This window comes from Rhizobium sp. P1_E6, assembly GCF_056405875.1.
The window spans coordinates 1-55684 of record NZ_JBFUBG010000032.1; the positions used below are offsets into that span (position 1 = coordinate 1).

63 protein-coding genes (1 of these 63 cut by a window edge) are annotated in these 55684 nt (G+C 60.5%); 30 read left to right on the forward strand and 33 right to left on the reverse strand.

The annotated features are described in order from the left end of the window. The 3 genes from AC1D35_RS17170 to AC1D35_RS17180 all read right to left on the reverse strand — a co-directional run. The coding region (locus AC1D35_RS17170) for a ThuA domain-containing protein (protein WP_477939214.1) at window positions 1-464 on the reverse strand (464 nt) is incomplete at its 3' end. A 183-nt stretch (window positions 465-647) separates the two neighbouring features. Continuing rightward, complete coding sequence (locus tag AC1D35_RS17175) at window positions 648-989, reverse strand: SMR family transporter (protein ID WP_113311308.1); 342 nt, start codon at window positions 987-989, stop codon at window positions 648-650. 19 nt (window positions 990-1008) lie between these two features. Then, a complete protein-coding gene (locus tag AC1D35_RS17180) occupies window positions 1009-1572 on the reverse strand; it encodes a TetR/AcrR family transcriptional regulator (protein WP_113299718.1) in 564 nt (187 codons plus the stop codon). A gap of 247 nt (window positions 1573-1819) precedes the next feature. Between AC1D35_RS17180 and AC1D35_RS17185 the strand changes: the two genes are divergently transcribed. Both AC1D35_RS17185 and AC1D35_RS17190 read left to right on the forward strand, forming a co-directional pair. Continuing rightward, the gene (locus tag AC1D35_RS17185; protein WP_113311307.1) at window positions 1820-2215 is read left to right on the forward strand and encodes a group II truncated hemoglobin; all 396 of its coding nucleotides are present in this window, start codon (window positions 1820-1822) and stop codon (window positions 2213-2215) included. After that, on the forward strand, window positions 2212-2583 hold the full coding sequence (locus AC1D35_RS17190) for a DUF423 domain-containing protein (RefSeq protein WP_113299720.1): 372 nt from the start codon (window positions 2212-2214) through the stop codon (window positions 2581-2583). The genes AC1D35_RS17185 and AC1D35_RS17190 overlap by 4 nt, the downstream gene beginning before the upstream one ends. Before the next feature lie 235 nt (window positions 2584-2818). On the opposite strand, the gene AC1D35_RS17195 is transcribed toward AC1D35_RS17190, so the two are convergent. From AC1D35_RS17195 to AC1D35_RS17220, 6 genes are all read right to left on the reverse strand, one after another. Further along, on the reverse strand, window positions 2819-3190 hold the full coding sequence (locus AC1D35_RS17195; protein WP_113311306.1) for a bleomycin resistance protein: 372 nt from the start codon (window positions 3188-3190) through the stop codon (window positions 2819-2821). After that, window positions 3187-3501, reverse strand: coding sequence for a heme-degrading protein HmuQ (gene hmuQ / locus AC1D35_RS17200; RefSeq protein WP_113311305.1), 315 nt, complete (start codon window positions 3499-3501; stop codon window positions 3187-3189). Before hmuQ ends, AC1D35_RS17195 begins: the two co-directional genes overlap by 4 nt. Before the next feature lie 10 nt (window positions 3502-3511). Continuing rightward, window positions 3512-3784: a hypothetical protein gene (locus AC1D35_RS17205; protein ID WP_477939219.1), complete on the reverse strand. Its 273-nt coding sequence runs from the start codon at window positions 3782-3784 to the stop codon at window positions 3512-3514. Beyond that, entirely contained in the window at window positions 3781-4188 is a 408-nt protein-coding gene (locus AC1D35_RS17210; RefSeq protein WP_113299724.1) for a DUF2325 domain-containing protein, read from the reverse strand. The genes AC1D35_RS17205 and AC1D35_RS17210 overlap by 4 nt, the downstream gene beginning before the upstream one ends. 108 nt (window positions 4189-4296) lie before the next feature. Next, window positions 4297-5661: a TonB family protein gene (locus AC1D35_RS17215; RefSeq protein WP_113311304.1), complete on the reverse strand. Its 1365-nt coding sequence runs from the start codon at window positions 5659-5661 to the stop codon at window positions 4297-4299. A 71-nt stretch (window positions 5662-5732) separates the two neighbouring features. Further along, on the reverse strand, window positions 5733-6161 hold the full coding sequence (locus AC1D35_RS17220; protein ID WP_113311303.1) for a hypothetical protein: 429 nt from the start codon (window positions 6159-6161) through the stop codon (window positions 5733-5735). 181 nt (window positions 6162-6342) lie between these two features. Between AC1D35_RS17220 and hemP the strand changes: the two genes are divergently transcribed. From hemP to AC1D35_RS17255, 7 genes are all read left to right on the forward strand, one after another. Then, the gene (hemP, locus tag AC1D35_RS17225) at window positions 6343-6528 is read left to right on the forward strand and encodes a hemin uptake protein HemP (RefSeq protein ID WP_113299726.1); all 186 of its coding nucleotides are present in this window, start codon (window positions 6343-6345) and stop codon (window positions 6526-6528) included. A 21-nt stretch (window positions 6529-6549) separates the two neighbouring features. Then, on the forward strand, window positions 6550-7599 hold the full coding sequence (locus AC1D35_RS17230; RefSeq protein WP_113311302.1) for a ChuX/HutX family heme-like substrate-binding protein: 1050 nt from the start codon (window positions 6550-6552) through the stop codon (window positions 7597-7599). A gap of 11 nt (window positions 7600-7610) precedes the next feature. Next, window positions 7611-8540 carry a heme/hemin ABC transporter substrate-binding protein gene (locus AC1D35_RS17235; protein WP_113311301.1) on the forward strand — a complete coding sequence of 310 codons (930 nt, stop codon included), beginning with the start codon at window positions 7611-7613 and terminating at the stop codon, window positions 8538-8540. A 2-nt stretch (window positions 8541-8542) separates the two neighbouring features. Next, a complete protein-coding gene (locus tag AC1D35_RS17240) occupies window positions 8543-9652 on the forward strand; it encodes an iron ABC transporter permease (RefSeq protein WP_113311300.1) in 1110 nt (369 codons plus the stop codon). A 9-nt stretch (window positions 9653-9661) separates the two neighbouring features. Continuing rightward, complete coding sequence (locus AC1D35_RS17245; RefSeq protein ID WP_113311299.1) at window positions 9662-10456, forward strand: heme ABC transporter ATP-binding protein; 795 nt, start codon at window positions 9662-9664, stop codon at window positions 10454-10456. Between the two features lie 134 nt (window positions 10457-10590). Then, window positions 10591-10935 (forward strand): DUF883 domain-containing protein, encoded by a 345-nt coding sequence (locus tag AC1D35_RS17250; protein WP_113299731.1) that lies wholly within the window; start codon window positions 10591-10593, stop codon window positions 10933-10935. A gap of 109 nt (window positions 10936-11044) precedes the next feature. Further along, a complete protein-coding gene (locus AC1D35_RS17255) occupies window positions 11045-11446 on the forward strand; it encodes a hypothetical protein (protein WP_113311316.1) in 402 nt (133 codons plus the stop codon). 169 nt (window positions 11447-11615) lie between these two features. Here AC1D35_RS17255 and AC1D35_RS17260 read toward each other — a convergent pair whose 3' ends face one another. Both AC1D35_RS17260 and AC1D35_RS17265 read right to left on the reverse strand, forming a co-directional pair. Further along, complete coding sequence (locus AC1D35_RS17260; RefSeq protein ID WP_007815244.1) at window positions 11616-12170, reverse strand: RNA polymerase sigma factor; 555 nt, start codon at window positions 12168-12170, stop codon at window positions 11616-11618. A gap of 10 nt (window positions 12171-12180) precedes the next feature. Beyond that, window positions 12181-12387 (reverse strand): NepR family anti-sigma factor, encoded by a 207-nt coding sequence (locus AC1D35_RS17265; protein ID WP_113311298.1) that lies wholly within the window; start codon window positions 12385-12387, stop codon window positions 12181-12183. 279 nt (window positions 12388-12666) lie between these two features. Here AC1D35_RS17265 and AC1D35_RS17270 point away from each other — a divergent pair, with 279 nt between their 5' ends. The 4 genes from AC1D35_RS17270 to preA all read left to right on the forward strand — a co-directional run bounded on the left by AC1D35_RS17270 (window position 12667) and on the right by preA (window position 17821). Beyond that, the gene (locus AC1D35_RS17270; RefSeq protein WP_113299734.1) at window positions 12667-13461 is read left to right on the forward strand and encodes a response regulator; all 795 of its coding nucleotides are present in this window, start codon (window positions 12667-12669) and stop codon (window positions 13459-13461) included. A 235-nt stretch (window positions 13462-13696) separates the two neighbouring features. Then, window positions 13697-14650 (forward strand): sensor histidine kinase, encoded by a 954-nt coding sequence (locus tag AC1D35_RS17275; RefSeq protein WP_113299818.1) that lies wholly within the window; start codon window positions 13697-13699, stop codon window positions 14648-14650. 480 nt (window positions 14651-15130) lie between these two features. Then, window positions 15131-16492, forward strand: a complete 1362-nt coding sequence (locus AC1D35_RS17280; RefSeq protein ID WP_113311297.1) for an NAD(P)-dependent oxidoreductase — start codon at window positions 15131-15133, stop codon at window positions 16490-16492. Window positions 16493-16507: 15 nt separating this feature from the next. Next, window positions 16508-17821: an NAD-dependent dihydropyrimidine dehydrogenase subunit PreA gene (gene preA, locus AC1D35_RS17285; RefSeq protein WP_113311296.1), complete on the forward strand. Its 1314-nt coding sequence runs from the start codon at window positions 16508-16510 to the stop codon at window positions 17819-17821. Window positions 17822-17886: 65 nt separating this feature from the next. On the opposite strand, the gene ftrA is transcribed toward preA, so the two are convergent. Continuing rightward, window positions 17887-18888, reverse strand: coding sequence for a transcriptional regulator FtrA (ftrA, locus tag AC1D35_RS17290; protein WP_113311295.1), 1002 nt, complete (start codon window positions 18886-18888; stop codon window positions 17887-17889). Between the two features lie 82 nt (window positions 18889-18970). On the opposite strand from ftrA, the gene AC1D35_RS17295 reads away from it, so the two are divergent. The 3 genes from AC1D35_RS17295 to AC1D35_RS17305 all read left to right on the forward strand — a co-directional run bounded on the left by AC1D35_RS17295 (window position 18971) and on the right by AC1D35_RS17305 (window position 22739). Further along, window positions 18971-19381, forward strand: coding sequence for a rhodanese-like domain-containing protein (locus AC1D35_RS17295; RefSeq protein ID WP_477939225.1), 411 nt, complete (start codon window positions 18971-18973; stop codon window positions 19379-19381). 254 nt (window positions 19382-19635) lie between these two features. Beyond that, window positions 19636-20169 (forward strand): biliverdin-producing heme oxygenase, encoded by a 534-nt coding sequence (locus AC1D35_RS17300; RefSeq protein ID WP_113311293.1) that lies wholly within the window; start codon window positions 19636-19638, stop codon window positions 20167-20169. Continuing rightward, on the forward strand, window positions 20169-22739 hold the full coding sequence (locus AC1D35_RS17305; RefSeq protein ID WP_113311292.1) for an HWE histidine kinase domain-containing protein: 2571 nt from the start codon (window positions 20169-20171) through the stop codon (window positions 22737-22739). The genes AC1D35_RS17300 and AC1D35_RS17305 overlap by 1 nt, the downstream gene beginning before the upstream one ends. A 19-nt stretch (window positions 22740-22758) precedes the next feature. On the opposite strand, the gene rutR is transcribed toward AC1D35_RS17305, so the two are convergent. Next, entirely contained in the window at window positions 22759-23397 is a 639-nt protein-coding gene (rutR, locus tag AC1D35_RS17310; protein ID WP_113299740.1) for an HTH-type transcriptional regulator RutR, read from the reverse strand. On the opposite strand from rutR, the gene AC1D35_RS17315 reads away from it, so the two are divergent. From AC1D35_RS17315 to AC1D35_RS17335, 5 genes are all read left to right on the forward strand, one after another. Next, entirely contained in the window at window positions 23390-23617 is a 228-nt protein-coding gene (locus AC1D35_RS17315) for a hypothetical protein (RefSeq protein WP_162748609.1), read from the forward strand. The genes rutR and AC1D35_RS17315 overlap by 8 nt on opposite strands. Before the next feature lie 92 nt (window positions 23618-23709). Continuing rightward, complete coding sequence (locus tag AC1D35_RS17320; protein ID WP_477939228.1) at window positions 23710-24963, forward strand: Zn-dependent hydrolase; 1254 nt, start codon at window positions 23710-23712, stop codon at window positions 24961-24963. Further along, window positions 24963-25553, forward strand: a complete 591-nt coding sequence (locus AC1D35_RS17325) for an endonuclease domain-containing protein (protein WP_113311290.1) — start codon at window positions 24963-24965, stop codon at window positions 25551-25553. The genes AC1D35_RS17320 and AC1D35_RS17325 overlap by 1 nt, the downstream gene beginning before the upstream one ends. Further along, complete coding sequence (gene hydA / locus AC1D35_RS17330) at window positions 25550-27004, forward strand: dihydropyrimidinase (RefSeq protein ID WP_113311289.1); 1455 nt, start codon at window positions 25550-25552, stop codon at window positions 27002-27004. Before AC1D35_RS17325 ends, hydA begins: the two co-directional genes overlap by 4 nt. 2 nt (window positions 27005-27006) lie before the next feature. Beyond that, entirely contained in the window at window positions 27007-27387 is a 381-nt protein-coding gene (locus AC1D35_RS17335; RefSeq protein WP_477854439.1) for a hypothetical protein, read from the forward strand. Window positions 27388-27389: 2 nt separating this feature from the next. On the opposite strand, the gene AC1D35_RS17340 is transcribed toward AC1D35_RS17335, so the two are convergent. Then, window positions 27390-27803, reverse strand: coding sequence for a cupin domain-containing protein (locus tag AC1D35_RS17340; protein ID WP_113299745.1), 414 nt, complete (start codon window positions 27801-27803; stop codon window positions 27390-27392). A gap of 94 nt (window positions 27804-27897) precedes the next feature. Here AC1D35_RS17340 and AC1D35_RS17345 point away from each other — a divergent pair, with 94 nt between their 5' ends. From AC1D35_RS17345 to AC1D35_RS17375, 7 genes are all read left to right on the forward strand, one after another. After that, window positions 27898-28683 (forward strand): ABC transporter ATP-binding protein, encoded by a 786-nt coding sequence (locus AC1D35_RS17345; RefSeq protein WP_113311287.1) that lies wholly within the window; start codon window positions 27898-27900, stop codon window positions 28681-28683. Window positions 28684-28900: 217 nt separating this feature from the next. Continuing rightward, window positions 28901-29278 carry a DUF559 domain-containing protein gene (locus tag AC1D35_RS17350; RefSeq protein WP_113311286.1) on the forward strand — a complete coding sequence of 126 codons (378 nt, stop codon included), beginning with the start codon at window positions 28901-28903 and terminating at the stop codon, window positions 29276-29278. Beyond that, a complete protein-coding gene (locus AC1D35_RS17355; protein ID WP_477939232.1) occupies window positions 29275-30159 on the forward strand; it encodes an ABC transporter permease in 885 nt (294 codons plus the stop codon). Before AC1D35_RS17350 ends, AC1D35_RS17355 begins: the two co-directional genes overlap by 4 nt. After that, window positions 30156-31283 (forward strand): ABC transporter permease, encoded by a 1128-nt coding sequence (locus AC1D35_RS17360; RefSeq protein WP_113311284.1) that lies wholly within the window; start codon window positions 30156-30158, stop codon window positions 31281-31283. The genes AC1D35_RS17355 and AC1D35_RS17360 overlap by 4 nt, the downstream gene beginning before the upstream one ends. A 54-nt stretch (window positions 31284-31337) precedes the next feature. After that, the gene (locus AC1D35_RS17365; protein ID WP_113299749.1) at window positions 31338-32309 is read left to right on the forward strand and encodes an ABC transporter substrate-binding protein; all 972 of its coding nucleotides are present in this window, start codon (window positions 31338-31340) and stop codon (window positions 32307-32309) included. 515 nt (window positions 32310-32824) lie between these two features. Then, on the forward strand, window positions 32825-34057 hold the full coding sequence (locus AC1D35_RS17370) for an efflux RND transporter periplasmic adaptor subunit (RefSeq protein WP_113311283.1): 1233 nt from the start codon (window positions 32825-32827) through the stop codon (window positions 34055-34057). Between the two features lie 12 nt (window positions 34058-34069). Then, window positions 34070-37390, forward strand: coding sequence for an efflux RND transporter permease subunit (locus AC1D35_RS17375; RefSeq protein WP_113311282.1), 3321 nt, complete (start codon window positions 34070-34072; stop codon window positions 37388-37390). Between the two features lie 58 nt (window positions 37391-37448). Here the strand turns inward: AC1D35_RS17375 and AC1D35_RS17380 are convergent, their stop codons facing one another. Then, complete coding sequence (locus AC1D35_RS17380; protein WP_477939235.1) at window positions 37449-38510, reverse strand: LacI family DNA-binding transcriptional regulator; 1062 nt, start codon at window positions 38508-38510, stop codon at window positions 37449-37451. A gap of 155 nt (window positions 38511-38665) precedes the next feature. Here AC1D35_RS17380 and AC1D35_RS17385 point away from each other — a divergent pair, with 155 nt between their 5' ends. Both AC1D35_RS17385 and AC1D35_RS17390 read left to right on the forward strand, forming a co-directional pair. Then, window positions 38666-38863: a hypothetical protein gene (locus AC1D35_RS17385; RefSeq protein WP_162748608.1), complete on the forward strand. Its 198-nt coding sequence runs from the start codon at window positions 38666-38668 to the stop codon at window positions 38861-38863. 113 nt (window positions 38864-38976) lie between these two features. Then, window positions 38977-39663: a Crp/Fnr family transcriptional regulator gene (locus AC1D35_RS17390; protein WP_113311279.1), complete on the forward strand. Its 687-nt coding sequence runs from the start codon at window positions 38977-38979 to the stop codon at window positions 39661-39663. 32 nt (window positions 39664-39695) lie between these two features. Here the strand turns inward: AC1D35_RS17390 and ureG are convergent, their stop codons facing one another. The 18 genes from ureG to AC1D35_RS17480 all read right to left on the reverse strand — a co-directional run. After that, a complete protein-coding gene (gene ureG, locus AC1D35_RS17395; protein WP_113299755.1) occupies window positions 39696-40307 on the reverse strand; it encodes an urease accessory protein UreG in 612 nt (203 codons plus the stop codon). A gap of 87 nt (window positions 40308-40394) precedes the next feature. Next, on the reverse strand, window positions 40395-41066 hold the full coding sequence (locus AC1D35_RS17400; RefSeq protein WP_113311278.1) for an urease accessory protein UreF: 672 nt from the start codon (window positions 41064-41066) through the stop codon (window positions 40395-40397). Between the two features lie 6 nt (window positions 41067-41072). Continuing rightward, complete coding sequence (locus tag AC1D35_RS17405) at window positions 41073-41675, reverse strand: urease accessory protein UreE (RefSeq protein ID WP_113311277.1); 603 nt, start codon at window positions 41673-41675, stop codon at window positions 41073-41075. A 96-nt stretch (window positions 41676-41771) separates the two neighbouring features. Beyond that, the gene (locus AC1D35_RS17410) at window positions 41772-42635 is read right to left on the reverse strand and encodes a GGDEF domain-containing protein (protein ID WP_113299758.1); all 864 of its coding nucleotides are present in this window, start codon (window positions 42633-42635) and stop codon (window positions 41772-41774) included. 406 nt (window positions 42636-43041) lie between these two features. Next, window positions 43042-43716 (reverse strand): TIGR02117 family protein, encoded by a 675-nt coding sequence (locus AC1D35_RS17415; RefSeq protein ID WP_113311315.1) that lies wholly within the window; start codon window positions 43714-43716, stop codon window positions 43042-43044. Between the two features lie 21 nt (window positions 43717-43737). Further along, window positions 43738-45450, reverse strand: a complete 1713-nt coding sequence (ureC, locus tag AC1D35_RS17420; RefSeq protein ID WP_113311276.1) for an urease subunit alpha — start codon at window positions 45448-45450, stop codon at window positions 43738-43740. 3 nt (window positions 45451-45453) lie between these two features. Continuing rightward, window positions 45454-46077 (reverse strand): Urease operon accessory protein, encoded by a 624-nt coding sequence (locus AC1D35_RS17425; RefSeq protein WP_113311314.1) that lies wholly within the window; start codon window positions 46075-46077, stop codon window positions 45454-45456. A gap of 16 nt (window positions 46078-46093) precedes the next feature. Further along, on the reverse strand, window positions 46094-46504 hold the full coding sequence (locus tag AC1D35_RS17430; RefSeq protein WP_113311275.1) for a lysozyme inhibitor LprI family protein: 411 nt from the start codon (window positions 46502-46504) through the stop codon (window positions 46094-46096). Window positions 46505-46531: 27 nt separating this feature from the next. After that, window positions 46532-46837: an urease subunit beta gene (locus AC1D35_RS17435; RefSeq protein WP_477939240.1), complete on the reverse strand. Its 306-nt coding sequence runs from the start codon at window positions 46835-46837 to the stop codon at window positions 46532-46534. Between the two features lie 10 nt (window positions 46838-46847). Further along, window positions 46848-47099 carry a DUF1272 domain-containing protein gene (locus AC1D35_RS17440; RefSeq protein ID WP_113311273.1) on the reverse strand — a complete coding sequence of 84 codons (252 nt, stop codon included), beginning with the start codon at window positions 47097-47099 and terminating at the stop codon, window positions 46848-46850. Between the two features lie 9 nt (window positions 47100-47108). Next, window positions 47109-47411: an urease subunit gamma gene (locus AC1D35_RS17445; protein ID WP_113299763.1), complete on the reverse strand. Its 303-nt coding sequence runs from the start codon at window positions 47409-47411 to the stop codon at window positions 47109-47111. Between the two features lie 20 nt (window positions 47412-47431). Beyond that, window positions 47432-48256 carry an urease accessory protein UreD gene (locus AC1D35_RS17450; RefSeq protein WP_113311272.1) on the reverse strand — a complete coding sequence of 275 codons (825 nt, stop codon included), beginning with the start codon at window positions 48254-48256 and terminating at the stop codon, window positions 47432-47434. Window positions 48257-48431: 175 nt separating this feature from the next. Continuing rightward, entirely contained in the window at window positions 48432-49127 is a 696-nt protein-coding gene (gene urtE, locus AC1D35_RS17455) for an urea ABC transporter ATP-binding subunit UrtE (RefSeq protein WP_113311271.1), read from the reverse strand. Between the two features lies 1 nt (window position 49128). Then, entirely contained in the window at window positions 49129-49884 is a 756-nt protein-coding gene (gene urtD, locus AC1D35_RS17460) for an urea ABC transporter ATP-binding protein UrtD (protein WP_113311270.1), read from the reverse strand. Between the two features lie 4 nt (window positions 49885-49888). Then, window positions 49889-51052 (reverse strand): urea ABC transporter permease subunit UrtC, encoded by a 1164-nt coding sequence (gene urtC, locus AC1D35_RS17465; RefSeq protein ID WP_113311269.1) that lies wholly within the window; start codon window positions 51050-51052, stop codon window positions 49889-49891. Beyond that, window positions 51049-52668, reverse strand: a complete 1620-nt coding sequence (urtB, locus tag AC1D35_RS17470; RefSeq protein WP_477939243.1) for an urea ABC transporter permease subunit UrtB — start codon at window positions 52666-52668, stop codon at window positions 51049-51051. Before urtB ends, urtC begins: the two co-directional genes overlap by 4 nt. 104 nt (window positions 52669-52772) lie before the next feature. Next, window positions 52773-54065 carry an urea ABC transporter substrate-binding protein gene (gene urtA, locus AC1D35_RS17475; protein ID WP_477939245.1) on the reverse strand — a complete coding sequence of 431 codons (1293 nt, stop codon included), beginning with the start codon at window positions 54063-54065 and terminating at the stop codon, window positions 52773-52775. A gap of 182 nt (window positions 54066-54247) precedes the next feature. Further along, window positions 54248-55684 carry the 3' portion of a phosphatase PAP2 family protein gene (locus tag AC1D35_RS17480; RefSeq protein ID WP_113311267.1) on the reverse strand. The gene runs 468 nt beyond the window's last position, so 1437 of the gene's 1905 nt are visible here — the last part of the coding sequence; the start codon falls outside the window, past its right edge; its stop codon occupies window positions 54248-54250.

Below are 55684 nucleotides of genomic sequence, written 5' to 3' on the forward strand. Positions count from 1 at the left end.
CCGTACATCTCTTCGTTCTCCAGCTCGAAATGCTCGCCGATGCCGGCAGCGATCGGATGGCGCTGATTGATCGTCCACAGCCGCTCGCGTTCGCCCGCCTCGCGCCATTTCAGCGCGCAGGGCGTGCCCATCAGACGCTTGAAGATCTTCGAGAAATGGCCGGAATGCAGCACAAGCAGGCCCATGCCTTCCCACACCCGCTTGGCGACACGCTCGACAACTTCGTCGGAGACGGCGCCATGATCCTTATGGCCCCACCAGGTCAGGACATCGGTCTCGGCAAGCCGGGCCTCCGTCAACCCATGTTCGGGCTCCTGCAGGGTCGCGGTCGTCGCGGAAATCGCCGGATCGCTGTTCAGCGCCTTGGCAATGGTCGTGTGCATGCCCTCGGGATAGATGCCCCGGACGATCTCGTTGGTTGTCTCATGGATGTTCTCTCCCCAGACGACGGTGCGAATGGCCATGGCGGTGCTCCTCTAGAACCTTTGGATTTTGGGCAATCAGGAAGGCGGGATTCAAAGCGCTTTGGAGAAATGAACAGCCAAAGCGGTTTCTCCTCCGCATCAGAGGAAGACATAGACCTTTGTCGGCATTTTGACAAAGAGGATTTTTCCAGGCTTCGCGACCCGGAAAAACCCCCTTTCAGATCAATGGGAAATGGACTTGGAGAACAGGTTGACGACGACCACGCCCGAGATGATCAGGCCGAGGCCGATGATGGCAGGCGTATCCAGCCGCTGCTTGAAAAAGATAAGCCCGACGGTGGAAATCAGCACGATTCCCAAAGCGCTCCAAATCGCATAGGCGATGCCGACGGGAATATGCTTCAGTGTCAGCGACAGGCAGTAGAAGGCGGCCCCATAGCAGACGACCACAAGCGCCGTCGGCCCGAGGCGGGTGAACTGCTGGGAAAGCTGAAGTGCTGTCGTGCCGATAACTTCAAGCACGATGGCTGCAACGAGCAGCCCATAGACAGCAGCCGGGTTCATGGCGGTATTCCTTCGTAATCTACTTGTGGGTCAGCTCGATGAGGCGGGCGATCAGGTCTCGCCTCAGAGCATCGCTGATATCATGGCTTTCCAACGTATCTGCGAACCACAGACCGTCGGCGGCAAAACGGACGATCAGGGTGTCGAGCGCGGAGTCGGTGCCGATATATTCCTCGGCCCTCGCCGCCACCCATTGGCGCCATCGCAGGCGCAACCGGGGTTCGGCAAGCAGCGCGATCGTCACCTGCGTCCAGCTTCGGGAATCATCGGGACGATCCTTCAGCCCGGACACCGCCTGCAGATAGGCGCGCGAGAAACGTCCCTGCGGCAGCGGGTCGCCGCGCATCAACTCGTCTATATCGGCGTCGAACTTCTCCAGCAGGCTTTCGAACAGGGCATCCAGCAGCGCGTTCTTCGTCGGAAAGTGATGCAGCAGCCCGCCCTTGCTGACACCTGACGCGGCCGAGACCGCATCGAGCGTCACAGCGCTCATGCCACTCTCACCAGCAAGGCGCGCGGCGACCTCCAGCAATTGCTGGCGTACGAGCACGGGTTGTTTCTTGCGATGATGGGCGTTTGACATGGATTGATAAAGATACCGTCCGGACGGTTTTGTCAAGAAGAATCGGCTGCAGACCCTGCCTCGCAAAGGATTATGCGCGAAGTGACGCGGTGTTTTGATGACAGTTGCGATCCTTTTTGATCGGGTGCATCTAAGTATCGGACCGAAAAGCCTGAAACGGTTTTTGGTGAGCCGATGCTGGTATAAAACCCGGAGCGGCGCAGGGGATGCGTGCCACTCTTGGGGCGGGTATTAAAGGGATGGTTTCTTGTCGGAACAGGTGACGACTTTATATGAGGCGATCGGAGGCGATCCGGTCGTCCGGGCTCTGACCCATCGCTTCTACGAGCTGATGGATACGCTGCCGGAGGCGAAACACGTGCGCGCCGTGCATCCGCCAAGCCTCGAAGGCAGCGAAGAAAAATTCTACGAATATATGACCGGTTATCTCGGCGGCCCGCCGCTCTATACCGACAAGCGCGGCCATCCCCGTCTGCGCAGCCGCCATTTCGTCGCCGAGATCGGCCCTGTCGAACGCGACGAATGGCTGCTTTGCTTCCGCCAGGCTATGGACGAAACCATTCCCAGCCAGGCGCTGCGCGACCTCATCTGGACGCCGGTCGAACGGCTCGCCCATCACATGCAGAACAAGGAACAATCATGAGCCTGAACGCGCGTCTGGAGCCGGTGCTCTTCCTCTTCGCCGGCCTGTTCGGCCTTGCAGGCGTGGCTCTTGCCGCCCTTGCCGCCCATGGCGGCGGCGATGCGCATCTGGCCGCCTCGGCCTCCACCATGTGCCTTGCCCACGCCCCTGCCCTTCTGGCACTGGCGCTCGGTGCAGGCAAAATCAAAACCGCCTGGCTCGCCGGTTTGCTGATGATTGCGGGGACACTGCTGTTTGCGGGCGATCTCGTCACCCTCCGCTTCACCGGCTCCGGTCTGTTCCCATACGCAGCCCCGACCGGCGGCTGGGCGATGATGCTAGGCTGGCTGGCGGTTTCGGCGAGTGCGTTCTGGCGGGTTCGGGACTAGCCCCCTTCTCCCAACAGGGGAGAAGGTGCCCGGAGGGCGGATGAGGGGGCCACGGGTGCCATCCTCGCATCACGCCACAATCACTGTTCTCGCGACGATGCGATGAAAAAACTTGTCGAGCTTGTCTGACACTATCTCCCGTCGGTATCCGGAGCCCCCTCATCCGACCCTTCGGGCCACCTTCTCCCCCGTGGGGGAGAAGGGGAAGTCGGCGAACGCCTTTCCGTATCGAAACCTAACCAACCGTCTTCGGTATCCGTCCAAATCGCAAGAGATTGCCATGCGGATCATGGATATAGAATTCCTCCATATTCCACGCCCGCACTTCCATATCCGTCAGGCGTGGAACGCCCTTCGCATGATATTCCTCATGCAGCGCTGCAATGCGCCCGCCGCGCAGATAGACGGAGGTCTTTTCCGGCAGAGAGCGATCATCGGTTAGCCAGAAATGCAGCTCCATCTCATCGCGCCGGAGGATCAGATAGTCCGGCGCCTGATACACGATTTTGGCAAAGCCGAGCTGATCGCGATAAAAGGATAGCGTCTCCCCAATATCGAGTGACGGCAGAACTGGCAGAACCTCGATGCGATCGGGATCGCCGCTCATATGCCATCCACGACGTTGAAGCCCTCAAACACCGGCGGGCCCTTGTACATCTCCCTGCGCTCGCCAGCATTGCGATGCGCAGCACGGAAATTCTCCGACTTCGTCCAGTTCAGAAAATCCTCTTCGCTGCGCCAGAGMGTGTGGGAAGAAAATAGCGTATAGCCCTCCTCCGCATTGGCCTTGCCGCGCAGCAGGCGGAATTCGACGAAACCCGGAACCTCGGAGAGGCTCGAGTCGCGGTTGCGCCAGACAGCCTCGAAATCACCCTCGGCGCCGGCTGCAACCTTGAAACGGTTCATCGCGATATACATCAAAAACTCCCTACGCCTTTTTCTTGTCCGCCCGCTCAGCATAAAGCGGAAAGGCGACGATATTATTGCCCTTGGCAGCATCCGCGCCAATGGGTTTTGCGGCCTCTTCACCGGGCATGCGCGCTTCCCAGGCGGGAAACAGCACCACGTTCGGATAGCTGCGCTGACGCGCGGCATTCTCAAGGAAAATMTCGTAGAGCTCCGGCACCAGGCCATCGCCGCCGTGAGCGGCAAGCTTATGCAGGCCGATCATCGTAAACCCGTCAGGGCGTTCTTCAGTCATCGCGAATTGTCTCGTTCGTTCATCGTCTGCAGCGCACGCTCCAGGCTGGACTTGCTGCCGTTGCGCAATGGGATGAAGGCCTTGCTGAACTTCTTGCAGCCGGTCTTCACACGCAGGCAGGCATCGTGGCTGATACAGTCGATGGGGCAGAACACGCAGTCGACCGAGGGAAGCAATGTATCGATGCGCGAAACGGCTTCGCGAAGGCCGCCGTCATGATGGATGAGCTCGGCGCCGAAATTGCTGGCGATCTGGCGAAGATGCGCCACCTGGCAATCACGACCGCCGACATAGAGGAAACTGCGGCCATCCAGCTTGGAGCGTCCGGAGGAAGACTCCTTCGTCTCCTGATCGGCTTGAACACGGATCTCCCGGTTCGCCCCCTTCTTCGCCTTTCGAGCCATTTACCACCCGTTCGCTCGTTGATCGTCACACGATTCCTGCGTGTGCGAACGGCACCTTATTAAACTTGATTTTTAGAGTAAAGTATAAAGTTGATTATTTTTATCATATTATCTCGAGACCTCGACGTTCTGGGTAAATGACCAGGTCGATTTACCCCACTCCGACGGAAGCGGAGGAAAAGGTGCAGCTCGGCGCACGCCATCGAGAACAACCTTGTCCAACTCTGCAATACCCGAACTGCGGGAAACGGAGAGCGCGTCTACCCTGCCGGTACCGTTGATGGTCAAGCGGACGCTGACAGTTACTCCCTTCATTTTCTTATATTCTTCAGGCACGCGAACCGCACGACGAATACGCTTTTGGATCTTGCCGGGGTAGTTGGCTACGGCCGCACTTCCCATGCCGTCACCTCTACCTGCGGTGGTTGATGTACCATCGGTTTGTGGTGCATCCTGCCCCGTGCTGACGCCTTTCGTCGAGTCTTGGCGACTCGAACCTTCTCTTCCACCAGTAGGCCGAACGCTTTTTTGAGGCTGCTTCTTCTCGACGGCCTTTGGCTTTTCGATCTTCGGCTTCGGCGTCGGTACAGGCTTTTCTTCCGGCTCCGGCGAGACCTCAGCAGTCTCTATCGGCTTCACTTCTTCTGGCTGAACCTCTGTGGGTTGAACTTCGGTCGGCTGGACAGTGGCCGTTTCTGCCTGCAATGGCGCTACCGTCGGCATGTCATCCGGCAGAGGCTGTTCCGGCACTACAGTAGCCATTGGTTGAGCCACGAACGTGTCCGCAGGATTCTCGGAAACAAGAATTTCAGGTTCTGCGGCCACAACCGTTTCGGGCGAGACACGTGTGACTTCCTGTGCAGGCTGCACGGCCTCTACAGGTTCGGCGTCCATTGGCTGCGCTTGCTCGGATTGTGTTTCCGTAGGCTGGAGTTCGGCAGTTTGCCTAGTGGATTGAATCGTATCCGGCTCAACTTCTTCCGCGGCAATTTCATCAGGCTTGATTTCCAGATCAGGATCACCCGCCGATGTTTGGTCAAGATCGGAATCGCCGTACACAACGACGCTAACGGCCTCACCAGCATCTTCAATCGCCTCAAACGACGGCTCTGGAGCGAATATCGTAAGAGCAATCACCAGACCGGCATGAAAAAAGAACGAGCAAATACACGTCAGCGCCACCCGCCGCCGCACCGGCGACTTCTCGTCTTCCTGCTTTTCCACTGCCGCATCCATCGGCGGCGGGGTGACGGAAGAGGCCGATGCTGCTTCCGGATGATCGGGGAAAGAGGAGATCTGCGCGAAACGCGCATAATGGATCACCTGCTCGCCGGCCGGCTGGCGCTGCGCATTGCGCAGGTCGGATAGTTCGTGGCCGGGATGCATGCCGGGATTATTGTCATTCAGGCTATCGTCAGCGCTCGCCTCCTCGATGAGCACGCGTCTCGATCTGGACTTCGCTGAAATTGCCATTTTGCGCCTCGGACAGCCTGAATATGCGTGCCGGGTTTCCTCCCGGCCCGGTTTTGGCTTTCGACCTTGTCTTAGCCTTCGAAAGGAACCGAAATCTGCGAACGGGTCACGAGACCCTTCATGCATTCACCGGCAGCCGGTCCGTCGCAGACAGGCGTGTCGTTGATGAGGACGCGCGTGACCGTCTCGCACTTGACACCAGGCATATCGAACTGGCGCACGCGCTTCTTGCCCTGCGGCAGATCGCGGAAATCGAGCACGGTGATCCGGTCGACGGCATTCTTGTCGTTGAAGAAGGCGAGTTCGAAGGAGACCTTGTTGATCGGCGTCGCCAGATTGTTTTCGGCAACGAAGGTCATCATGCAACCCTTCTGCGAGGGCGTCAGCGCATTGAGCTCGACATCCAGTTTGGAGGCGGCAGCGGCATCCTGTGCATAGGCCTGCGCCCCCGAAATCGAAAACAGCACACCAGTCGCAAACGCAGCAAACCGACCCGTCATTATCGCCTCTCCACAGAGCAAATCGACCGCCGTCAAACGGCTCCAAAACAGCAGCATCAAAAACTTGACTGCTTTTGTCTTCAATTATTGCGTCTTTAAAAAACTATGAGTATGAGAGTCAAGATAAATGTCACCGGACCCGGGGTCTTGACCCCCGCAATCACGGAATAAGCCGACCGAAATGATGGTTGAAAAGCCAGATACCTTTAAGCTCGCACAGCTGCGCAACGAACCGGCAGTGGCCGAAATCCGTGTTCTCGAAAGCGGCGATCTTTTTGCCGGCACCAACGAGATCATGATTCGGCACGATGGCGTGATCTACCGCCTGAAGATCACCCGTCAGGGCAAACTCATTCTCAACAAGTAGCCTCAATAAGCAGGGTAGAACATGACCGAGCAGATCAGACCGGCACCATCCGAAATCCGCGCATTCCGCGCTGAAAATCCGAAGATGCGCGAGCGCGACATTGCCGCGCAGCTCAAGATTTCCGAGGCGGCCCTCGTTGCCGCCGAAGTCGGCATCAGTGCTATCAGTATCGATGCCAGCGCCGCAAAGCTCCTGGAGCGTGTCGCCGATCTCGGCGAAGTCATGGCGCTGTCGCGCAACGAAAGCGCCGTGCACGAGAAGATCGGCGTCTACGAAAACATCAAGGTCGGCGAGCACAACGCCATCGTGCTCGGCGAAAACATCGATCTGCGCGTCTTCCCGAGCCGCTGGGTCCACGCCTTTGCCGTCACCAAGAAGGATGGCGACGCCGAGCGCCTCAGCCTTCAGTATTTCGACAAGACCGGCAACGCCGTCCACAAGATCCATCTGCGCCCGGCATCAAACGTCGAAGCCTACCATCGCATCGTCGCCGAGTTGAAGCTCGATGACCAGGGCCAGGAACTCGTCGAGGCAGAAGCATCTTCCGCTTCTGACGAGGACGGCAATGTCAGCCGCGAAGAGCTGCGTGACAACTGGAGCAAGATGACCGACACGCATGAATTCTTCGGCATGCTGAAGCGCCTGAAGATCGGCCGCCAGGCCGCCGTGCGCACCGTCGGCGACGACTATGCCTGGAAGCTCGACAATACGGCGACGGCCGACATGATGCATGCTTCCGTCAAATCAGGCCTGCCGATCATGTGCTTCGTTGCCAATAACGGCATCGTGCAGATCCATGCCGGCCCGATCTTCAACGTCCAGCCGATGGGTCCGTGGATCAACATCCTCGACGAGACCTTCCACCTGCATCTGCGCCAGGACCACATTGCCGAGACCTGGGCCGTGCGCAAGCCGACCAAGGATGGCCATGTCACCTCGCTCGAAGCCTATGACGCCGAAGGCAACATGATCATCCAGTTCTTCGGCAAGCGGAAGGAAGGCTCCGACGAGAGTGGCGAATGGCGTGAGATCATGGAAAACCTGCCGCGGGCAACGAGCGTCGCCGCATAAGGATCGCAACGATGAAGATGCGTAACAACCTGCGCCGGATCCGTCTCTGGGAACTGGCCTTGACGGCGGCCGTCATGGCCCTGCCGCTGATCCCGGCGGCACCCGCTGGCGAGAGCTATGCTTTCGTCCGCGCCGCGCATGCCGAGGACAAGAAGCTCGACACCTCGCGGCTGGTTTCGGTCGGCGGCGACGTCACCGAGGTTATCTACGCGCTCGGCGAGGAAAGCAGGCTGATCGCCCGCGATACGACGAGCACGTATCCGGAAGCCGCCTTGAAGCTGCCCGACGTCGGCTACATGCGCGCGCTTTCGCCGGAAGGCATTCTCGCCATGAACCCGACGGCGATCATCGCCGTCGAGGGCTCAGGCCCGCAGGAAGCGCTGAACGTTCTGAAGAACGCCAGCGTGCCCTTCGAGACCGTTCCGAACGCCTATACGCGCGACGGCATCATCGCCAAGATCGATCGCGTCGGCACGCTCCTGAACGTTCAGGATAAGGCTAAGGCGCTTGAAGAAAAGGTCGGCGCCGATCTCGACGCCGCCGTCACTGATGCCGGAAAGCGCCCCGAGGCGGAGCGCAAGCGCGTTCTTTTCGTCCTCAGCGCCCAGAACGGCCGCATCATGGCTTCGGGCACCGGCACCGCTGCTGACGGCATCATCAAGCTTGCCGGCGCCATCAACGCTGTCGGCGAATTCCCCGGCTACAAGCCGCTCACCGATGAGGCGATCATCAGCGCCAAGCCCGACGTGATCCTGATGATGAACCGCGGCGACGGTGCCGGCACCAAGAACGAGGATCTGCTCGCCCAGCCATCGATCGCGCTGACGCCGGCCGGCGAAAAAAAGGCGATCATCCGCATGGACGGCATGCATCTGCTGGGCTTTGGCCCGCGCACGGCAAGCGCCGTTCGCGAGCTCAACACGGCGATCTACGGGGGCTGACGATGGCCGTTCCGGAAGCCATGATGGAAAACAGGCGATCCTTCCCTGTGACATTCCGCAGAAGCAGGCAGGCGGGCGACAGAACCAACCTCGCCCTGCTGGGTATCACCTTTCTCATCTTGGCTTCCGTCTTCGCCCTGCTCTTTTCCATCACGACAGGGGCATCGGACGCTTCCATTCTCGATGTCATGAGAAATATGACGGGCTCCGAAACGGCACTCAGCGCGCGTGACCGGATCATCATCTTCGATATCCGCCTGCCCCGCGCCATCCTCGGCTTCCTGATCGGCGGATCGCTCGCCGTCTCCGGCGCGGTCATGCAGGGCCTGTTCCGCAACCCGCTGGCCGATCCCGGCCTTGTCGGCGTCTCCTCCGGGGCTGCTCTCGGCGCTGTCGTCATGATCGTGCTCGGCGGTACGATCGCGGCACCGTTTTACCTTGCGCTCGGCATTTACGCCCTTCCGCTAGCAGCCTTCGGCGGCGGCCTCGCCACCACCCTGCTGCTCTACCGGGTCGCCACCAGCAACGGCCAGACCTCTGTCGCCACCATGCTGCTCGCCGGCATCGCGCTCGGGGCCTTGGCCGGCGCGCTGACGGGCGTGCTGATCTACATGGCAAACGACCAGCAGCTGCGCGATCTCACCTTCTGGGGCATGGGCTCGCTTGCCGGCGCCACCTGGGTCAAGATCGCTGCCGCCGGCCCCATCATCCTCCTGTCCTTCATCGCGCTCCCCTTCATGGCACGCGGCCTGAACGCCATCACGCTCGGCGAGGCCGCAGCCTTTCACATGGGCGTACCCGTCCAGCGGCTGAAGAATATCGCCATCGTCACCGTTGCCGCCGCAACCGGTGCTTCGGTTGCCGTCAGCGGCGGCATCGGTTTCGTCGGCATTGTCGTGCCGCATATCCTGCGCATGGTGATCGGCCCCGACCATCGTTTCCTGTTGCCGGCCTCCGCCCTGCTCGGAGGCTCGTTGCTGATTTTCGCGGATGTGCTCGCCCGCACCATCGTCGCACCGGCCGAACTGCCGATCGGTATCATCACGGCAGCCGTCGGCGGCCCGTTTTTCCTCTGGATCCTGTTGCGGCAGCGCTCGCGCCTTGCCCTTTGAGTTATGTCGATGATCAAAGTTTCCGACGTCAGCGTATCCCTTTCCGGCAAGACCATCGTGCGCGACGTCGCCTTCGCGGCAAACGCCGGTGAACTGACCGCGATTGCCGGCCCCAACGGCTCCGGCAAGACGACGACGATGAAAGCTGTTTCCGGCGAACTGATCTATAACGGCTCGGTTCGTCTGAACGGCGAAGAAGTGCGCACCCTCAAGCCATGGCAGCTCGCCATTGTTCGCGGAGTCCTGCCGCAGGCAAGCGCCATTTCGTTCCCGTTCACGGTGCGCGAGATCGTCCGTATGGGCCTGACCTCGGGCCTCAACCTTCGCCCGGATCAGGCCGACGAGACCGCCGCCAAAGCCCTTGCCGCTGTCGATCTGACAGGCTTCGAAGCCCGTTTCTATCAGGAACTGTCAGGCGGCGAGCAGCAGCGCGTGCAGCTCGCCCGCGTTCTCTGCCAGATCGCTGAACCTGTTGTCGACGGCAGGCCCTGCTGGCTGCTGCTCGACGAGCCCGTCTCCAGCCTCGACATTAGTCATCAACTGACGATCATGAGGCTGGCGCGCAGTTTCTGCGAACGCGGCGGCGGCGTAATCGCCGTCATGCACGATTTGAACCTCACGGCGCTCTTCGCCGACAGGATCGTGCTGATGAAATCCGGCCGGCTGGCGGCCGCCGGCAATGTGCGTGAGGTACTGACGGACGAAACCATGCAGTCCGTCTTCGGCTGCCCGTTGCGCGTCAATCAGGTCCCTGTCGATGGCACGCCTTTTGTGCTGGCGCACAGCGCGCTTCCCGCCAGCTGAGGAACCTTTCCGGCCCAACTGCGTTGTCCGCAATGATTTGGGTCAAAGCCGGGCGCTCTCTTCCGTGCCACTGATGGTGCTGACCCCGTATGAAACCGGGCGGCGCTTAGCCGCGCCCAGCTATGGAGACAATCATGGCCTATTCTTTCTTCCAGTCCAGCCGCAGCCGCCGTAACGGCGCTCTCCACAATCTCGAAGCCAGTGTCGAGGACCAGATCGAAGCCCTGCGCGAAGAGCTCGCCGAACTGACGCATGTTCTCGGCAAGACCTCCCGCCATCAGGGTGAAAAGCTCCGCTCGCAGGCATCCGCAAGCTACGAAGACATCCTCGGCCGCAGCGAGGACCTGCTGAAAGAGCTCCAGGAAAGTTACCTGCGCGGCGCCGGCGAAGTACGAAACACCGTGCGTCGTCACCCGCTGGCAACGGTCGGTGCGGCTGCCGCCTTCGGCCTGCTCGTCGCCATGCTCGCCCGCCGCTAGAGTATTTCCGCTTTTCTCTGAAAACGGAACCATTCTATCTGTTTGTTTTAGCGCAATTCCGGACGCAAAACCGCTACGCACTTTTGCTGGAATTGATTTAGGAGGCTCGATGCTCTTCCCAATCCTGAGCCTGCTCGTCGGCACGAGCGTTCACCGCACGGTGGAACGCACCAAGCGCAACGGCATCTTCATCGCCGTTGCGTTGCTTTTTCTGCTGACCGCCTATGCGCTTGGCGTGACCGCAGGCGCCATCTGGCTGGCAGGCATTTACGGGCCGGTCGGCGCCTCGCTTTTCCTGGCGGCCTGCGCGCTGCTGATCGCGATCATCGTCTTGGTCATCATGGCGATCATGAATCGCCAGGAAGCCCGCCGCGCCCGCGAACGTCGCGCAGCGATGGAATCCCTGGCAACCGTCGGCATCGGCCTTATCCGCTCTCAGCCGCTACTGACGGCGGGTATCGTCGCGGCTCTTGTCGCGTCCAATCTGATCGGCCCGAAGCGGCACGACTAATCCATCATTTCTTTCAGGGTGATTGCCGCGAAAACAGAGCGCGTCCAGGTTTTTTGGGCGCGCTATCTGTTTGTAGCATCATGTTGAAATCGGCCAGCCATCTTACCGCATAAAAAAGCCGGCGCCCGATAGGGCAGCCGGCCATCCTTCCTCCCAGGAAACATTTTGATCAGAAGGCAAAGGCCTTCGACGTCAACGGCGCCGATGTGGCATCGGGGCCGAAATCCGCCTCGCCTGATATCTGCAGGAGATCCTGTAGACGCTGGCGCGCGCGGTTCACGCGGCTCTTGATGGTGCCAACGGCGCAGCCGCAGATTTCCGCCGCTTCCTCATAAGAGAAGCCCGACGCGCCAACGAGAATGATCGCTTCGCGCTGGTCCGGTGGCAGCTGGTCCAGCGCCTTCTTGAAGTCCTGCAGGTCGAGCGCGCCGTATTGGGACGGGTGCGTCGCCATGGATTCGGTAAACAAACCATCACTGTCCTGCACCTCACGGCCGCTCTTGCGCATCTGGCTGTAAAGCTCGTTGCGCAGGATCGTGAAGAGCCAGGCCTTCATGTTGGTGCCCATCTCGAAATGGTCCTGCTTGGCCCAGGCTTTCATGATGGTGTCCTGGACCAGATCGTCGGCGCGGTCGTGTCGGCCGATCAGGGATATTGCAAAGGCGCGAAGACTTGGCAGGGCCGCCAGGAGTTCGCGCTTGAAGCTCGGTTGCGCTTTTTCCATGCGGGTATTCCTATTCGGCCATCTTTGCGGCAGCCATGAGTTCGGCTCGGTCGAGTTTTTCCAGCAGGTCCAGGAAGCGATCGGGAATAGCTTCCTCATGAGCGGCAGCATAGAGCGATCGCAGCCTGACGCCGATCTGATTGTTCGGGTCCAGTATATCGCTCGCCCGCACTTCCAGCTGGCGCACGTCCGGTGCTTCTGTCTTTTGTGTTGTCATCAAATGATCACTTCTTGCCTGTTGTCTCGGGATGAAAGGCAATGTCTTCTGCAAAAGCTAAATGGAACGGACATCAGATCGATCAAGCCGGTTCTTTCAAACCGTTGATGCTGCAAATCCATTCCGTTCACATGGTTCAAAACGTGACGCCCTTCGTTTGTCGGCTAGGATAATGCGACGCTGTAAAAAAAGTTCCTCACCTTGCGGAACTTTTTTATGAAGATCGCGTTTTCAGGTCATTGCAGCAGCCATTTACCGGCCTGTAGACGGGAGTTTTTAATGACACTTTCCACTCGAATTGCGCCGCACCTTCCTTATCTGCGTCGTTATTCCCGCGCGCTTACCGGCACCCAGACATCGGGCGATGCTTATGTCGCCGCCGTCCTGGAGGCGATCATCGCCGACCTGTCCATATTCCCGGATACCGCGAATGACCGCGTCGCACTCTACAAACTGTTCACGCAATTATTTGGTTCCACTGCAGTCGAGATTCCTGAACCGTCCTCTCCCTATGCTTGGGAACAGCGCGCGACGCTAAACCTTTCAAAGGTCTCGCCGCTCGCTAGGCAGGCTTTCCTGCTTGCCTCGGTCGAGAATTTCCGCGTCTCGGAAATCGGCGAGATTCTCGAGATCACCGAACAGGAAACCATGCAACTGCTCGACAAGGCGTCGCATGAGATTTCGCGCCAGGTGGCCACGGATATCATGATCATCGAAGACGAACCGCTGATCGCCATGGATATCGAGCAGATGGTCGAAAGCCTCGGCCACCGGGTCACCGGCATCGCCCGCACCCATACGGAAGCCGTCGCGCTCTACAACAAGACGAAGCCGAGCATGGTGCTGGCCGATATCCAGCTTGCCGACGGCAGCTCGGGCATCGACGCTGTCAACGATATCCTGAAGACATCGAGCGTTCCCGTCATCTTCATCACCGCCTTCCCGGAGAGATTGCTGACCGGAGAACGGCCGGAGCCCACCTTCCTCGTGACCAAGCCCTTCAACCCCGACATGGTCAAGGCCCTCATCAGCCAGGCGCTTTTCTTCAACGAAACGACCCGTGTGGCGGCCTGAAACGTGAAATTCAGCCGCGCCGGAACCATTCCGGTAGCAATGCGTTCCGGCTCTGCCGGAGCGTATTCGGGGTTTTAACGGTTTTTGCAGCGCTTGCTTTTAGAATGAACGGCAGTTTTGTCGGGAGGGGTAGCATCCCTCCCTGTGTTCTGATGGACTGAGGAAAGGCGGCCGAGTGAATACGACTGGACCACAGTCCGGAACGCCTTTCACCACTGAAGGCAAAGCGGCCATGATGGAGCGCGCGCTCGCCAGCGCCGCTATCTCGGTCCTGTATCAGGATGCGGGCCTTGCCATGATCTATGCCGAGAATCTTCTTCCCTATTTCAAGAAGCGTTTTGTCACCGGTGGTGATGACGGTTCGCTGTTTGGCGAAGCACATGGCAAATCCCTTGCCGCCATGAAGCACAGGGTGCTTGAAACCGGCGCCTCCAGCAGTGCCGAGGTCGATGTTGCAATCGATGGCGAAGTCAGGACATTCGAACTGAAAGTTCAACGTACCGGCGCGCGCAACAACTACGGCCTGCTCTCCGTCATCTCGGAGATTACCGAAAGTCGGCATCGCGAAAAGGTGCTGAAATCGCTGCTGCGCGAGCTTTCCCACCGCTCCAAGAACCTGCTTGCCATCATCCAGGGCATCGCCACCCAGACGGCCCGGAACACGATTTCGCTTGATAGCTTTCTTGTAAAGTTCCGCGGCCGTCTGCAATCGCTCTCCAATTCGCAGGATCTGATCACCGATTCCAGCTGGCGCGGTGCCTTCCTGTTCGAGCTCGCCGGAAAGCAGTTCGCCCCCTACTGGCCGGAAACATCAGGTTCCATGCCGATCTTTGGCATCAACGCCCATCTGACGCCGAACGCCGCCGTGCATGTCGGCCTGGCGCTACATGAACTGATCGTCAATTCCGCCTCTTATGGCGCAATCGCCAGCGGGGCGACGTCCGTCACGCTGAACTGCCGGGATGCTGACATCGCCGGTCGCCGGGCGATCGAGCTCACCTGGGTGGAAGTGCTTCCAAACAGCGCCGATGTGCACGAATTCAGCGAGAACAGCTTCGGCCGCACGGTGCTGGAGCGTGTCGTGCCCTCCTCCGTCAATGGCAAGGCCGAACTGACGTTGGTGCCCGGCCGCATTGAATATCACCTGACTGTTCCGGAGACGGAATTCGAAATCCTCAAAAGCACCTGAGACGTTTTATCTTCACGCAATTCCGGGCGCAAAACCGCTGCGCACCTTGCTGCAATTGCCTGCCTGCTAAATTGTTGGAGCCTGAACGGAGAACAGCCGGTGCGAGGGCGGCGCACCGGCTGTCTCCACTCACCGGGAGGGGACCGTGAGTTCGTCCGAATGATGGGTTGGGGGCGCGCATGTTGGGTCGATGCGGTCATCATCCGGATATCGCATTAACTACGCGCGTTAACTTTGGTTCCGCACGATTGGAAATAAATTGGACTTTTATCAATTTTTTTTCGCGGGCCGAAATCCGAGTGCCGCTTCGGTCCGTCCAATTGAAAGGCAGAGATTGCCCAAAGAATTACCACAGCGAATAAAATCAATCAGTTAGGAGAAGGAAACGAGTGAAAATTGCCAAAATTTTACCGTTTGATAAATTTTTGAACCTGAGTTACGATTCCCTCACTGGCCGTTACCAATAAAGAGGGAACTTCAATGGAACGTCTGGAAACTGGGATTCGTGCCGGCCGGCTTGCTTCCGCCGAGTACGAGGCTAATTTTTCCGATCTTCACCCGCGCCTCGACAATCACGAAGCGCTGGTCGCCTCCGACCGCTGTTATTTCTGTTACGACGCGCCGTGCATGACGGCCTGTCCCACCTCCATCGATATTCCGCTCTTCATCCGCCAGATTTCGACCGGTAATCCGATCGGCTCGGCCAAGACGATCTTCGATCAGAATATCCTCGGCGGCATGTGCGCCCGCGTCTGTCCCACCGAAGAACTCTGCGAGCAGGCCTGTGTGCGCAACACGGCCGAAGAGCGCCCCGTCGAGATTGGCCGCCTGCAGCGCTACGCGACGGATGCGGCAATGAGTGCCGGCAAGCAATTCTACCGACGGGCAGAGCCGACAGGCAAGAAGATCGCCGTCGTCGGCGCAGGCCCCGCCGGTCTCGCGGCTGCCCACCGCCTCGCCGTCAAGGGCAACGAAGTCGTGATTTACGATGCCAAGCCGAAGTCGGGCGGCCTCAACGAGTACGGCATTGCCACCTACAAGACGGTCGACGACTTCGCGCAGAAAGAGGTCGACTATGTCCTCTCCATCGGCGGCATCGAGGTAAAGCACGGTGAGCAGCTCGGCCGCGATTTCTCGCTTGCCGATCTCCAGGGCCAGTATGACGCCGTCTTCCTCGGCCTCGGCCTTGCCGGCGTCAATGCACTGCGCGTCGACAACGAAAACCTTCCTGGTGTCGATGACGCCGTCGATTTCATCGCGGCCCTGCGTCAGGCAGACAACAAGGGCGAGATCGCCATCGGCCGCCGCGTCGTCGTTCTCGGTGGCGGTATGACGGCAATCGACGCTGCCGTGCAGGCAAAGCTGCTTGGCGCGGAAGAGGTGACGATCTGCTACCGCCGCGGCAAGGAGCACATGAACGCTTCCGAATTCGAGCAGGATCTTGCCACCTCGAAAGGTGTCATCATCCGCCATTGGCTGGCGCCGAAATCCATCCTTTCTCAGGATGGCAAGGTCGCGGCGATCGAGGTGGAATATACCAGCCTCGTCGACGGCCGCCTCGCCGGCACGGGCGAGACTGGTGTGATCGCCACCGACCAGATCTTCAAGGCGATCGGCCAGACCTTCGAAGCTTCAGGCATTGGCGCCTTGCGCACGGAAACCGGCCGCATCTCCGTCGACGCTGAAGGACGCACATCGATTGATGGCGTCTGGGCCGGCGGTGACTGCGTCTTCGGCGGTGACGACCTTACGGTTTCTGCCGTCGCCCACGGCCGCGATGCGGCCGAATCCATTCACCGCACCCTGTCTGCCGCAGCCGCTCCGGCTGTCGCGGTCGCTTGAAGGGGAGAATGAACAATGGCTGATCTCCGCAATGATTTCGTCGGCATCAAGTCCCCGAACCCTTTCTGGCTCGCCTCCGCGCCGCCGACCGACAAGGCCTACAATGTCGAGCGTGCCTTCAAGGCCGGCTGGGGTGGTGTCGTCTGGAAGACGCTCGGCGAGGAAGGCCCGCCTGTCGTCAACGTCAACGGCCCGCGTTATGGCGCGATCTGGGGCGCAGACCGCCGCCTGCTCGGCCTGAACAATATCGAGCTCATCACCGACCGCGACCTGCAGACCAATCTGCGGGAAATGAAGCAGGTCAAGATGAACTGGCCTGACCGGGCGCTCATCGCCTCGATCATGGTGCCCTGCGAGGAGCAGGCCTGGAAGGCCATCCTGCCGCTGGTGGAAGAGGCCGAGGCAGACGGCATCGAACTGAACTTCGGCTGTCCGCACGGCATGTCCGAGCGCGGCATGGGCTCGGCGGTYGGCCAGGTGCCGGAATATATCGAAATGGTCGTGCGCTGGTGCAAGCAGTACACCCGCATGCCCGTCATCACCAAGCTGACGCCCAATATCACCGATGTCCGCCGCCCCGCCCGTGCAGCAAAAGCCGGCGGCACGGATGCCGTCTCGCTGATCAATACGATTAACTCCATCGTGTCCGTCGATCTCGACAATTTCGCGCCGAACCCGACCGTCGGCGGCAAGGGCAGCCACGGCGGCTATTGCGGCCCGGCGGTCAAGCCGATCGCGCTGAACATGGTCGCCGAGATCGCCCGCGATCCGGAAACCTACGGCCTGCCGATCTCAGGCATCGGCGGCATCACCACCTGGCGCGATGCGGCTGAATTCCTGGTCCTCGGCGCCGGCAATGTTCAGGTCTGCACCGCAGCCATGACCTACGGTTTCAAGATCGTCCAGGAGATGATCACCGGCCTCTCCGACTGGATGGACGAAAAGGGCCACAAGACCCTCGACGACATTACCGGCCGCGCCGTGCCCAACGTCACCGACTGGCAGTACCTCAACCTCAACTACATCGCCAAGGCGAAGATCGATCAGGACGCCTGCATCAAATGCGGCCGCTGCTACATCGCCTGCGAGGACACTTCGCACCAGGCGATCACCAACTTCGTGGATGGCGTTCGGCATTTCGAAGTGATGGACGAGGAATGCGTCGGCTGCAATCTCTGCGTCAGCGTTTGCCCGGTCGAAAACTGCATCACCATGGAGCAGCTTCCCGCCGGCTCTCTGGATAAGCGCACCGGCAAGGTGGTCGAGCCCGCCTACGCCAACTGGACGACGCATCCGAACAACCCGATGGCGCGCCAGGCTGCGGAGTAGGACCTCCGAAAAGCCTGATGAAAAAGCCGCCCGTCCACGGCGGCTTTTTCTTTATCCGTCGATCCTCAAAGCCCGAAAGACTTCCTGTAGGCGCTGGGGCTCGTGCCGAGCCGCCGGCGGAAATGGTGGCGCATCGTCGCCAACGTGCCGAAGCCGCAGGCGACAGCGATATCGTCGAGTGAGACGGCGAGCTCCTTTTCCAGCAGGTCGCGGGCATGCCGCAACCGCTCCTTCAGCAGCCACTCGCCTACGCTGTCACCCGTCGTCGCCTCGAAGCGGCGCTGGAAGGTACGCATGCTCATGCCTGCCTTGCCTGCGAGCAGGCTGATCGGCTGCTCCTCGGAAAGCCGACCACGCATCCATTCGATCAATGGCCCGAGACGAATGCCTTCGCGCTCTTCCGGCACGGGGGCCGCGATAAATTGCGCCTGCCCGCCCTCGCGATGCGGCGGAACGACGAGACGTCGCGCCACGCTGTTGGCGGCGTCGGGGCCGAAATCGCCGCGCACCACATGCAGGCAAAGGTCGATGCCGGCCGCACTGCCTGCCGCCGTCAAAATGCTGCCCTCGTCCATGTAGAGCACGTCGGCATCGAGCGCGATGTCGGGGTAACGCGCAGCGATCGAGGCGACATAGCGCCAGTGTGTCGTTGCCCGCCGCCCGGCAAGCAGACCGGCGGCGGCAAGCACGGCCACACCCGAGCAGAGCGACATGATCCGCGCGCCTCGTTGGTGCGCAGCCTGCAAGGCGGCGATTAGGGGCTCCGGCACCGCCGCATCGATCGATCGCCATCCCGGTGCGATGATGAGATCGGCCTCGTCGAGCAGTTCAAGCCCGTTGTCGACGGCGACCGTGAGCCCGCCGGCCGCACGCAGCGGACCCGGCTCGATGCCGGCGACCGAGAAACGATACCAGCCCTCGCCCATCTCCGGCCGGGACAGGCCGAAGACCTCATAGGCGATACCGAATTCAAAGGTGCAGAGCCCGTCATAGGCAAGCGCCACGACATGCGGCCCCTGCGTTTTATGCATATCCGCTTTTGGCATGATCTTTACGCTATCGGTCATGATGGCCAATTTCGCCAATCACTATCATCAGCAATGATCAGCTGCAACCAAGCCAAGACCAGAACCAACAAAGGACCAGATTATGCCGAGCCCCGTTTCTGAAATCCCCGCCGCAGCATCTGAGGCTGCCGCCGAACACTTCGCCCGCAAGCTCGCCTTCGAAACCGACTGCTCGGATGTGAACGCCGCGTTCGCCTCCGGCAAGGTCGATTTCGTGCTGCTCGACGTGCGCTCGCCGACGCTCTTCAACCTCTCGCATATACCAGGCGCCCTCAACCTGCCGCACGGCAAGATGACCGCGCACCGCATGTCCGAATGGCCTGCCGATACGCTGTTCGTTGTCTATTGCGCCGGCCCGCATTGCAACGGCGCGGACAAGGCGGCATTGCGCCTCTCCCGCCTCGGCCTGTCCGTCAAGCTGATGATCGGTGGCCTGACCGGCTGGGCGGATGAAGGTTTTGCTTTTGRAGGCGTCGCAAGCGCTGCCGCCTGATCTCAACTCCCTTCTCCCCGGCGAAGAGAAAGGCTTCATCCTCTTCCGGCCAAGCTTTTCAGGGCGTCGGTCGATATGAGGCCATACACACCAGTCGTGGTCGGCTGCCCCAGAGAAACTGGATTGCCAATATCGCGGAAATCCATGTTTTTCTGAGGGTTTCTCTGGAAAAAAAGCGATGCTGCCGTATATCGCTATACTCGTCGTCGTTGTGGACGGCGCTGGAAGCTATTTCGTTTTGGAACACGGTCAGCATGTCACTTCGCAGTGCCCTTCGCGTACAAACAGCAGACCGCCATGCCGAGGTGGACGCCCTCTTCGGCAAGTTCAACCTCTCCGACACCCGCGACTATAAAACCTTCCTGCGTGCCCATGCTCGTGCTGTTCCTTCGGTCGAAGCTGCCCTTGAGCAGGCCGGCATCACGACGCTCTTGCCGGACTGGCCGGTGCGCCGTCGCGCATCGCTTCTTCTCGCCGATATGGCCGCCCTGAACGAGCCACCACCGCCACTCCTGCCGCAGCCCGCGCTTGCCGACGAAGCCTCGCTCTGGGGTGCAGTCTATGTGCTTGAAGGATCCAAGCTTGGCGGCGCCCTGCTCGCAAAAGCCGTGCCCAATCACCTGCCGGGCAGCTATCTCGGCCCGCAAGGTCCGAAGGGCTCGATGCGCGCCTTCATGGAACGTCTTGATACCAGCGGCATTGACGATATTGCAGGCGCCGTTGCGGCTGCGCGCAATGTCTTCGGCCTGTTCCTGAAGGCGGCGCAGCTTGAACTGGAAGCCGTCTGATGAGCGATGCCGACGCCCCCATTGATCTGACCAATTGCGACCGGGAGCCGATCCATCAGCTTGGTTCCGTCCAGCCTTTCGGTTTCCTGCTTGCCGTCTCCTCGGACTGGATCGTTACCCGCGCCTCGGCCAATCTTTCGGAATTCCTTGATATCGCCCATACTGATGCCGTCGGCCGGCCCATTTCGTCGCTGATTACGCCGGAAGCGCTGCATACGCTCCGCAACAAGCTCGCCACCTTGCGCGGTCCGGACATTGTCGAACGCATTTTCGATATCGCGCTGACGGCGGCGCAGGCACGCTTCGACGTGGCGGTGCATGTCTGCAACGGTCAGATCATCATCGAGGGCGAACGTGCCGACGGAGGCAGATCCAGCGCGCCTTCGCTCTCCACGCGCAGCATGATGTCGCGTCTGGACCACACGGAAACCCTGGAAGCCTTCTTCCGGGAAGGCGCGAGACAGGCCCGCGCCTTGACCGGTTTCGACCGTGTGATGGTCTATCGCTTCGACGACAGCGGCTCCGGCGAGGTCGTGGCCGAAGCTGCCCGGCCGGGCATCGGCTCCTTCCTCGGCCTGCATTATCCCGCATCCGACATTCCAGTTCAGGCCCGAGCGCTCTATTTGCGCAACCTCTTCCGCATCATCGCCGATATTGATGCGACACCTGTGCCGATCCTGCCGCAAGTCGACGAGCACGGCCGCCCGCTTGATCTTTCCATGTCCGTGCTGCGCTCGGTTTCGCCGATACATATCGAATATCTGAAGAACATGGGCGTCGGCGCCTCGCTCTCGATCTCCATCGTTGTCGATGGCAGGCTCTGGGGCCTCTTTGCCTGCCACCATTACAGCGCCCGCCTGCCCTCGGCCGAAAGCCGCTCCACGGCAGAACTTTTCGGGCAGATGTTTGCTTCCCGCCTCGAAAGCCGCGAACGGCGCCTGGCGCTCGATTACGAAACCAAGGCGCGCCGCATCGCCGACCGGCTGCTGACCTCCGTTGCCGACAATGCGAGCCTGCTTGATGATCCGACATGGCTGATCGACGCGCTGGCAGATGCCATCCCCGCCGATGGTATCGGCGTCTGGATCAACGGGCGGCGGGCGATTGCAGGTCTCGGCCCGGATGAGAAGAGCTTTGCCGCCCTCATCCGTCACCTTAATCGTAATGCCGCCGGCCGGGTTTTTGCGGTCGATCGCCTTGCAGAAACCTATCCCGACATCGAAATCGATGATGCCGTGGCTGGCATGCTCGCCATTCCGATCTCCCGTTCGCCGCGCGATTATGTCGTGCTGTTCCGACAGGAAATCGTGCGCACCGTGCGCTGGGCCGGCGATCCGCAGAAGCCCGTGGATTATGGCCCGAACGGCCCGCGGCTCACCCCGCGCAAGAGTTTCGAAGCCTGGTCCGAGCTGGTGCGCGGCCGCTCCCTGCCCTTCACCGAAGCGGAGCGTCGCGTTGCAGAAACCATCCGTGTCACGCTGATCGAAGTGGTGCTGCGCCTGACGGATGAGGCCAGCATGGCGCGCCAGCTCGCCAACGAACGGCAGGAACTGCTGATCGCCGAGCTGAACCATCGCGTTCGCAACATCCTCGGCCTGATCGGCGGGCTCATCCGCCAGTCGCAATCGACCTCGATCGGCCTCCCGGATTATGTCCGCCAGCTCGAAGGCCGCGTCCAGTCGCTCTCCCGAGCGCACGATCAGATCACCCGCGATCACTGGGCACCCGCTTCGTTGCGGCAATTGCTTATGGCCGAAGCCGCCGCCTATCTCGGCAAAAATGCCCAGCGCATCCGAATGACCGGCGAGGATGTGCTGCTGGAGCCACAGGCCTTTTCAACCACGGCCCTGGTCTTCCATGAGCTGGTGACGAACAGCGCCAAATATGGGAGCCTTTCTGGATCCGGTTTTGTCGAACTCGGCTGGATGAGAGACGAAGAAGGCAATCTCCACATCGGCTGGCGCGAAAAGGACGGCCCCCCGGTATCGGAACCCACCCGGCATGGCTTCGGCTCGACGATCATTCGCCGCTCCATACCCTACGATCTTGGTGGCAAGGCCGAAGTCCGCTACATCAACGAAGGGCTGGAAGCCGATTTCTGGATTCCGGCCAAGAACGTGAATGCGGCAAACCCGGGGAGCGAACGCCTCGCTCCGACATCGGTCACAACGACAGAACGCAAGGTCATCGGCTCAAACAACGAACCCCTTGCCGGCCTCAATGTGCTTCTGGTGGAAAACAACCTGATCATCGCCATGGATGGCGAAGACATCCTGCGCCGTTTGGGCGCGGAGGTCGCAACGGCGCCAAGTGTTGCCGAAGCGATGGAATTCCTGGCCGACCAGTCCTTCGATCTCGCCCTTCTCGATGTGAATCTCGGTGACGAAACCAGCTTTGCCATCGCCGACCGGCTGGCCGCCGGCAACGTGCCCTTCGTCTTCGCCACCGGCTATGGCGAGGGGATAGCCCAGGCTCACAGCCATTCGGATGCACCGGTCCTGCAGAAGCCCTACACGATCGAAGGCGTGACAGACATTCTTGTCCGCGTGGCGCTTCCAGGCAAGCCTTAGGCGATGATCCGGCTCCGGATCAATCCGGCCGCAATCCGCCGATGAAGAGCCGTTCCAGGAAGCGGGCCGCATCTTCGAAGCGCCCGTCACCTGAATGTTCTTCACCCAGCACGGCCCGGACCTGCACATCGAAATCGGCATAGTGCTGCGTCGTCGACCAGATCGAGAAGATCAGATGATAGGGATCGCAGGGGGCGATCTTGCCGCTTTTCGTCCAGGTGCGGATGACAGCCGCCTTTTCGTCGACCAGCTCTTTCAGCGGTCCCTTCAGCATATCGAGAACGTGTGGCGCGCCCTGCAACATCTCGTTGGCAAACAGCCGGCTCTCCCGGGGAAAATCGCGCGCCATCTCGAGCTTGCGGCGGATATAGCTGCGGATCTCCGATTCCGGATTTCCCTCCGCATCGAAGGCCCGCAGCGGCTCGAGCCAGTTATAGAGGACGCGGTCGATCAGCGCGCGATGCATGGCTTCCTTGGTGCGGAAATAATAGAGCAGGTTCGGCTTCGACATGCCGGCGACCTCGGCGATCTGGTCGATGGTCGAGCCGCGGAAGCCGCTAACCGAAAACACATCCAGCGCCGCTTCCAGGATCAGCTCTTCCTTCTCTTCCTGGATTCGGGTCCGGCGAAGTGTCTTCGCCGCTCTCGGAATGGCCATTCGCTCTTTTCCCCTTGAAATTCAACTCCTTCGCTCAAGATTGGAAGAGCAGCCTCTCCTGCCGCTTAAATGGGCAACTGCCTGCCTTTTTGCCCATATTTTGTCTGTATTTTTCGTGATTTTCGTCTTGAGCGCCGCGATGGAAGTTGTAATGTTTACCAATCGGTCAAATTATCTGCCAGATAAAAAACAAAGGCAACTGGCGATTTTCCGGCGCTGACGAAACAAGCGGCAGCAGTAGGAATTTGACCACGGGAACAAGGCGGGCGTGCACCTTGCATGACTGCCGTAAAACAGGTGAGGATTTTCAGTATGGTGGCAGCGCCAGGCGAAAACATGCGCGTCAACGGGGACCGTCTTTGGGACAGTCTCATGGACATGGCGAAGATCGGCCCGGGAATTGCCGGCGGCAACAACCGCCAGACACTGACGGACTCGGATGCCGAAGGCCGCAGCCTCTTCAGGACATGGTGCGAAGACGCCGGCATGACGCTTGGCGTCGACAAGATGGGCACCATGTTTGCGACCCGCCCCGGCACCGATCCCGACGCTCTCCCCGTCTATGTCGGCTCGCATCTCGACACCCAGCCGACCGGCGGCAAATATGATGGCGTGCTCGGCGTGCTCGGCGCCCTCGAAATCGTCAGAACCATGAACGACCTCGGCATCAGGAYGAAGCATCCTGTTGTCGTGACCAACTGGACCAACGAGGAAGGCGCGCGTTTCGCTCCGGCAATGCTGGCATCAGGCGTCTTCGCCGGCGCGCACAGCCTGGACTTCGCCTATAACCGCAAAGACCCCGAAGGCAACCTGTTCGGCGACGAGTTGAAGCGCATCGGCTGGGTCGGCGACGAGGAAGTCGGCGCCCGCGAGATGCACGCCTATTTCGAATATCACATCGAACAAGGCCCGATCCTCGAAGCCGAGAACAAGCAGATCGGCGTCGTCACCCACTGTCAGGGCCTCTGGTGGTTGGAATTCACGCTGACCGGCAAGGAGGCCCATACAGGCTCGACGCCGATGAACATGCGCGTCAATGCCGGTCTTGCCATGTCGCGCATCCTGGAGATGGTCCAGGGCGTGGCGATGGGCGAACAGCCGGGCGCCGTCGGTGGCGTCGGCCAGGTCTTCTTCTCGCCAAATTCCCGCAACGTGCTGCCCGGCAAGGTGGTCTTCACCGTCGACATCCGCTCGCCTGACAAGGCCAAGCTCGACCGCATGCGGGCGAAGATCGAGGCTGAAGCGCCGAAGATCTGCGACGCGTTGGGCGTCGGCTGTTCCATCGAGGCGATCGGCCATTTCGAGCCGGTCACCTTCGACGAAAAGCTCGTCACCTCCGTCCGCTCCGCCGCGGAGCGTCTCGGCTATAGCCACATGAACGTCATCTCCGGCGCCGGGCACGACGCCTGCTGGGCTGCCAAGGTCGCGCCCGCGACGATGGTCATGTGTCCCTGTGTGGGTGGTCTTTCGCACAACGAGGCTGAGGAGATTTCCAAGGAATGGGCGACGGCTGGAGCCGACGTGCTGTTCCATGCGGTGGTCGAGACGGCGGAGATTGTCTCCTGATGTCTAACGTAGCGCCCGGAGCCCCCTCATCCGACCCTTCGGGCCACCTTCTCCCCGCTGGGGAGAAGGGAACGGTGGACGTCGCCGCTCCCCCCTTCTCCCCTCGGGGAGAAGGTGCCCGAAGGGCGGATGAGGGGGCTCCGGGCACAACCAAAATTATCAAACAAGATATTCGCAAACATCGCCCTGCCAAAACCGAACAAGCACGACACCTGCGCCACAATGAAACCGAAGAGGAATACCGCCTTTGGAGCGACCTGCGCGCACGGCGCTTGAACGGCTACAAATTCGCAAGGCAGGTGCCACTCGGCCCATTCATTGTCGATTTCCTCTGTCGGGAAGAGCAGCTCGTTGTCGAGATCGATGGCTTCCAGCACGCCGAAAGCATCTCCGATCAACGCCGAACGGAATGGCTCAATGCAAACGGCTATTCGGTCCTGCGCTTCTGGAATCAGGAAATCTCGCGCGAACGAGGCTCGGTTCTTGAAACGATCCTGGCTGCATTGGAAGGCCGGCTTGAGGTCAGCTCCGAATTGCCCAGCTTTTATTCGCCAGCCCAATTTACAAACAAGAATGGGGAACGATCATGACCACAGTCATCAAGAACGGCACCATCGTCACGGCCGACCTCACCTACAAGGCGGATGTGAAGATTGACGGCGGCAAGATCGTCGAGATCGGCCCGAACCTCTCCGGCAACGAAGTGCTGGACGCCACAGGCTGTTACATCATGCCAGGCGGCATCGATCCGCATACCCATCTCGAAATGCCCTTCATGGGCACCTATTCCTCCGACGATTTCGAAAGCGGCACGCGGGCGGCCCTTTCCGGCGGCACGACCATGGTCGTCGATTTCGCCCTTCCCTCTCCCGGCCAGTCGCTGCTCGAAGCGCTGACCATGTGGGACAACAAGTCCACGCGTGCCAATTGCGACTATTCCTTCCACATGGCGATCACATGGTGGGGCGAGCAGGTCTTCAACGAGATGAAGACGATCGTTGAGGACAAGGGCATCAATACCTTCAAGCACTTCATGGCCTACAAGGGCGCCTTGATGGTGAACGACGACGAGATGTTCGCCTCCTTCCAGCGCTGCGCCGAGCTTGGCGCCCTGCCGCTCGTCCATGCCGAAAACGGGGATGTCGTCGCCTCCCTTTCCGCCAAGCTGCTTTCGGAAGGCAATAACGGCCCCGAAGCGCACGCCTATTCACGCCCGGCCGAAGTCGAGGGTGAAGCCACCAACCGCGCAATCATGATCGCAGACATGGCCGGCTGCCCCGTCTATATCGTCCATACCTCCTGCGAACAGGCCCATGAAGCAATCCGCCGTGCTCGCCAGAAGGGCATTCGCGCCTATGGCGAGCCGCTAATCCAGCACCTGACCCTCGACGAGTCAGAATATTTCGACAAGGACTGGGATCACGCCGCCCGCCGCGTCATGTCCCCGCCCTTCCGCAACAAGCAGCATCAGGACAGCCTCTGGGCGGGCCTCGCCTCCGGTTCGCTGCAGGTGGTGGCGACCGACCATTGCGCCTTCACCACGGCGCAGAAGCGCTTCGGCGTTGGCGATTTCACCAAGATCCCGAACGGTACCGGCGGCCTCGAAGACCGCATGCCGATGCTCTGGACCTATGGCGTCAACACCGGCCGCCTGACGATGAACGAATTCGTCGCCGTCACCTCGACCAATATTGCCAAGATCCTCAACATCTACCCGAAGAAGGGTGCCATCCTCGTCGGCGCCGATGCCGATCTCGTGGTCTGGGATCCGAAGCGCTCCAAGACCATTACGTCGAAGAGCCAGCAATCGGCGATCGATTACAACGTCTTCGAAGGCAAGGAAGTCACCGGCCTGCCACGCTACACGCTGACGCGTGGCGTCGTGGCGATCGAGGAAGGGACCGTCAAGACCCGCTCGGGCCATGGCGAATTCGTCAGGCGCGAGCCGGTTACCGCCGTCAGCAAGGCACTGTCGACCTGGAAGGAGATCACCGCGCCGCGCAAGGTTGAACGCACGGGCATCCCGGCGAGCGGCGTGTGATAATGATGCGCGGCCATCTGCTTCTGACGATCGTCTCCCTGGCCGCGCTTTCCACCGCGGCACATGCCGACACGCTGCCCATCAAGGGCAGCTACGGCAACAAGGATGGCTGCGCCTACGCCAAGAGCGGCGAAAGCACTGGTTCCGACAATTTCTTTCTGCTGACTTCCGAGGGCATCACCACGGCGGCCTCTTACTGCGAAATCAAGAAAGTCCTGAAGACCGAAGGCAAGGACTTCACCGCCACTGTCGCTTGCCAGGCGGAGGGCGAAGAGAGCAGCAACGAGGACACCGTCAAGATCACATCAGGGACCAAAGGCTATACGATCGGGTTCGTGGCCGATGCTGCAATCACGTGGGGGCCGCTGCCGCTATGCAAATAGCCTCACGCCGGCACCAACGCATCCAGCTCCGGCAACAGGATCACGCTTTCCTGCTCGTTCGGATCGGTGCGGGCAATGATCGCCGTGCAGGGCGTGCCGCTGAGGTTTGCCGGAAGATGCGGCACACCGGCCGGAATATAGAAGAGTTCGCCGGCGTGCACGATCACATGGTTCTCAAGTCTGTCGCCATACCACGTATGCGCCTCGCCGGAGAGCATGTAGATCGCCGTCTCATGCGCCTCATGCAGATGCGCCTTGGCGCGCACGCCGGGCGGGATCGTCAGAAGATGCATGCAGATGCCCTTCGCGCCGACTGTCTCGGCCGCGATGCCCTCGAAATAACTCAGCCCCTGCTTGCCGTCATAGGTATGGTCAGGGCGAACAATGTGGCAGGTGGGCTTTGATTTTGCGTCCATCCTCATCCTCCTGGGACTGTGCTGTCGGTAAGACCGGCGGCAATAATATCACGGAAAACCGCGCCGGCGCGGCGAAAACAAGACTGGTTTATTGATGCAAGCACCCTCCGTCGTGACCGCCAAGGATCTCTGTCTCACCTACCAGACGAATGATGGGCCGGTGCACGCGCTTGCTGATGTCAATCTCGATATCCGCAAGGGCGAGTTCGTCTCTTTCATCGGCCCTTCCGGCTGCGGCAAGACGACTTTCCTGCGCGTCATCGCCGATCTCGAGCGCAAGACATCGGGCGAAATTGCCATTAACGGCATGACACCGGATGAAGCCCGCAAGGCCCGCGCCTATGGCTACGTCTTCCAGGCGCCGGCGCTCTATCCCTGGCGCACGATCGAGAAGAACATTGCCCTGCCGCTGGAGATCATGGGATACGCGAAGCCAGAGCAAAAAAAGCGAATCGCTGGAGCGCTCGATCTCGTCGAGCTTGCGGGCTTCGAGAAGAAATTCCCCTGGCAACTCTCGGGCGGCATGCAGCAGCGCGCCTCGATCGCCCGCGCGCTCGCCTTCGATGCAGACCTGCTCTTGATGGACGAACCGTTCGGGGCGCTGGACGAAATCGTCCGCGATCATCTGAACGCTGCGCTTCTGAAACTGTGGTCGCGMACCAACAAGACGATCTGTTTCGTCACCCACTCCATTCCGGAAGCCGTCTACCTCTCGACGAAGATCGTCGTGATGTCGCCGCGCCCCGGCCGCGTGACCGATATCATCGACTCGACGCTGCCCAAGGAGCGCCCGCTCGACATCCGCGAGACCCCCGAATTCCTGGAAATCGCCCATCGCGTCCGCGAAGGGCTGAGGGCGGGGCATAGTTATGAGCAATAGATTGGGGCTCCAGAGCGTGGCAAAGACCCCTCCCCAACCCCTCCCCACAAGGGGGAGGGACACATTTGCCGCGCCCTCTTCTTTCATGATCGAGGCTGCTACCAGCAGCAGAGTTGAGACAGGTACGCCAAGCAGGCGGCAACCACCTGAGCCCCTCCCCCTTGTGGGGAGGGGTTGGGGAGGGGTTTTCCTTTCCACATCAGGAATGGAGGCCTGAATGCCACATTCCAACATTAAGCCCAAAACCCGTGAAAGAGCCCGTCGCCTTCGTCGTGAACTGACAAAGGCTGAATCCGCCATGTGGAACATGCTGCGAGATCTCCGTCCCTGGGGCGCTCGCTTCCGCCGCGAAACACCAATCGGCCCGTATATTGCAGACTTTGCCTGGCTCTCCGCTCGTCTCATCGTAGAAGTAGACGGCGACAGCCATGAAACCGAAAGCGGTCGCCATCATGATCTCGCTCGCGATGCTTTCTTGAAAAACCAAGGCTTCACCGTACTCCGTTTCGACAATGCCCAAGTGCTTGATGGCCCGGATTATGTGTTCATCGAAATACAAAAACATGCCGCACCATTCTTGAGGAACGCCGCATGAAACCCGACACCCTCAAGGACAAGATCGTCCCCGTCCTCACCATCCTGCTGGTGCTGGTCGCCGTCTGGTATGTCGCCGCCGTCTTCCTCAACGCGCCGTTCCAGCGCGACATGGACACGCGCAACAACGTCACCTCGACGACAACGGAATTCATCGGCAGGACCCTCTCCCAGCCGAAGCCCATCCTGCYGGCACCGCATCAGGTGGCGCAGAACGTCTTCGAAAACACCTTCCTGCGAAAACTCTCCAGCAACCGCAGCCTCGTCTACCACGCAGGCATCACCCTCTCCTCCACCGCGCTCGGCTTTGCGCTCGGTACGCTGCTCGGCATCGTGATCGCCGTGGGCATCATCCATATCAAGGCGCTCGACCGCAGTCTGATGCCGTGGATCATCGCATCCCAAACCGTACCGATCCTGGCGATCGCGCCGATGGTCATCGTGGTGCTCGGCTCGATCAGTATCACCGGCCTCATCCCGAAGGCGCTGATCTCCACCTACCTCTCATTCTTCCCGGTCACAGTCGGCATGGTGAAGGGGTTGCGCTCGCCCGAGGTCATGCATCTCGATCTGATGCGCACCTATAATGCCACGGCCGCACAAACCTTCTGGAAGTTGCGCGTACCCGCCTCCATTCCCTTCCTCTTCACCTCGATGAAGGTAGCGATCGCCGCAAGCCTCGTCGGCGCGATCGTCGGCGAACTGCCGACCGGCGCCGTCGCCGGCATTGGCTCCAAGCTGCTTGCCGGCTCCTATTACAGCCAGACCATCGATATSTGGGCRGCACTSGTCGCCGGCTCGGTCCTGGCAGCCATCCTTGTCGCCATCGTTGGCCTCGTGGCGAAGATCGTCGACCGCGCCATGGGTGGGAGGCCGGCATGAAGCAAGTCGTGCTTTCCTGGCAGGGCCTGATCGCCCTCCTCTGCGTGGCGGGCGCAATGGTCATGCTGCCTGTCTTTGCGGCCGGTGCGACACAGCCTCCGTCGGCAGGGACTATCATCCTGGTCGCTCTGCTCGCGATCGTCGCGGCACTGATCTCCTTCGCGCCCCTCCCCACATCGCTTGTCGCAACCGCCCTCTTCATCGGCGCTCATGGCGCGGGATGGCTGCTGCTTGGCACGCTTTCGGGCAATGAAGGCTTCGCCGGTACCTCCTTCTTCCTGCTGCTGGCCGCCTGCTGGCTGCTTGCCTGGCGCTGCGTGACGGAGCTTTCGGAGCTCAAACCGACAACGCCAGCCGGCCAGTGGTTGCTGCGCCTGCTGATCCCGGCAATCTTCGGCGCCTGGATCCTCATCATCTGGGAAACGATCACGCGCGGCGCCGGTGTCCCTTTCGTGCTGCTGCCGCCGCCGTCCGCGATCGGCGCACGCATCGTGGGTTCCCTGCCGATCCTCGGCGAGGACATAAGGCAAACGATCTTCAAGGCCGTTCTGATCGGTTACGCCATCGGCTGCATCAGCGGCTTCGTCGTCGCCATCCTCGCCGACCGTTTCGCCTTCCTGCGTCGTGGCCTGCTGCCGATCGGCAATTTGGTTTCGGCCCTGCCGATGATCGGCGTGGCTCCGATCATGGTCATGTGGTTCGGCTTCGACTGGCCGTCCAAGGCCGCCGTCGTCATCATCATGACCTTCTTTCCGATGCTGGTGAACACTGTTGCGGGGCTTGCCGCCTCCGGCAACATGGAGCGCGACCTGATGCGCACCTATGCATCGAACTACTGGCAGACGCTGGTCAAGCTCCGGCTTCCGGCCGCAATGCCCTTCATTTTCAATGCACTGAAGATCAACTCGACGCTGGCGCTGATTGGTGCCATCGTTGCGGAATTCTTCGGAACGCCGATCGTCGGCATGGGCTTCCGCATCTCCACGGAGATCGGCCGCATGAATGTCGACATGGTCTGGGCCGAGATCGCCGTCGCGGCGCTTGCAGGCTCGGTCTTCTACGGTGTCGTCGCCCTTGCCGAGAGGGCGGTGACGTTCTGGCATCCGTCTATCCGTGGTGGTTAGGCGGGCCCCGGCCCCGCACCAGGGCCTGGGCATAACTTCAGAGGGAACAAGAAAATGAAAAAATTGATGGTTGCAATGATGGCGAGCGCGATGTCGCTTGCCGCCGCCCACGCGATGGCGGCCGATAAAGTCGCGCTGCAACTGAAATGGGTTACCCAGTCGCAGTTCGCCGGCTACTACGTTGCCAAGGACAAGGGCTACTACGAAGAAGAGGGCCTCGATGTCGATATCAAGCCGGGCGGCCCTGATATCGCTCCCGAGCAGGTGATTGCCGGCGGCGGCGCCGATGTGATCGTCGACTGGATGGGTGGTGCGCTGGTGGCGCGTGAAAAGGGCGTTCCCTTGGTCAACATCGCCCAGCCCTATCAGAAGTCCGGCATGGAAATGATCTGCCGCAAGGACGGCCCGATCAAGACCGAAGCCGATTTCAAGGGCCACACACTCGGCGTCTGGTTYTTCGGCAACGAATATCCGTTCTTTGCCTGGATGAGCAAGCTCGGTCTCAAGACCGATGGCGGCCCCGACGGTGTGACCGTGCTGAAGCAGAGCTTCGACGTTCAGCCGCTGCTGCAGAAGCAGGCCGACTGCATTTCCGTCATGACCTATAACGAATACTGGCAGGCGATCGATGCCGGCCTGAAGCCGGAAGACCTCACCGTCTTCAACTATACCGCCATGGGCAATGACCTCTTGGAAGACGGCCTCTATGCTTCGGAAGAAAAGCTGAAGGATCCGGCCTTCAAGGAGAAGATGGTCAAGTTCGTCCGCGCCTCCATGAAGGGCTGGAAATACGCCATGGAGAACCCGGATGAAGCCGCCGGAATCGTCGTCGATGCAGGAGGCCAGGACGAAAACCACCAGAAGCGCATGATGGGCGAAGTCGCCAAGCTGATCGGTGACGGCACCGGCAAGCTCGACACCACGCTCTATGACCGGACGGCAAAGGCTCTTCTCGATCAGAAGATCATCAACAAGGAACCATCAGGCGCCTGGACCCACGACATCACGGACGCCGCTGCCAAATAACATCATATCGATGCCAAAATGCAACGCGCGCGGGAGATTCTCCCGCGCGTTTTCTATTTTTTGCACTCAATGAAAAAAATCGCCTTGCAACTGTCGCATTTGTCGGGCGTCAAACGTCTATTGCATGTCGCGCGAACGGGGACACCGGTTTTGCGGGTAACGACATGATTAAAACAGAGACTTAAAGTGTGGCGAGCGGATCTGAAAGATCGTGACACGCTTTAAGATATGCGAGCCGATCAATCATCGTCATGTTCACATAACCCTTTAGTGATTGATGAGCCTCGCATTGGTAATTAATAGTGTCTCATAGGGAATTATTTTCTGCCGGGCTTGCACGTGGAGCAAATCGATACCACGTTCTAGCCTGATTTGCCGGATGGGAACGATGTGTTCCGGCAGATGGGATGCGGGTAAATACCTCTGAGATTTGGAAGACGGCATTTGCCCGGTTCGCGAGTTGCATGACGACGCGCGATTCCGGCCGATCCTGTCAAGAGATTGGACGAAGACGCATGGCACTGAAGCCGCACGCATTATTACGCGCCTCTACTTTCCCAGTCGCCGCTTTTGCGGTCTCGGCGCTTCTTGTCGCCACTTTCGCGGCCTCGGCTGTATTTGCTCAGGAACCCCAGGCGACGCATCCGCAGGCCCAGGCGCCCCAGAACCTGCCGGCAATCGTCGTCACCACGGCGGTGAACCGGACCCTCGTCGACCGTGTCATCGGCACGGGAACGGTCAAGCCCGTCGAGGAAGTCTATATCCAGCCACAGGTCGAAGGCCTCTCCATTCGCACCTTGAAGGCCGATGTCGGAGACAAGGTTCAGGCCGAAAGCACGCTGGCGACGCTCAACGATGACGCTCTGGTCCTGACCAAGAGCCAGATGATGGCGACGAAAGCCAAGGGCGAGGCAAGCCTTGCCCAGCTGCGCGCCCAGCTCATCGAGGCACAGGCCAATGCCGAGCAGGCAAGGCAGCAGCAGGCCCGTGCCCAGGAAATGGGCAAGAAGGGCACTGTTTCCACCGCCCAGGTCGAGCAAGCCGATGCGACGGCCGCAGCCGCCAATGCCCGCGTCGCTTCCGCCGAGCAGGCGATCGAGGTCGCCGAAGCCGACCTCAAGGTCTTCGACAGCCAGATTGCCGATGCGGACCTGAAGCTGGCGCGCACCGATGTGAAAACACCGGTTTCAGGCGTCGTTTCGGCCAAGAACGCCAAGGTCGGCGCCATTGCCGCCGGCAACGGCAATCCGCTGTTCACCATCATCCGCGACGGCGACATCGAGCTTGTCGCCGAAGTCGCTGAAAGCGACATTGTCAGGGTCATGGCCGGCCAGAAGGCGACGATTTCGCTTTCCGGCAGCCGTGAGAAGCTTTCCGGCGCGGTGCGCCTGGTGTCGCCGACCGTCGATCCGGTCACCCGCCTCGGCCTCGTCCATATCTCCATCGACGATGACAGCAAGGCGCGTTCCGGCATGTATGGCAGCGCCGAGATCATCGTCCGCGAGACCGAAGGCGTATCGCTTCCGCTGACGGCAGTGCTTACCGGCAGCGAAGGCTCCTCCGCCCGCAGGGTCGAGAATGGCGTGGTGAAATTCGCCAAGGTCGAGACCGGCATTCAGGACGGTGCCTATATCGAGATCATCAATGGATTGAAGACCGGCGACGATGTCGTCGCCAAGGCGGGCGCCTATGTCCGCGACGGCGACCACATCACGCCGGTGCGCGAACAGCCCTCGGCTTCCAACTAAAGAGACCATCCGATGAATTTTTCAGCCTGGTCCATTCGAAATCCGATCGCGCCGCTCCTGGCCTTCTGCCTGTTGATCTTCATCGGCATGCAGTCCTTCAACGCGCTGCCGATCACGCGCTTCCCGAATATCGACGTGCCGCTCGTTTCGATCAGCGTGACCCAGAGCGGCGCCTCGCCGGCCGAACTTGAAATGCAGGTGACGAAGGAGATCGAAGACGCGATCGCGTCCATCACCGGCATCGACGAAATCCAGTCGTCGGTAACCGACGGCAGCTCGCAGACCAACGTCATGTTTCGGATGGAAGTGCCGACGGAACAGGCTGTACAGGACGTCAAGGACGCGATCGACCGCATTCGCAGCGATCTGCCGGCGACAGCCGAAGCACCTATTGTCACCAAGGTCGATGTCGAAGGACAGGCAATCCAGACCTTTGCCGTTTCCTCGCCTGACATGTCGCTGGAAGAGCTCTCCTGGTTCGTCGACGATACTATCAAGCGTGCGCTGCAGGGTCAGGCCGGCATCGGCCGCGTCGACCGTTACGGCGGCGCGGAGCGCGAAGTGCGCATCGAGCTCACCCCCGACAAGCTCAATGCCTACGGCATCACCGCCGCAAGCGTGAACCAGCAGCTGCGCGGTACCAACGTCGACCTCGGCTCCGGCCGCGGCCAGGTGGCGGGCAGCGAACAGGCGATCCGCGTTCTCGGTGACGCCCGCAACGTCGCCGAGCTTGCAGACACGACGATTGCGCTGCCGAGCGGCCGCTTCGTCAAGCTGTCCGATCTTGGCGTTATCAAGGACACCTACGAGGAGCCGAAGTCCTTCTCGCGCTTCAACGACACGCCGGTGGTTACCTTCGGCGTTTTCCGCTCGAAGGGCGCGAGCGAAGTCAGCGTCGCCGAAACCGTGGGGCAGAGCCTCGAAAAGGTGCGCAGCGAAAACCCGAACGTGAAGATCGAGCTGATCGACGATTCGGTCTACTTCACCTACGGCAACTACGAAGCCGCCATTCACACGCTGCTTGAAGGCGCGCTCCTCGCCATCATCGTCGTCCTTCTGTTCCTCAGGAACTGGCGGGCGACCCTGATATCGGCCATCGCACTACCGCTCTCCGCGATCCCGACCTTCTGGGTCATGGACATGATGGGCTTCTCGCTGAACCTCGTCAGCTTCCTCGCCCTGACGCTTGCGACGGGTATCCTCGTCGACGATGCGATCGTGGAAATCGAAAACATTGCGCGTCACATCAAGATGGGCAAGACGCCCTATCGGGCGGCGATCGAGGCGGCGGACGAAATCGGCCTTGCCGTCATCGCAACCACCTTCACGATCATCGCCGTCTTCGTGCCCGTTTCCTTCATGCCGGGCATTCCGGGCCAATACTTCATTCAGTTCGGGCTGACGGTCGCCTTTTCCGTTTTCTTCTCGCTGATGGTGGCGCGCCTCATCACCCCGATGATGGCCGCCTATCTGATGCGTGCCGAAGACGGCATGGAAGACCATCAAGACAATGACGGCCTGCTGATGAAGGGCTATACGCGCCTGGTACGCGGCACGACGGGGCACTGGTACACGCGTTACGCGACCCTGCTTGCTGCGATCGGTTTCCTGGTCGGTTCCGTCTTCTTGCTGATGCAGGTTCCCGGCAGCTTCCTGCCGCCGGAAGACGCCTCGCGCATCGTTCTCTCCGTCGAACTGCCGCCCAATGCGCGGCTCGACGACACCGAGAAGACGACCGATGCGATCTATGACAGGGTCAAGGACATCAACGGCGTCGAAAGCGTCTTCGTGCTCGGCGGCGCATCGCCGAAGGGCGATCTTGAACTGCGCCGCGCGACGATCACGCTGGCACTTGACAAGCTCGACCAGTCGCTGGTCAAGAAGGTGGTCAACGATGTGCTCGGCCATATTCCTGTCATCGGTCCGATGCTGCCGAAGGTGGAAGTCCACGGCCGCGAACGTCCGCAATGGGATATCGAAAAGGAAGTCTTCGCCAAGCTGCGCGACATTCCCGACGTCCACATCCTCAAGCTCAACGACCGCGGCGAACGCGACCTCTCCTTCAACTTCCTCTCCAAGAACGAGAAGGACCTGAATGATGCGGTCGGCATTCTGGAATCCAAGCTGCGTGCCGATCCGCTACTGGCCAATGTCAGCGCCGACGGCGCCCTGCCCCGTCCGGAATTGCAGGTCTACCCGCGCAAGGACGAAGCCGCCCGCCTTGGCATCACGCCGCAGCAGATCTCCGAGACGATCCGTGTCGCTACAATCGGCGATGTCGATGCGGCTCTCGCCAAGATCTCGCTCGACGATCGCCAGATTCCGATCCGGGTTCAGGCATCACTCGACATGCGCCGCGACCTGGCGGCCATTCGGGCATTGAAGATCCAGACCGCCAGCGGCGGCACCGTTCCGCTCGCAAGCGTCGCCAATATCGACTATTCGGAAGGCGTCAGCTCGATCAAGCGCAACAACCGCTACCGCGTCGTCTCGATCGGCTCCGACCTGCCGCAGGGCGTGGCGCTCGACACGGCTTCGGCCCGCTTCCGCCAGATCGTCGACGACGCCAAAATCCCTGCCACGGTGCACCTTGCCGAAAGCGGCGACACCAAGGTGCAGTCCGAGATGCAGCAGAGCTTCGTCAACGCCATGTTGATGGGCCTCCTCTTGGTGCTGACGGTGTTGATCCTGCTCTTCAAGGACGTAATCCAGCCCTTCACCATCCTGTTCTCGCTGCCGCTCGCCATCGGCGGCGTGGCGGCGGGCCTAATCGTCACCAGCAACCCGCTGTCGATGCCGGTCATGATCGGCATTCTGATGCTGATGGGTATCGTCACCAAGAACGCCATCCTGCTCGTCGATTTCGCGATCGAGATGCGCCACCAGGGCATGGCTCGTGTCGAGGCCATGGTCGAAGCCGGCCGCAAGCGCGCACGGCCGATCATCATGACCTCGATCGCCATGTCGGCCGGCATGCTGCCTTCCGCGCTCGGCGTCGGCGAAGGCGGCTCGTTCCGCGCGCCGATGGCGATCGCGGTGATCGGCGGCATTATCGTCTCGACAGTGCTCTCGCTCGTCGTCGTGCCCTCCTTCTTCCTGATCATGGACGATCTTTCCCGCCTGCTCGGCTGGATCTTCGGCCGCTTGGTCGGCAAGAAGGACAAGGAGGACCTGCCGATGTCGAGCGAAGATCTCACCCGCGTCGCCCGCGAGAACCGCAGCGACATCGACTCGCTGGAGGAACGCCTGACCGCGATCGAGAAGCCGGAAAGCAAGCGCAAGGTTGCCAACGACACCAACGTGCTGCGCCTGCCGCCCTTCGCGGCTGAATAAGCATAACGCCATGAAGAAAAAGGCCGGGTATCAACCCGGCCTTTTTCTTTTCTAAGCCTTACCGTGGACGTGGTGCCGCCGTGCTGTCTCTCACGACAAGTTCGAGATCGAGCGCCTCACGGTTTTCCGGCACTGCATTTTCGAGGATCGCCGTCACCGAGCGTCGGGCGATTTCGGCAAAGGGCTGCGCGACGGTGGTCAAACGCGGAAGCGAGATCGCAGCTTCAGGCACGCCGTCGAAGCCGATGATGGAAACATCCTCTGGCACTTTCAGCCCGCGCTCGGCGAGCCATTGCATGGCAAACAATGCAACCTTGTCCGACATCGCCAGAATTGCCGTCGGTGGATTGGCAGAGGAGAACAGGGCTTCCATGGCCATCAGCGTGCTCGATCTGTCATGCAAGGTTCCCTGGATCGGAATGGCTTCGCGAGGAATGCCATATTCCGCCAGCGCCTGCCAGTAGCCATGCATGCGGTCACGCGGGGTCGCCTCCATTTCAGGATCGACACGCTCGGGCGCCACCACGCCGACAAGGCCATCGACATCGCCGATCGACAGAATCGCGATGTTCCGGTGCCCGAGTTCCAACAGATGCCGCGCAGCCGCAGCTCCGCCCGAGATATTGTCGATGCCAATCGCCGGAATGGTCTCGTCCTCGATACCGAGCGCCAGCGCGATGAACGGCAGTTGGCGCTGGCGGGTGAGTTCCACCAGCCTCTCTCCGCCTTCCACGCACAGCAGGATGAAGCCATCGACGAGCGCGCTGTTGATGTTCCAGGCAAGCCGCTCCTCATTCATCGCCGATACGACGGCAATACCGGTGCCGCTGGCATCGCAAACTTCGCCGACCGCGGTCATTAGCGAACGCGCCCAGGGGTCGTCGAAGAAGTAGGTGAGCGGTTCGACTGCAGCCACACCGATCGCGTTCACCCGCCCTGCCCTGAGCAGCCTGCCCTTGATATCCGGCCCGCCGTAACCGAGCTCTCGGGCGACGTTGAGCACCCGCTCGCGAACCTCCTCCCGGACCACTTCTGGACGGCTGAATACAYTCGATGCCGTGCCCTGCGATACGCCTGCCGCCTTGGCGACATCAGCCAGTCTCACATGCCCCTTAGCCAAAACCGCTCCTTGCAGATATAAACGACGGCACCCTAGCAAAAAATTGTATCGGTTCAAAATAAACTTGACAGCATCAAGGTTGAGGAAGAGAATTGAATCGGTTCAAAAAACCCACCGAGCTTTTGAATCGATTCAATATCGTGGAGAACGAAACGATGGTCCCGATCAGTTCGCTATTCAAGGATCTCTATGAAGACCGCTGGGGTAACCCGCGCAACAACCATCCTGCTAGCGAGGCCGAACGCGGCAAGCGCCTCTTTGTCCTCCTGCCTTTCATCCGTCGGTTCACCAGCAGCCGCAAACATCCGGACGCCTGGTCCTTCACAATCCCGATCGATCGCCGGCTTCGATAAGAGTTCTCAACAGCAGCGTTTGACCAAAATCAATTCCCCCGCGCTTCGCTTCCTCTATTCTGGCATCATCAAGGGGAATATTGGCGGCGTTGACCGCCGCCGGAGGCGGGAACATGAACAGGATGCTGATGCCGAGCAGCCGCGAGCGGACGCTGCTTTCCAGAGCCGGAATATTTGCAGAACTGGACAGTGCGGAAACCGAGGCGCTGCGCGCCTGCTCCACTGTAATGGTTTCCGCTTCGCACGACATTCTCTTTCAGGAAGGCGAACCTGGCGTTTATTTCTACAGCGTGCTGGAAGGCTACGTCCGGCTCTTTCGTCTGAACGGAGAAGGTCGCGAGGCAGACATCCGCATCTGCGAGCCGGGCGACAGCTTCGCCGAATGTCTGATCCAGGCAGGCGGGATCTATCGTTACGCCGCCCAGTCGATGGACAACACGGTTCTTGCCCGCTTCCACGTAGGCAAAGTGCGCGCCCTGCTGGCCGAGTACCCACGGATCGGCACAGCGATCATGCGCAGCCTGTCGCTGCATCTGCTGTCGACGATGGAATGCCTCGCCAACGACCGCATGCAGACGGCGCCGCAACGCGTGGCGCACTATCTTATCTCGCACTGCGTCGAAGAAGGATCGGCAACGGCATCGCTGCGCCTGCCCTTCCCGAAGAACCTGCTCGCCCGCAAGCTCGGTCTGGCGCCGGAGGCGCTGTCCCGCGCCTTCTCGACGCTTAAGTCTGCAGGCGTGACCGTGCGCGGGCGCTTCATCGCCATCAGCGACATCAACACGCTCAAGCGTATCTAAGCTCTAGATGTGGAACCCTTGACGTTCCACATCTAGAGACCGCCCTGCACCCGCAGGAAGTCGACGATAGAACTGATGCCGTCGCCACGCTTCATGTCGGAGAAGACGAAAGGGCGGGTCGCCCGCATGCGCGTCGCGTCGCGGTCCATCACATCGAGGTCGGCGCCGACATAAGGCGCCAGATCCTTCTTGTTGATGACAAGAAGGTCGGATCGGGTAATGCCCGGCCCGCCCTTTCGCGGGATTTCCTCGCCCTGGCAGACGGAGATCACATAGATGGTGATATCGGCGAGATCGGGCGAGAACGTCGCCGCCAGATTATCGCCGCCGGATTCGATGAAGACCACGTCGAGATCCGGGATTCGCTCATTGAGCCCCGCGATGGCTTGCAGGTTGATCGTCGCATCCTCGCGGATGGCCGTATGCGGGCAGCCGCCGGTCTCGACGCCGACGATGCGCTCGGACGGCAGCGCCTGCATGCGCACCAGCGCTTCGGCATCCTCAGTCGTATAGATATCATTGGTTACGACAGCGACGGAATAGTCGTCGCGCATCGCCTTGCAGAGCTTTTCGGTCAGCGCCGTCTTGCCCGAGCCAACAGGCCCGCCGATGCCGACGCGCAAGGGTCCGTTTCTTGATTTCATATGTCTTACTCCAATCGAAGCCGGATGATAGCGAAGCGCCGGTTTCTCGCCACCGTCAAATGACGCAGATATCAGGATAAGTCTCGTTCAGGAGCGGAACAGCCGCGTCTGCTGCGTCTCATGCCGAAGTCCCGCTATATCAGCCTGAACCGTTGCAGAACCCAGATCGTCAAGGCTGGAGCGCGCTGCACGCGCGGCAATATCAATCACATGCTCCTCCAGCCCGGCGAGGATCGCAACACCGTCCTTCTGTCCGGCAACACCGAGCCGGATGCCGGCGGAAACGGACTGGGAGAGATAGGCGTGCAGAAAGGCGGCAAGTGCCTTCTCCAGCTGAATGCCGTGCGCGCCCGTTACCGCGCCGACGGCGATCGGATAGGCTGCCTTCTTCGGCAGCCGGCCGAGTACATCGTCCGGCCACGCTTGCGCGGCGATGAGGAAGGCCTCGCCGAGCAGCATGGTTTCCTGATGCCGCTCACGCGACCCGGCAAGCGCTTCGGCAAGTTCGGCAAGCTCCGAAAGACGATCGGCGTCGTCATGACCGCGATGGCTTTCGGCAAAGAGGACCGCATCGTTCCAGACCGAGCCATTGCCGGTCAGCGTCTCCAGCCAGCGCCGCAGCATGACGGCACCGTTGACGAGCCCATCGGCGACCGCCCGCTCAAGGCCGCCGGAATAGGCAAAGGAGCCGATGGGAAAAGCCGGCGAAAGCCATGCCGTCAGGCGCAGCAAAGCCTGCAGCTCACGATCCTCAGCCATCAGGCTTCAATCGTGCTTATGATGGCTGTGGTCGTGGTTGTGACCATGCTCGTGGTCATGGTCGTGATGATCGTGCCCATGTTCATGATGCGCGTGGTCATGGTGCTCGTGGTCGTGATGATCATGATCATGGTTATGTCCGTGATCGTGATGATCATGCCCGTGCGAATGTCCGCCCTGGGAATGATAGGCGCCGCGCGCCGGTTGGAAGGGTTCGTTGATATCGAGCACCATCGCGCCCAGTCCCTGCAGCATCGTGCGGATGACATGATCGCGCAGGATCACGATGCGATCCTCCTCGATCTGGGCCGCGAGATGACGGTTGCCGAGATGCCAGGCGAGTTCGACCAGATGCACACGGTCGCGACCGCGGACTTCGAACAGCTTCTCGTCGGCGGCAAGGATTTCGATCAACTCGCCGTCCTCGCGAACCAGCATGTCGCCATTGGCGAAAAGCACCGGATCCTTGAGATCGAGCATCACCATCTCGCCGTTCTCCAGATGCAGGAGCTTGCGGCGCAGGTGCCGCAGATCGTGCGGCAGCTTGACCTGTGCGGTCGGGTGAGAGGAAGGGGTGCCGGCGGGGAGATAAGATGTGACGCGCTGCATGACATATCCGTTAAACTGGGACCTAGACCATGCAAAATAGCCCTTCGCGATGCAAGCACCAATGCACGTTTCGTAAACGGCCAGTCAGGAAAGGCTCTAGATTCCGGATGCCTGCAGTAGGCTTGCCTCGTCAGGCCCGATACCCTGCACGCCAAGGCCGTTTTCGACGAGGCCGTGCCAGGCATGGTTCAGCCCTTCCCGCTCATGAACGACACGATTGCGGCCGAGCGCCTTGGCGAGATAGAGCGCCTTATCGGCAGAGGCATAWACCGCCTCCTTGTCGCGTCCCTCATGGAGATCGGCAATGCCGCCTGATATCGTGATGGTGACATTGTGCCCATCCGCCGGAATCGGCCGCGCCGCAATCTGTGCCCTCACGGCTTCTATGCGCGCCACCCGCTCCTCCGGCGCTCCGCCCTGAACGACGATACCGAACTCCTCGCCGCCGAGTCGCGCCACGACCGACGCGCCGTCAAAAGCGGCCGAGAGCATCGCCGAGACGGCAGTAATGACGGCGTCACCACAGCCATGGCCGAAACGGTCGTTGATCGCCTTGAAACGATCGACGTCGAAAATGGCGAGACAAGCGTCGCCGTCGACTTTCTCCAGGGCATCGGTAAAAGCGCGCCGGTTCAAGAGCCCCGACAGCGTATCGGTACGGCTGAGCTTTTCGAACTTCGCACGCGAGACGGTCAAATCATGAATGGCGAAACCTGCAACGAGCGACAGYACGCCCGAGACCATTCCGCCGATCAGCCAGGAAAGAATAATGGCAAAGATCATCGCATGCCCAAGGGTGATCGGCAGCATTCCCATGAAGTTGAGCGGAGGCAGAATGATCATGATGATGAAGCCGGACAGGATAACCGCCAGAAAACTCATCTTCAGCGCAAAAGTATAAACGGTTTTGCGATGCTCGAAACTGCCCAGATCAGCCTGAAGCGATATCCAATTTTCCATGAGAATCGACCTTCCTGCCCGCGTTTCCTCGGCATTGATAGGGTCGCAATTGCTGCGGGGGTCTTAATCCAATCGCTAAAATTCGAGTGATTTCAGGGGATTCAGCCAATCTGTTTTTTCTAGCAGGAGATGCAACTTTTCGGGACAGGACCTACCACGGTGAGAGACACATCTAAGAATTTGATTTTAAATGTATTTTATACGAGCCGATGAGCACGTGTTTCAGAATGGTCTATGGCTGAAAAATCACAGTCTATCCATAGATTTCCACAACCAAACAGAGAGTGATGCTCAGACTTCACTTCAAGAGCAACAATGCGGGACCTGGCGGCAAAAAGACAAGAGTTAAAACGGAAAATAAAGCAGCGCCATCACGGCCGCCGAGGTTGAGGAGGAGCCTTCAACTTCAATTATAGAGGCCAAGCGAGAGCACCAAAGTCTGCGGCAGCGGGTTCCAAAAACCGGTTCGCAAACCGCCCGCCCGCAATGTCGCTGCAGTCCATGTATTGCAGCCGAACAGCGCATTGAAATAGCCCTTCGCCTCGAAGAACCTGTCGTAGTCGCCATATCCCCGTTCCCCGATCGGCAGGGTGGTTCCATTCTCCCTGACGAAACTGTCATTGATGAAGCCGACCAGTTGCTCGAACCGTTCGCCATCGACATTGAGAACCGTCACGGCCGGGTGGGTTTCGGAGATGCTTCCGGCGACATCGACATGCATCACCGACCTGTCGATCGTCAGCGCACGAAACACCGGCATCGGCTTCAGATCGCCCCAGGTCGGCGTTTCGAGATAGAATGAGCGGCCACCCCATCCGAAGATCAGCCATTGTGCAGCGGGATCACTCACCGGAATGCCGGCGTCTTCCAGGAACGAAAAGGAGGCCCTAAGCCGATCGTCGAGCGGGATCGCGATATCCGTATGGATCGGGCCGGAAAGCAAAAGAATGCGTTGCGAGGATGTCGTATCGGGAGAAGCGTTGGCTGCAACGAGGAGCGGCCTTGGAACGAAGGTCCCGGCAGCCGCCAGGAACAAAAGCAGCGCGATTGCCCTCGTCAGCCACCGCGCTGCCAGTTTCAAGCCGCCCATGGACGAACAACCTCAGAACAGGAAATAACGCTGCGCCATCGGCAGCACTGTTGCCGGTTCGCAGGTCAGCAACTCGCCATTCGCCCGCACCTCGTAAGTCTCCGGGTCGACCTCGATATGAGGTGTCAGGTCGTTGTGGATCATCGATGCCTTGGAGATGCCGCCGCGGGTGTTCCTGACGGCAACGAGATCCTTGGCGACGCCAAGGCGGCCCTTGATACCGGCATCGAGCGAAGCCTGCGAAACGAAAGTAACTGAGGAATTCGTCAGGCTCTTGCCGAAGGAGGCAAACATCGGCCGATAATGCACCGGCTGCGGCGTCGGGATGGAAGCGTTCGGATCGCCCATCGGTGCGGCGGCAATGGAGCCACCGAGCAGCACCATATCCGGCTTCACGCCGAAGAAGGCCGGGTTCCATAGGACGAGGTCGGCACGCTTGCCGACTTCGATGGAGCCGATCTCGTGCGACAGGCCGTGCGCGATCGCCGGATTGATCGTGTATTTGGCGACATAGCGACGGACGCGGAAATTGTCGTTGTCTCCCTTTTCTTCCTTCAGGCTGCCACGCTGGCGCTTCATCTTGTCGGCCGTCTGCCAGGTGCGGATCAGCACTTCGCCGACACGGCCCATGGCCTGGCTGTCCGACGAGATGATCGAAAAGGCGCCAATATCGTGCAGGATGTCTTCGGCCGCGATCGTCTCCTTGCGGATACGGCTTTCGGCAAAGGCGATATCCTCGGGGATCGACGAGGACAGGTGATGGCAGACCATCAGCATGTCGAGATGCTCGGCGATGGTGTTGACCGTATAGGGCCGTGTCGGATTGGTGGACGACGGAATGACGTTGGGCTGGCCRCAGATCTTGATGATATCGGGCGCGTGGCCGCCACCCGCACCTTCCGTATGGAAGGCATGAATGGTGCGGCCCTTGATGGCGCCAATCGTATCCTCTACGAAGCCGCTTTCGTTCAGCGTATCCGTATGGATCATCACCTGCACGTCATACTCGTCGGCAACCGACAGGCAGCAGTCGATGGCGCCGGGCGTCGTGCCCCAATCCTCGTGCAGCTTCAGCGAAGTGGCGCCGGCAAGCACCATTTCGACCAGCGCGCCCGGCAGCGAGGCATTGCCCTTGCCGGCAAAGGCAAGGTTCATCGGAAAGGCATCTGCTGCCTCGATCATGCGGGCAATATGCCAGGGACCTGGCGTGCAGGTCGTTGCCAGCGTGCCATGCGCAGGCCCGGTGCCGCCGCCGAGCATGCAGGTCACGCCGCTCATCAGCGCTTCCTCGATCTGCTGCGGGGCGATGAAATGGATATGGCTGTCCATGCCGCCGGCCGTCACGATCTTGCCTTCACCGGCAATTGCTTCCGTGCCCGGACCGACGATGATGTTGACGCCGGGCTGCACATCCGGATTGCCGGCCTTGCCGATCGCCGCGATGCGCCCGTCCTTCAAGCCGATATCGGCCTTGTAAATGCCGGTATGGTCGATGATGACGGCATTGGTGATGACCGTATCGACCGCACCATCTGCCCGCGTCACCTGGCTCTGGCCCATGCCATCACGGATGACCTTCCCGCCGCCGAACTTCACCTCTTCGCCATAGGTGGTGAAGTCCTTTTCGATCTCGATGAAAAGCTCCGTATCGGCAAGGCGGACCTTGTCGCCGGTGGTTGGACCGAACATGCCGGCGTAGGCCTTGCGGGAGATCTTGTAGGGCATCTATCAGGCTCCTTGGGAGGAAGAGGCGAATTGTTTTCCGGCAAGCCGCCTTAGACGGCCCGCCGCAATATGGGAGTCGACGAGTTGCTTCTCGGCGGCGAAAGGATGCCATTCCCAGCCCACATGGCCGAAGCCTGCGAGTGTCACCTCGTCACCGGGAAATCTGTCGAGTACTTCGCCGATCACGATCATGCCGCTGCTCGGCACGACGTAAGGCGCCGGCGAGAAGGCAGAAAGCGCCTGATCGACGGCTTCATGAATCCGTTTGTCAACGACCCTATGCAGCTTGCCGGCTTCGGCACAGAAGTCGCTGAATTGATCGGTATAGTCGTCGCAAAAATCATCGAGTTCGGGATGCGAAACGGCAAGCGGCCCGCGCATCGCCGCAAACTTCGCGGGATCGCGCACGCCCCAGATTTCAGAGGCCTCGACAACGCCCGGATGGATGCGCCAGCTCTCGGAACTGATCATGGCCTTGCCGGGCCGACCGGTATTGCACACGGCCACCACGTCGGTGCGCGTGCCGCCAGTGCCATAGGAGCGGCACTCGTTGAAGCGGATGACGAAGTCGGCAGCATCGATGATCTCTGCCCCTCCTTCTCCCACGTCGCCGTTGCCCACGATCATGATCGACCTGCCCACCTTACTGGCCCATTCCATCGGCGAGCGCTTTGAGCTCTTTGGTTCTAAGATCGGTCAGGTCGGCGAGGCAGCCCGCCACCAGCATCGGCTCCATCGTGCCGCCGCGAGCCTGGAAGCCATAGTTTTCGCACTGCGCGTCGCGATAGTTGATCCAGGCGCGCTGTGCCTTGAGGAGCGCCTGCTCGGCGCCCTTCATGTCACCATCGAGATCCTCGTCGATCGTCGCCATAGCGGCACGTGTCAGCTTATACTGGGCATTAAGCCCCTTGTCGGCCTCGTCATAACGCGCCTGCGCGCAACTGGTCATGTCGGACTGCGTCTCTGCATTGTCGCAGTCCACGTCCTCCGCATTAACGCCACCGGCGGCAAACAGCATCAGGGCCGCACCGATGAGCCCGATCTTCAAGCGCATGTATCTCCTCCCGTCATTTTCTTTTATTTAGAGCCGGCCCATGACGAGCTGGCGGAAGCCATAGATCTCACGTTTGCCGGACAGCGGAATGAGTGTCACCGATCGGGTCTGGCCCGGCTCGAAGCGCACGGCGGTGCCGGCGGGAATATCGAGCCRCATACCGTGGGCCTTGTCGCGATCGAAGGACAGGCCGGCATTGGTCTCGGCAAAATGATAGTGGCTGCCGACCTGTACGGGGCGGTCGCCGGTATTGGAGACATCGAGTGTGACGGTCGGCACACCGGCATTGAGCTCGATCTCGCCATCAGCGGCAATGATTTCGCCAGGGATCATCTATCTCTCCTTAAGCCGCCTTGGGCGCACAGCCCTCGGCCTTCAGAACACGCTTGGCGGAAGCCGGATTGTTGGCAAGTTTCGCCGCGGGCCGGATGGGCCTGATAACGAGATTGCCGCCGCAATTCGGGCAGACACCCTTCAAGACGTTCCCGACGCAATCCGCACAGAAGGTGCATTCGAACGTGCAGATCATCGCTTCCGCGCTGTCGGGCGGCAGATCCTTGTCACAGCATTCGCAGTTCGGTCGAAGCTCCAGCATGATGCCCCCTCAGCGGATCGGTTCGTGTACGGTGACCAGCTTCGTTCCGTCAGGGAATGTCGCCTCGACCTGCACGTCGTGGATCATCTCGGCAATGCCTTCCATCACCTGGTCGCGCCCAATGACATGGGCACCGGCTTCCATCAACTCGGCGACCGGGCGGCCATCGCGCGCCCCTTCCACGACGAAATCGCTGATGAGCGCGATCGCTTCCGGATAGTTCAGTCTCACGCCGCGCTCCAGCCGCCGTCGCGCCACCATGGCCGCCATGGAAATCAACAGCTTGTCTTTTTCTCTCGGAGTGAGGTTCATCGTCTACCTGCTTGTTGAACTTATAGATTCCAGACTTTCGGCACAGGCGCTCCGTTGCGCAAGGCGGAAATGACCGGGATCAGGATTTTTCTGAGCGCAAAGCCATCAGCTGCGGCAAGGCGCACGACGATCTTGTCGCTCCACGCACTCGCGCCACCCATATGCCCATCGACCAGCGGCCGCACCTTGGAAAGATAGGCTTCCGACATCGGCCCGGCATAAAGAACCGTCGCAAAGGCCACCTGTCCGCCGAGCACCGCCTGCTCTGCCGCAAGCAGCGCCACGGCATCGGAGAGGCGCAGTTCCTCGGCATGGATCAGCCGGCCGGACCGGCGGATGCGCCAGCGATCGCGAAACAGGCCCATCTCCATCGTCTCGCCCATCGCCTTGCGCCCGAGCAGAATGGCCTCGACGGCCAGAAACTCGGCGCTGTCGTCGAGATCGACATCCAGACGGCGAAACAGCGAGGCGCGATCGAAGAGAATGGTTTCCTGCGGCAGCCAGTCGACGCGGGCGCCCGGCCCGACCTGGATCTGCGTCGTGACCTCGGCCGTACCGGTCGACGCCTTGTAGATCTTCTCGCAGGCTTGCGTTGTGACATCGATGCGCGTGCCCGCCCCGGCCGATACGCTCCAGTTCATGCGGTCGCCACCGGTCAATCCGCCGGCCGTATTGATGATGACAGCCTCCATCGACGCATTGAACGTATCCGGCAAGCGAATCTTCGCCGCGCCTTCCTGATAGAGCTCGTGGATCCGCGTGCGCCCGCCTTGCACCTTGGCAGCGAGATGCCCGCGTCCTTCCGCTCTCTGCAGTCTTGTCGTGCCCGCCGCCGCGCCTGTCATGCCACCCCCGTACAGATGCCGTTCTGTCTGGCACTTTGCGTTGAATGTGTCTGGTGACTGCAGGAAAGCAAGTCCCGTGCCGCATTCCGAAAGCCTGTGGCCCACGGACGATCCGGATGGCGCGAAAGGCATTTGCCGCAAAATGCGGCATCTGCCAGCGCGATCACCAGAAAGATCACACAGTCAGATGGCGGCGCGCTTCCGACGTGTCCAAAGTTTCGGCAAGACCTTCGTGCACGATCTCGCCGCGGTCCATGATGTAGACATAGTCGGCAAGCTCGCGGCAGAAATCGAGATATTGCTCGACCAGCAGGATCGCCATGCCGGTGGAATCGCGCAAATAGCGTATCGCCCGGCCGATATCCTTGATGATCGACGGCTGGATGCCCTCGGTCGGCTCGTCGAGCACCAGGATCTTCGGACGCGTGACCATGGCGCGGCCGATCGCCAGCTGCTGCTGCTGCCCGCCCGAGAGATCGCCGCCGCGACGCGACAACATCGACTTCAGCACCGGGAAGAGACTGAAGATATCATCAGGGATATTGCGGTCGCGGCGGCCAAGCGGAGCAAAGCCGGTTTCGAGGTTTTCCTTGACGGTCAAAAGAGGGAAGATTTCGCGCCCCTGTGGCACATAGCCGATGCCCTGTTTGGCGCGGGCAAAGGGCGGCAACCCGTTCAACTTCGCATCGTTGAAGGTAATCGTGCCGGCCGAAAGGGGATGCTGGCCCGTAACGGCGCGCAGAAGAGAACTCTTCCCCACGCCGTTACGCCCCAGCACGCAGGTAATCTTTCCCATCTCCGCCTTGACGGAGATGCCGCGTAGCGCCTGCGCTGCGCCATAATGAAGATTTGCGTTTTCGACTGTCAGCATCTTAGCGCCCCAGATAGTTCTCGATCACCTTCGGATCGGAGCTCACAAAATCGATCGAGCCTTCCGCCAGCACCGAGCCTTCAGCAAGACAGGTCACCTTCACACCGAGATCGCGAATGAAACCCATGTCATGCTCGACCACGACGACCGACCGAGTCTTGGCGATGTCCTTGAGGAGAATGGCCGTTTCCGCCGTTTCCGCATCGGTCATACCGGCCACCGGTTCATCGACCAGCAACAGCTTCGGCTCCTGCGCCAGCAGCATGCCGATCTCCAGCCACTGCTTCTGGCCATGCGACAGGTTGGCCGCAAATTCGTCGCGCCGATGCGTCAGCCGTACCGTCTCCAGGATCTCCTCGATGCGCGCCTTGTCCTCACCGGACAGCCGATAGAACAGCGTCGAGAACACCGTGCGACGGCGGTTCAACGCAAGCTCCAGATTGTCCCAGACCGTGTGGCTCTCGAAGACTGTCGGCTTCTGAAACTTCCGGCCGATGCCGAGCTGAGCGATATCGGCCTCGTCCTTCTTGGTGAGGTCGATATTGCCGTTGAAGAACACCTCGCCCTCATCGGGCCGGGTCTTGCCGGTGATGATATCCATCATCGTCGTCTTGCCGGCACCGTTCGGGCCGATGATGGCCCTGAGTTCGCCGGGCTCGATGACGATCGATAGCGAGTTCAAAGCCTTGAATCCGTCGAAGGAGACCGACACGCCATTGAGATAGAGTACGCTGTTGGGTTTGACGTCGGGGATCATGGGTCTACTCCGCAGCCTGGATTTTCGCGTCGACACCTTCTTCGGCCACCACCGGCGGCACGTCATTTGAAACCGGCTTCCGCTTGCCGACATGCTGGGCGATCGTGCCGACGATGCCCTTCGGCAGGAGCAGCGTGACGAGCACGAAGAGACCGCCGAGCGCAAAGAGCCAGTAATCGGGGAAGAGGCCGGTAAAGATCGTCTTGCCGCCGTTGACGAGGATGGCGCCGATGATCGGCCCGATCAGCGTTGCGCGCCCGCCGACAGCCGTCCAGATGACGACTTCGATGGAGTTGGCCGGCGCGAATTCACCGGGATTGATGATGCCGACCTGCGGCACGTAGAGCGCTCCGGCAATGCCTGCCATCATCGCCGAGACGACGAAGGTGAAGAGCTTGAAATGCTCGACGCGGTAGCCGAGGAAGCGCGTGCGGCTTTCCGCATCGCGCACGCCGACCAGCACCTTGCCGAATTTCGAGCGGACGATGGCCGAGGCAATCATCAGCGACAGAGCAAGGAAGATCGCCGTGGCTGCAAAGAGCGTGGCACGCGTACTGTCCGCCTGCACGTTGAAACCGAGGATTTCCTTGAAATCGGTCATGCCGTTATTGCCGCCGAAGCCCATGTCGTTGCGGAAGAAGGCAAGCAACAGCGCATAAGTCATCGCCTGCGTGATGATCGACAGATAGACGCCGTTGACTCTGCTGCGGAAGGCGAACCAGCCGAAGACGAAGGCGAGCAGTCCGGGCACGAGCAGCACCATCAGCGCCGCAAACCAGAACTGGTCGAAGCCGTACCAGAACCAGGGCAGTTCCTTCCAGTTCAGGAAGACCATGAAATCAGGCAGGATGGGGTCGCCATAAACGCCGCGCGGCCCGATCTGCCGCATGAGATACATGCCCATCGCATAACCGCCGAGCGCGAAGAACGCGCCATGGCCAAGCGAGAGAATACCGCAGAAGCCCCAGACGAGATCGAGCGCCAGCGCCAGCAGCGCATAGGTCAGGTATTTGCCGAACAGCGCCATGATGTAAGTCGGCACATGCAGCGGGTTGTCCGCTGCGGTGGCCAGATTGAGCACCGGCACCAGAACCGCCACTGCCAGCAGGATGGCGATGGCAATCGAGATCCGGCGATCGAGAGACCGGAGAAGGAAGGCCGTAATCATGCTTCCACCGCCCTTCCTTTGAGTGCGAAGAGCCCGCGCGGACGCTTCTGGATGAAGAGAATAATGAGGACAAGCACCAGGATCTTGCCGAGCACGGCGCCGGCAAAGGGCTCGAGAAACTTGTTGACGACGCCGAGCGACAGGGCGCCGACGAGCGTGCCCCAGAGATTGCCGACACCGCCGAWGACCACGACCATGAAACTGTCGATGATGTAACTCTGGCCGAGGTTCGGCGAGACGTTATCGATCTGCGAGAGCGCCACACCCGCCATGCCGGCAATGCCGGAGCCGAGCGCGAAGGTGAAGGCGTCGACCCAGCCGGTGCGGATACCCATGGACGAAGCCATGCGGCGGTTCTGGGTGACGGCACGCATCTGCAGGCCGAAGGCGGAGCGCTTCAACAGCATCAGCAACGCCACGAAAACCGCCATCGAGAAGACGATGATCCACAGACGGTTCCAGGTGATCGCCAAACCGCCGAACTCGAAAGCACCCGACATCCAGCTCGGATTGCGAACCTCGCGATTGGTCGGGCCGAAGACCGTACGCACCGCCTGCTGGAGGATCAGCGACACGCCCCAGGTGGCAAGCAGCGTTTCCAGCGGCCGGCCGTAGAGATAGCGGATCACGGATCGTTCGATGACGAGGCCGACGAAACCGGTGAAGATGAAAGCGGCGGGCACGGCAAAGGCCAGCGAATAATCCGCCATGCCGGGGAAGGTCGAGGTTATGTATTCCTGCACGACATAGGTCGTGTAAGCTCCGATCATCACCATTTCGCCATGCGCCATGTTGATGACGCCCATCACGCCGAAGGTGATGGCAAGGCCGATCGCCGCAAGCAGCAGCACCGAACCTAGCGACAGTCCGTACCAGACGTTCTGAACGATATTCCAGAGAGCCAGGCTGCGGTTGATGGTGGAAATATGCGCCTGAATAGCGGGCTTGAGATCATCGGGAGCCGTTGCCAGCGCCGTGGTCAGAATGGTCAGCACATCGCGGCCGCCGCGGGCTGCGACCGTATCGATGGCAGCCTTCTTCTCCTCGGCGCTCATATCGCTCTTCAGCACCATAACGGCGCGGGCCGCTTCCATGGTGCTCTTGATCTCGGCGTCCTTTTCATCCGCCAATGCGGAGTTCAGCAGATCGAGATTGGCTGGATCGGCATCTTTCAGAAGGCCCTGGGCAGCCGCAAAGCGAGCGCCGCGATCGGGGCTCAGCAACGTCAGCTGGCTCATCTGGCTGGCAATGAGCGTGCGCACCGAATTGTTGACCCTGACCTTCGACATCGTGTCGGGATCAATGTCGGCCACAGCCGCGCCGGTGAGCGGATCGGAATAGGTCGGCTCGTCATCCGTGCCGCCCTGCAGGAGCACGGGACCGCCCTCGTCCGAATTGACGTAAAGCAGGCCGTCGCTCAGCTGCTGCAATATCTGGCTGACATGCGCATCCTTGGAAGCGACGAGCGCCTTGATGGCCGCTTCACGCTCCGGAAAACCGCCAACGCCAAGCGCATCGACAAGGGCGTGGACATCATCCTGGGCCTTCAGACCGGCCGTTAGCCCCGTGAGTGTCAGGCAAACAGTCAAAAGAAAGATCTTGATGGCGCGATACATCGGCTTTCCCGCCTAAATTATCCTGGCAACCGCTGGGGACAGAGCTTCCGCCCGGATTTGAAATCCGGACGGAAGTCTTGGAGGCTCGTGTCGGAGCGGCTAACTCAGGAACCCTTGCCGCCGCACTTGCCAGTGGCAACGTTGAAGTTGCCGCAGTTCATAGGCTTGCGCCAATCGGAGATCAGATCCTTGGAGTCCGGCAGGAAGTCGGACCATTCGTCGCCGACGACCGCGGGGGTCTGCTGGACGATTTCGAACTGGCCGTCGGCCTGAATTTCACCGATCAGCACCGGCTTGGTGATGTGGTGGTTCGGCATGACTGTCGCAGTGCCACCGGAGAGGTTCGGAACGGAGACGCCGATAATGTGGTCGAGTACGGCATCCGTATCGGTCGTGCCGGCAGCCTGAACGGCCTTAACCCAGGCGTTGAAGCCGATATAGGCAGCTTCCATCGGGTCGTTGGTCACGCGCTTGTCGTTCTTGGTATAGGCGTGCCATTCCTTGATGAACTTCTTGTTGATCGGCGTATCGACCGATTCAAAGTAGTTCCACGCCGCCAGGTGGCCGACGAGCGGCTTGGTGTCGAGACCGGCAAGCTCTTCTTCGCCGACCGAGAAGGCGACGACCGGAATGTCGGTCGCCTTGACGCCCTGGTTGCCGAGTTCCTTGTAGAAGGGAACGTTGGCGTCACCATTGATGGTGGAAACGACGGCGGTCTTCTTGCCGGCTGCACCGAATTCCTTGATCTTCGAGACTTCCGTCTGCCAGTCGGAGAAGCCGAATGGCGTGTAGTTGATCAGGATGTCTTCCTTCGGAATGCCCTTGGATTCGAGATAGGCTTCGAGGATCTTGTTGGTCGTGCGCGGATAGACATAGTCGGTGCCTTCGAGCACGAAGCGCTTAACGCCTTCATTCTTCATCAGGTAGTCGACCGCAGGGATCGCCTGCTGGTTCGGCGCGGCACCGGTGTAGAAGATGTTGCGCGAGGATTCTTCACCTTCGTACTGAACCGGGTAGAAAAGCAGCGAGTTCAGCTCTTCGAAGACGGGCAGCACCGACTTGCGTGAAGAGGAGGTCCAGCAACCGAAAACGGCCGCAACCTTGTCCTTCTCGATCAGCTCGCGCGCCTTTTCCGCAAAGAGCGGCCAATCGGAAGCCGGATCGACGACGACGGCCTCAAGCTTCTTGCCGAGAAGGCCGCCCTTCTTGTTCTGCTCATCGATGAGCATCAGCATGGCGTCTTTCAGCGTGGTTTCGGAAATCGCCATCGTGCCGGAAAGCGAGTGCAGCACGCCGACCTTGATCGTATCGTCGGCGGCAATCGCACCGTGGAAGGYAGCCGATGCCGCCATGACGGCGCCAAGTGCTGCGCCCCTAAGGGTGGATTTGAGATTCATATGGTTGATCCCCTCTTCTTGTTCCGCAACAGGCCGGAAACGGAAATTAACTGTTGCCGAGAGGACTATCGGGTGCTGCAGCGCAAAAACACATACGCAAAATGACGTAGGCGGCAGGGGCAAACGGGCAGGCAAKGACAAGACAGGGCATCCCGCGGAGGGCATGCCCTGTCGGTTTGATATTATCCGCCGATCGTCAAGGTGACCGATGTCGGGCCGTAGGAAAGGGTCGCCTTGTGGCCGGAGAGGGTGAACTTGTCGAAGATGCCGGTGACGGCTCCCGCCTTCAGGATCTCGATCTTCGTTCCGGCCGCCGGGGCGTAGCCCGAGGCAAGTGTCACGTCGAGAGTGCCGGCGAGCGCCGCCTTGCCCGCGATGACCACCGTGCCTGCCCCGTCAGCACCGAGCGTCGGCTTCGCCGTGGCATTGGCGAACTGCTGGTATTCGCCGCCTACGATCAAGGGCTTGTCTGCTGCCAGAACGAGAGAACCGCCATTCACGGACAGTCCGCCGGTGCCGAAGGCCGAGGGCGAGCCTGCCACCAGCACGCCTTCCTCCAGCACCGTGCCGCCAGCATAGCTGTTGGCGCCTGATAGCCCGAGGATGCCGCTGCCGCCCTTCACCAGCCTGCCCTTGCCGCCGATGTCGTTGCGCCAGGTGTCGATCGCGTTGAAGCCGCCCCTTGCCGCATCCATCCTCACGGTCACATCCTGTTCGAAGGCGCCGTAGCCATCGGCGGCGGCAAACAGGTTGAGGCGACCGTAACCTTCCGCGTCATCGAGGAGCGGGTAGCCGGAGGCAACCTCCGTCGTCTTCAGCACGTCGCGGCGCTGTTCACCGTCGAGATAAGGCAGACGTGTTTCGAGAAGCGCTTCGGCGCCCTGCGGCACGCGGGCCGCCCGATCGGTCGCATGGATCGACGGCAGGCCGTAGCTCAGGCGTTGAAGCACATAAGCTCGGTTGGCATCATGATCGGCGAAACGGTCTGCGGCCAGCGGCGCTGCATGAGCCACGACTTCGAGCGCGCCCGCATCCGCAACGCCTGATTTGGCAATGAGCCATGCCTGCGCCTGGGCGTAAGCATCGCTCTTCAACGCGGCATTGCCGGCCTTGTTCAGATTATAGACGACGGTGGCAGTGCCGAGCATGCGGCCGCCCATCACGTCGAGCGGAGAATGCATGCCGGCAAGGATGCGGTCTTCACCCAGTTCGCTGGCGCGCGTGAGCATTTCCTGAAAACGCTGCGGCACGAGATAGGCCATGGCAAGCGCATCCCGCCAGGCTTCCGCCGTGTGTCCGCTCGGGAAACCGCCGTCTTCGGCCAGCTTACCGCTCTTGGCGGTCTCGAGCGCCGGGACAACCGACACGTCCTGGCTCCAGCGGTAGGGACGGCCATATTTGAAATAACGCTTGGCGGGCTCCGTCGAGCCATCACCACTCGCGGCATTGATGAAGTCGATGGCAAGGCCCATGTCCGGATTGGCGTCGGTCTTGTTTTCGGTGTCCGGCTTGCTGCCGGCGCCGCGATTATTGCCCTTGTCGTCGTATTTGACCGTCGTCGCATCGGCCGCGACCTCGGTGATCGTGGTGGTCTGCTTGGAGCCCGCTTTCCAGGCATC

What these genes read in the sequence shown, in the direction of transcription:
- AC1D35_RS17175 (WP_113311308.1), bottom strand. Translation starts at nt 989, where the DNA reads ATGAACCCGGCTGCTGTCTATGGGCTGCTCGTTGCAGCCATCGTGCTT.
- AC1D35_RS17180 (WP_113299718.1), bottom strand. Translation starts at nt 1,572, where the DNA reads ATGTCAAACGCCCATCATCGCAAGAAACAACCCGTGCTCGTACGCCAG.
- AC1D35_RS17190 (WP_113299720.1), top strand. Translation starts at nt 2,212, where the DNA reads ATGAGCCTGAACGCGCGTCTGGAGCCGGTGCTCTTCCTCTTCGCCGGC.
- AC1D35_RS17195 (WP_113311306.1), bottom strand. Translation starts at nt 3,190, where the DNA reads ATGAGCGGCGATCCCGATCGCATCGAGGTTCTGCCAGTTCTGCCGTCA.
- AC1D35_RS17210 (WP_113299724.1), bottom strand. Translation starts at nt 4,188, where the DNA reads ATGGCTCGAAAGGCGAAGAAGGGGGCGAACCGGGAGATCCGTGTTCAA.
- AC1D35_RS17215 (WP_113311304.1), bottom strand. Translation starts at nt 5,661, where the DNA reads ATGGCAATTTCAGCGAAGTCCAGATCGAGACGCGTGCTCATCGAGGAG.
- AC1D35_RS17220 (WP_113311303.1), bottom strand. Translation starts at nt 6,161, where the DNA reads ATGACGGGTCGGTTTGCTGCGTTTGCGACTGGTGTGCTGTTTTCGATT.
- hemP (WP_113299726.1), top strand. Translation starts at nt 6,343, where the DNA reads ATGATGGTTGAAAAGCCAGATACCTTTAAGCTCGCACAGCTGCGCAAC.
- AC1D35_RS17230 (WP_113311302.1), top strand. Translation starts at nt 6,550, where the DNA reads ATGACCGAGCAGATCAGACCGGCACCATCCGAAATCCGCGCATTCCGC.
- AC1D35_RS17235 (WP_113311301.1), top strand. Translation starts at nt 7,611, where the DNA reads ATGAAGATGCGTAACAACCTGCGCCGGATCCGTCTCTGGGAACTGGCC.
- AC1D35_RS17240 (WP_113311300.1), top strand. Translation starts at nt 8,543, where the DNA reads ATGGCCGTTCCGGAAGCCATGATGGAAAACAGGCGATCCTTCCCTGTG.
- AC1D35_RS17245 (WP_113311299.1), top strand. Translation starts at nt 9,662, where the DNA reads ATGATCAAAGTTTCCGACGTCAGCGTATCCCTTTCCGGCAAGACCATC.
- AC1D35_RS17250 (WP_113299731.1), top strand. Translation starts at nt 10,591, where the DNA reads ATGGCCTATTCTTTCTTCCAGTCCAGCCGCAGCCGCCGTAACGGCGCT.
- AC1D35_RS17255 (WP_113311316.1), top strand. Translation starts at nt 11,045, where the DNA reads ATGCTCTTCCCAATCCTGAGCCTGCTCGTCGGCACGAGCGTTCACCGC.
- AC1D35_RS17260 (WP_007815244.1), bottom strand. Translation starts at nt 12,170, where the DNA reads ATGGAAAAAGCGCAACCGAGCTTCAAGCGCGAACTCCTGGCGGCCCTG.
- AC1D35_RS17265 (WP_113311298.1), bottom strand. Translation starts at nt 12,387, where the DNA reads ATGACAACACAAAAGACAGAAGCACCGGACGTGCGCCAGCTGGAAGTG.
- AC1D35_RS17270 (WP_113299734.1), top strand. Translation starts at nt 12,667, where the DNA reads ATGACACTTTCCACTCGAATTGCGCCGCACCTTCCTTATCTGCGTCGT.
- AC1D35_RS17275 (WP_113299818.1), top strand. Translation starts at nt 13,697, where the DNA reads ATGGAGCGCGCGCTCGCCAGCGCCGCTATCTCGGTCCTGTATCAGGAT.
- AC1D35_RS17280 (WP_113311297.1), top strand. Translation starts at nt 15,131, where the DNA reads ATGGAACGTCTGGAAACTGGGATTCGTGCCGGCCGGCTTGCTTCCGCC.
- ftrA (WP_113311295.1), bottom strand. Translation starts at nt 18,888, where the DNA reads ATGACCGATAGCGTAAAGATCATGCCAAAAGCGGATATGCATAAAACG.
- AC1D35_RS17300 (WP_113311293.1), top strand. Translation starts at nt 19,636, where the DNA reads ATGTCACTTCGCAGTGCCCTTCGCGTACAAACAGCAGACCGCCATGCC.
- AC1D35_RS17305 (WP_113311292.1), top strand. Translation starts at nt 20,169, where the DNA reads ATGAGCGATGCCGACGCCCCCATTGATCTGACCAATTGCGACCGGGAG.
- AC1D35_RS17315 (WP_162748609.1), top strand. Translation starts at nt 23,390, where the DNA reads ATGGCCATTCGCTCTTTTCCCCTTGAAATTCAACTCCTTCGCTCAAGA.
- rutR (WP_113299740.1), bottom strand. Translation starts at nt 23,397, where the DNA reads ATGGCCATTCCGAGAGCGGCGAAGACACTTCGCCGGACCCGAATCCAG.
- AC1D35_RS17325 (WP_113311290.1), top strand. Translation starts at nt 24,963, where the DNA reads ATGTCTAACGTAGCGCCCGGAGCCCCCTCATCCGACCCTTCGGGCCAC.
- hydA (WP_113311289.1), top strand. Translation starts at nt 25,550, where the DNA reads ATGACCACAGTCATCAAGAACGGCACCATCGTCACGGCCGACCTCACC.
- AC1D35_RS17335 (WP_477854439.1), top strand. Translation starts at nt 27,007, where the DNA reads ATGATGCGCGGCCATCTGCTTCTGACGATCGTCTCCCTGGCCGCGCTT.
- AC1D35_RS17340 (WP_113299745.1), bottom strand. Translation starts at nt 27,803, where the DNA reads ATGGACGCAAAATCAAAGCCCACCTGCCACATTGTTCGCCCTGACCAT.
- AC1D35_RS17350 (WP_113311286.1), top strand. Translation starts at nt 28,901, where the DNA reads ATGCCACATTCCAACATTAAGCCCAAAACCCGTGAAAGAGCCCGTCGC.
- AC1D35_RS17360 (WP_113311284.1), top strand. Translation starts at nt 30,156, where the DNA reads ATGAAGCAAGTCGTGCTTTCCTGGCAGGGCCTGATCGCCCTCCTCTGC.
- AC1D35_RS17370 (WP_113311283.1), top strand. Translation starts at nt 32,825, where the DNA reads ATGGCACTGAAGCCGCACGCATTATTACGCGCCTCTACTTTCCCAGTC.
- AC1D35_RS17375 (WP_113311282.1), top strand. Translation starts at nt 34,070, where the DNA reads ATGAATTTTTCAGCCTGGTCCATTCGAAATCCGATCGCGCCGCTCCTG.
- AC1D35_RS17385 (WP_162748608.1), top strand. Translation starts at nt 38,666, where the DNA reads ATGGTCCCGATCAGTTCGCTATTCAAGGATCTCTATGAAGACCGCTGG.
- AC1D35_RS17390 (WP_113311279.1), top strand. Translation starts at nt 38,977, where the DNA reads ATGAACAGGATGCTGATGCCGAGCAGCCGCGAGCGGACGCTGCTTTCC.
- ureG (WP_113299755.1), bottom strand. Translation starts at nt 40,307, where the DNA reads ATGAAATCAAGAAACGGACCCTTGCGCGTCGGCATCGGCGGGCCTGTT.
- AC1D35_RS17400 (WP_113311278.1), bottom strand. Translation starts at nt 41,066, where the DNA reads ATGGCTGAGGATCGTGAGCTGCAGGCTTTGCTGCGCCTGACGGCATGG.
- AC1D35_RS17405 (WP_113311277.1), bottom strand. Translation starts at nt 41,675, where the DNA reads ATGCAGCGCGTCACATCTTATCTCCCCGCCGGCACCCCTTCCTCTCAC.
- AC1D35_RS17425 (WP_113311314.1), bottom strand. Translation starts at nt 46,077, where the DNA reads ATGATCGTGGGCAACGGCGACGTGGGAGAAGGAGGGGCAGAGATCATC.
- AC1D35_RS17430 (WP_113311275.1), bottom strand. Translation starts at nt 46,504, where the DNA reads ATGCGCTTGAAGATCGGGCTCATCGGTGCGGCCCTGATGCTGTTTGCC.
- AC1D35_RS17440 (WP_113311273.1), bottom strand. Translation starts at nt 47,099, where the DNA reads ATGCTGGAGCTTCGACCGAACTGCGAATGCTGTGACAAGGATCTGCCG.
- AC1D35_RS17445 (WP_113299763.1), bottom strand. Translation starts at nt 47,411, where the DNA reads ATGAACCTCACTCCGAGAGAAAAAGACAAGCTGTTGATTTCCATGGCG.
- AC1D35_RS17450 (WP_113311272.1), bottom strand. Translation starts at nt 48,256, where the DNA reads ATGACAGGCGCGGCGGCGGGCACGACAAGACTGCAGAGAGCGGAAGGA.
- urtE (WP_113311271.1), bottom strand. Translation starts at nt 49,127, where the DNA reads ATGCTGACAGTCGAAAACGCAAATCTTCATTATGGCGCAGCGCAGGCG.
- urtD (WP_113311270.1), bottom strand. Translation starts at nt 49,884, where the DNA reads ATGATCCCCGACGTCAAACCCAACAGCGTACTCTATCTCAATGGCGTG.
- urtC (WP_113311269.1), bottom strand. Translation starts at nt 51,052, where the DNA reads ATGATTACGGCCTTCCTTCTCCGGTCTCTCGATCGCCGGATCTCGATT.